Source organism: Pseudomonas sp. GW822-FHT06B12 (assembly GCF_058799675.1).
In genome coordinates, this window is record NZ_JBXALR010000004.1 from 454,964 (window position 1) to 501,123 (window position 46,160).

The 46,160-nt window shown below is 59.1% G+C and carries 43 protein-coding genes (1 of these 43 cut by a window edge); 15 read left to right on the plus strand and 28 right to left on the minus strand.

Features of this window, described 5'->3' with window-relative positions:
- Together znuC and AC1RKH_RS12150 are read right to left on the minus strand one after the other, a co-directional pair.
- Positions 1 to 626, minus strand: the 5' portion of a protein-coding gene (gene znuC, locus AC1RKH_RS12145) for a zinc ABC transporter ATP-binding protein ZnuC (RefSeq protein ID WP_493064498.1). The gene continues 160 nt to the left of window position 1, outside the view; 626 of the gene's 786 nt are visible here — the first part of the coding sequence; the start codon lies at positions 624 to 626; its stop codon lies off the left edge, out of view.
- On the minus strand, positions 626 to 1,108 hold the full coding sequence (locus AC1RKH_RS12150; protein WP_054594943.1) for a Fur family transcriptional regulator: 483 nt from the start codon (positions 1,106 to 1,108) through the stop codon (positions 626 to 628). The genes znuC and AC1RKH_RS12150 overlap by 1 nt, the downstream gene beginning before the upstream one ends.
- Positions 1,109 to 1,165: 57 nt before the next feature.
- Here AC1RKH_RS12150 and AC1RKH_RS12155 point away from each other — a divergent pair, with 57 nt between their 5' ends.
- The gene (locus AC1RKH_RS12155) at positions 1,166 to 2,095 is read left to right on the plus strand and encodes a zinc ABC transporter substrate-binding protein (protein ID WP_493064497.1); all 930 of its coding nucleotides are present in this window, start codon (positions 1,166 to 1,168) and stop codon (positions 2,093 to 2,095) included.
- A 90-nt stretch (positions 2,096 to 2,185) separates the two neighbouring features.
- Here the strand turns inward: AC1RKH_RS12155 and AC1RKH_RS12160 are convergent, their stop codons facing one another.
- Positions 2,186 to 3,136 (minus strand): homoserine kinase, encoded by a 951-nt coding sequence (locus tag AC1RKH_RS12160; RefSeq protein WP_493064496.1) that lies wholly within the window; start codon positions 3,134 to 3,136, stop codon positions 2,186 to 2,188.
- Between the two features lie 61 nt (positions 3,137 to 3,197).
- Entirely contained in the window at positions 3,198 to 3,488 is a 291-nt protein-coding gene (locus tag AC1RKH_RS12165) for a DUF2782 domain-containing protein (RefSeq protein ID WP_123426999.1), read from the minus strand.
- Positions 3,489 to 3,562: 74 nt separating this feature from the next.
- Here AC1RKH_RS12165 and polA point away from each other — a divergent pair, with 74 nt between their 5' ends.
- On the plus strand, positions 3,563 to 6,334 hold the full coding sequence (polA, locus tag AC1RKH_RS12170; protein ID WP_493064495.1) for a DNA polymerase I: 2,772 nt from the start codon (positions 3,563 to 3,565) through the stop codon (positions 6,332 to 6,334).
- 433 nt (positions 6,335 to 6,767) lie between these two features.
- Here polA and yihA read toward each other — a convergent pair whose 3' ends face one another.
- A complete protein-coding gene (yihA, locus tag AC1RKH_RS12175) occupies positions 6,768 to 7,412 on the minus strand; it encodes a ribosome biogenesis GTP-binding protein YihA/YsxC (RefSeq protein ID WP_262111532.1) in 645 nt (214 codons plus the stop codon).
- Positions 7,413 to 7,603: 191 nt separating this feature from the next.
- Between yihA and AC1RKH_RS12180 the strand changes: the two genes are divergently transcribed.
- From AC1RKH_RS12180 to AC1RKH_RS12210, 7 genes are all read left to right on the plus strand, one after another.
- Positions 7,604 to 7,894, plus strand: coding sequence for a c-type cytochrome (locus AC1RKH_RS12180; protein ID WP_054594949.1), 291 nt, complete (start codon positions 7,604 to 7,606; stop codon positions 7,892 to 7,894).
- A gap of 46 nt (positions 7,895 to 7,940) precedes the next feature.
- Positions 7,941 to 8,546 carry a c-type cytochrome gene (locus tag AC1RKH_RS12185; RefSeq protein WP_019694484.1) on the plus strand — a complete coding sequence of 202 codons (606 nt, stop codon included), beginning with the start codon at positions 7,941 to 7,943 and terminating at the stop codon, positions 8,544 to 8,546.
- A 200-nt stretch (positions 8,547 to 8,746) separates the two neighbouring features.
- Entirely contained in the window at positions 8,747 to 9,376 is a 630-nt protein-coding gene (locus tag AC1RKH_RS12190) for a thiol:disulfide interchange protein DsbA/DsbL (RefSeq protein ID WP_123426994.1), read from the plus strand.
- Positions 9,377 to 9,388: 12 nt separating this feature from the next.
- Positions 9,389 to 10,267 carry an endonuclease/exonuclease/phosphatase family protein gene (locus tag AC1RKH_RS12195; protein WP_123426993.1) on the plus strand — a complete coding sequence of 293 codons (879 nt, stop codon included), beginning with the start codon at positions 9,389 to 9,391 and terminating at the stop codon, positions 10,265 to 10,267.
- On the plus strand, positions 10,264 to 12,411 hold the full coding sequence (locus AC1RKH_RS12200) for a GGDEF domain-containing protein (protein ID WP_493064494.1): 2,148 nt from the start codon (positions 10,264 to 10,266) through the stop codon (positions 12,409 to 12,411). Before AC1RKH_RS12195 ends, AC1RKH_RS12200 begins: the two co-directional genes overlap by 4 nt.
- Before the next feature lie 100 nt (positions 12,412 to 12,511).
- Entirely contained in the window at positions 12,512 to 13,291 is a 780-nt protein-coding gene (locus tag AC1RKH_RS12205) for an N-acetylmuramoyl-L-alanine amidase (protein WP_493064493.1), read from the plus strand.
- Between the two features lie 73 nt (positions 13,292 to 13,364).
- Complete coding sequence (locus AC1RKH_RS12210) at positions 13,365 to 14,981, plus strand: EAL domain-containing protein (protein ID WP_493064492.1); 1,617 nt, start codon at positions 13,365 to 13,367, stop codon at positions 14,979 to 14,981.
- A gap of 7 nt (positions 14,982 to 14,988) precedes the next feature.
- Here the strand turns inward: AC1RKH_RS12210 and AC1RKH_RS12215 are convergent, their stop codons facing one another.
- Together AC1RKH_RS12215 and algB are read right to left on the minus strand one after the other, a co-directional pair.
- Complete coding sequence (locus AC1RKH_RS12215) at positions 14,989 to 16,779, minus strand: ATP-binding protein (protein WP_493064491.1); 1,791 nt, start codon at positions 16,777 to 16,779, stop codon at positions 14,989 to 14,991.
- A gap of 10 nt (positions 16,780 to 16,789) precedes the next feature.
- Positions 16,790 to 18,136: a sigma-54-dependent response regulator transcription factor AlgB gene (algB, locus tag AC1RKH_RS12220; protein WP_493064490.1), complete on the minus strand. Its 1,347-nt coding sequence runs from the start codon at positions 18,134 to 18,136 to the stop codon at positions 16,790 to 16,792.
- Positions 18,137 to 18,579: 443 nt separating this feature from the next.
- Here algB and AC1RKH_RS12225 point away from each other — a divergent pair, with 443 nt between their 5' ends.
- From AC1RKH_RS12225 to AC1RKH_RS12240, 4 genes are all read left to right on the plus strand, one after another.
- Positions 18,580 to 18,867, plus strand: coding sequence for a hypothetical protein (locus AC1RKH_RS12225; protein WP_493064489.1), 288 nt, complete (start codon positions 18,580 to 18,582; stop codon positions 18,865 to 18,867).
- A gap of 73 nt (positions 18,868 to 18,940) precedes the next feature.
- On the plus strand, positions 18,941 to 19,105 hold the full coding sequence (locus AC1RKH_RS12230; protein WP_007989444.1) for a DUF1328 domain-containing protein: 165 nt from the start codon (positions 18,941 to 18,943) through the stop codon (positions 19,103 to 19,105).
- A 595-nt stretch (positions 19,106 to 19,700) separates the two neighbouring features.
- Positions 19,701 to 21,032 (plus strand): glutamate/aspartate:proton symporter GltP, encoded by a 1,332-nt coding sequence (gene gltP / locus AC1RKH_RS12235; RefSeq protein WP_493064488.1) that lies wholly within the window; start codon positions 19,701 to 19,703, stop codon positions 21,030 to 21,032.
- A gap of 264 nt (positions 21,033 to 21,296) precedes the next feature.
- The gene (locus AC1RKH_RS12240) at positions 21,297 to 22,526 is read left to right on the plus strand and encodes a nucleoside recognition domain-containing protein (RefSeq protein WP_493064487.1); all 1,230 of its coding nucleotides are present in this window, start codon (positions 21,297 to 21,299) and stop codon (positions 22,524 to 22,526) included.
- A gap of 107 nt (positions 22,527 to 22,633) precedes the next feature.
- Here the strand turns inward: AC1RKH_RS12240 and AC1RKH_RS12245 are convergent, their stop codons facing one another.
- From AC1RKH_RS12245 to AC1RKH_RS12340, 20 genes are all read right to left on the minus strand, one after another.
- Positions 22,634 to 23,272: an ABC-type transport auxiliary lipoprotein family protein gene (locus AC1RKH_RS12245; RefSeq protein WP_493064486.1), complete on the minus strand. Its 639-nt coding sequence runs from the start codon at positions 23,270 to 23,272 to the stop codon at positions 22,634 to 22,636.
- Positions 23,269 to 24,207: an MlaD family protein gene (locus AC1RKH_RS12250; RefSeq protein ID WP_493064485.1), complete on the minus strand. Its 939-nt coding sequence runs from the start codon at positions 24,205 to 24,207 to the stop codon at positions 23,269 to 23,271. The genes AC1RKH_RS12245 and AC1RKH_RS12250 overlap by 4 nt, the downstream gene beginning before the upstream one ends.
- Before the next feature lies 1 nt (position 24,208).
- Entirely contained in the window at positions 24,209 to 25,012 is an 804-nt protein-coding gene (locus AC1RKH_RS12255; RefSeq protein ID WP_493064484.1) for an ABC transporter ATP-binding protein, read from the minus strand.
- Entirely contained in the window at positions 25,009 to 26,157 is a 1,149-nt protein-coding gene (locus AC1RKH_RS12260; RefSeq protein ID WP_493064483.1) for an ABC transporter permease, read from the minus strand. Before AC1RKH_RS12260 ends, AC1RKH_RS12255 begins: the two co-directional genes overlap by 4 nt.
- A 54-nt stretch (positions 26,158 to 26,211) precedes the next feature.
- Positions 26,212 to 27,255: a DUF5924 family protein gene (locus AC1RKH_RS12265; RefSeq protein WP_493064482.1), complete on the minus strand. Its 1,044-nt coding sequence runs from the start codon at positions 27,253 to 27,255 to the stop codon at positions 26,212 to 26,214.
- Positions 27,256 to 27,397: 142 nt separating this feature from the next.
- Positions 27,398 to 28,768, minus strand: coding sequence for a M16 family metallopeptidase (locus tag AC1RKH_RS12270; protein ID WP_493064481.1), 1,371 nt, complete (start codon positions 28,766 to 28,768; stop codon positions 27,398 to 27,400).
- A gap of 79 nt (positions 28,769 to 28,847) precedes the next feature.
- The gene (locus tag AC1RKH_RS12275; RefSeq protein WP_493064480.1) at positions 28,848 to 30,506 is read right to left on the minus strand and encodes a Na/Pi cotransporter family protein; all 1,659 of its coding nucleotides are present in this window, start codon (positions 30,504 to 30,506) and stop codon (positions 28,848 to 28,850) included.
- Positions 30,507 to 30,716: 210 nt separating this feature from the next.
- Positions 30,717 to 31,484 (minus strand): TerC family protein, encoded by a 768-nt coding sequence (locus tag AC1RKH_RS12280; RefSeq protein WP_123427854.1) that lies wholly within the window; start codon positions 31,482 to 31,484, stop codon positions 30,717 to 30,719.
- Between the two features lie 70 nt (positions 31,485 to 31,554).
- Complete coding sequence (locus AC1RKH_RS12285) at positions 31,555 to 32,862, minus strand: CitMHS family transporter (protein ID WP_493064479.1); 1,308 nt, start codon at positions 32,860 to 32,862, stop codon at positions 31,555 to 31,557.
- 369 nt (positions 32,863 to 33,231) lie between these two features.
- Entirely contained in the window at positions 33,232 to 35,193 is a 1,962-nt protein-coding gene (locus AC1RKH_RS12290; protein WP_493064478.1) for a DUF7844 domain-containing protein, read from the minus strand.
- The gene (locus tag AC1RKH_RS12295) at positions 35,190 to 35,510 is read right to left on the minus strand and encodes a DUF2388 domain-containing protein (RefSeq protein ID WP_019694505.1); all 321 of its coding nucleotides are present in this window, start codon (positions 35,508 to 35,510) and stop codon (positions 35,190 to 35,192) included. Before AC1RKH_RS12295 ends, AC1RKH_RS12290 begins: the two co-directional genes overlap by 4 nt.
- Positions 35,511 to 35,536: 26 nt before the next feature.
- A complete protein-coding gene (locus AC1RKH_RS12300; protein ID WP_493064477.1) occupies positions 35,537 to 35,845 on the minus strand; it encodes a DUF2388 domain-containing protein in 309 nt (102 codons plus the stop codon).
- Positions 35,846 to 35,951: 106 nt separating this feature from the next.
- Complete coding sequence (locus tag AC1RKH_RS12305; RefSeq protein ID WP_493064476.1) at positions 35,952 to 36,269, minus strand: DUF2388 domain-containing protein; 318 nt, start codon at positions 36,267 to 36,269, stop codon at positions 35,952 to 35,954.
- A 179-nt stretch (positions 36,270 to 36,448) separates the two neighbouring features.
- Complete coding sequence (locus AC1RKH_RS12310) at positions 36,449 to 36,658, minus strand: DUF1127 domain-containing protein (RefSeq protein ID WP_493064475.1); 210 nt, start codon at positions 36,656 to 36,658, stop codon at positions 36,449 to 36,451.
- A gap of 270 nt (positions 36,659 to 36,928) precedes the next feature.
- Positions 36,929 to 37,144, minus strand: coding sequence for a DUF1127 domain-containing protein (locus AC1RKH_RS12315; protein WP_054594973.1), 216 nt, complete (start codon positions 37,142 to 37,144; stop codon positions 36,929 to 36,931).
- A gap of 319 nt (positions 37,145 to 37,463) precedes the next feature.
- A complete protein-coding gene (scpC, locus tag AC1RKH_RS12320; RefSeq protein WP_493064474.1) occupies positions 37,464 to 38,957 on the minus strand; it encodes a succinyl-CoA:acetate CoA-transferase ScpC in 1,494 nt (497 codons plus the stop codon).
- A gap of 181 nt (positions 38,958 to 39,138) precedes the next feature.
- Positions 39,139 to 40,575 (minus strand): NAD(P)(+) transhydrogenase (Re/Si-specific) subunit beta, encoded by a 1,437-nt coding sequence (locus AC1RKH_RS12325; protein WP_493064473.1) that lies wholly within the window; start codon positions 40,573 to 40,575, stop codon positions 39,139 to 39,141.
- Complete coding sequence (locus AC1RKH_RS12330; RefSeq protein WP_003187010.1) at positions 40,575 to 40,898, minus strand: NAD(P) transhydrogenase subunit alpha part 2; 324 nt, start codon at positions 40,896 to 40,898, stop codon at positions 40,575 to 40,577. The genes AC1RKH_RS12325 and AC1RKH_RS12330 overlap by 1 nt, the downstream gene beginning before the upstream one ends.
- A 15-nt stretch (positions 40,899 to 40,913) precedes the next feature.
- Positions 40,914 to 42,035, minus strand: a complete 1,122-nt coding sequence (locus AC1RKH_RS12335) for a Re/Si-specific NAD(P)(+) transhydrogenase subunit alpha (RefSeq protein WP_123427838.1) — start codon at positions 42,033 to 42,035, stop codon at positions 40,914 to 40,916.
- Between the two features lie 430 nt (positions 42,036 to 42,465).
- On the minus strand, positions 42,466 to 43,386 hold the full coding sequence (locus AC1RKH_RS12340; RefSeq protein ID WP_123427836.1) for a LysR family transcriptional regulator: 921 nt from the start codon (positions 43,384 to 43,386) through the stop codon (positions 42,466 to 42,468).
- A 157-nt stretch (positions 43,387 to 43,543) separates the two neighbouring features.
- Here AC1RKH_RS12340 and AC1RKH_RS12345 point away from each other — a divergent pair, with 157 nt between their 5' ends.
- Together AC1RKH_RS12345 and AC1RKH_RS12350 are read left to right on the plus strand one after the other, a co-directional pair.
- Positions 43,544 to 44,725 carry an acyl-CoA dehydrogenase gene (locus AC1RKH_RS12345; RefSeq protein ID WP_493064472.1) on the plus strand — a complete coding sequence of 394 codons (1,182 nt, stop codon included), beginning with the start codon at positions 43,544 to 43,546 and terminating at the stop codon, positions 44,723 to 44,725.
- Between the two features lie 13 nt (positions 44,726 to 44,738).
- Positions 44,739 to 45,959: a CaiB/BaiF CoA transferase family protein gene (locus tag AC1RKH_RS12350; RefSeq protein ID WP_493064471.1), complete on the plus strand. Its 1,221-nt coding sequence runs from the start codon at positions 44,739 to 44,741 to the stop codon at positions 45,957 to 45,959.
- On the opposite strand, the gene AC1RKH_RS12355 is transcribed toward AC1RKH_RS12350, so the two are convergent.
- Positions 45,937 to 46,160, minus strand: a 224-nt coding sequence (locus tag AC1RKH_RS12355; protein ID WP_493184045.1) for a hypothetical protein, incomplete at its 5' end; no start/stop codon positions are given. The genes AC1RKH_RS12350 and AC1RKH_RS12355 overlap by 23 nt on opposite strands.

A 46,160-nucleotide genomic window follows, 5' to 3' on the forward strand; every position in this document is an offset into this window, starting at 1 on the left:
CTGACCTGCTCGGGATGCCCGGAGCAGCAGACGTGGCGATTGAGGCAGACCACCTGGTCGGTAGTGCTCATCACCAGGTGCAAGTCGTGGGAAACCATCAACACCCCGCAACCATGACGATCGCGCAGGCGGGTGATCAAGCTGTAGAGCTCGGCTTGTCCGGCCACGTCGACGCCTTGTACCGGCTCATCGAGCACCAGCAGCTCGGGCTCGCGCAACAGGGCGCGGGCCAGTAATACGCGTTGCATTTCGCCGCCGGAAACGCTCTGCACCGGGCTGTCGATCACCTGTTCGGCACCGACTTCCTTGAGCGCCGCCATGGCACGCGCACGGTCCACGCCCGGCACCAGGCGCAAGAAGCGCAGTACCGAGAGCGGCAAGGTCGGGTCAACGTGCAGTTTCTGCGGCATGTAGCCGACCCGCAGTTTCGGCTTGCGCCAGACGCTGCCGCTGTCGGGCTTGAGCAGGCCAAGTACGGCGCGGACCAGCGTGGTCTTGCCTGCGCCGTTGGGGCCGATCAGGGTGACGATCTGTCTTGGCTCGACGCTCAGTTCGATGTTGTCCAGTACGCTTTGCCCGGCAAAGGTCACCGCAACCTGATTGAGGCGGATCAACGCAGTGCTCATCAAGCCCCCTGGCAACCTGAGCAGAGACCAACCACTTCGACAGTCTGGCCTTCGACCACAAACCCGACTTCGCCGGCGCTGTGGATGATCGTGTCGCTGATGGATTTCTGTTCGAGCTCGATGGCCGCATGGCATTCGCGGCAAATCAGGAACTGGCCCTGGTGGGCGTGCCCCGGATGATTACAGCCAACGAAGGCGTTGAGCGAAGAGATGCGATGCACCAGGCCGTTATCCAGCAGGAAATCCAGCGCGCGGTAGACGGTCGGCGGCGCAGCGCGGCGGCCATCCTGCTCGCTGAGTACCGCCAGAATGTCGTAGGCGCCCAGCGGCTTGTGGCTTTGCCAGACCAGTTCCAGCACCCGCCGACGCAGCGCGGTCAGGCGCAAGCCCTGACGTGCGCAAATGACATCGGCCTCGGACAACGCGCTGTGCACGCAGTGAGAGTGGTCGTGGGGACGGCTGGCTAACGGTGTTTTAGGCATGAGCGGCGACGAGTTTTGTGAGAGACGTTATTATGTTACCCGTTCTCGCCTCTTTGAGTGGTCATCGTGTCCAGAGTTTTTGCCATTTTTGTCACATTTGCTGCCGGTTTGTTTGCGATCAACGTCGCTCATGCCGAGGTGAATGTGCTGACCAGTATCAAGCCCCTGCAGCTGATTGCTGCTGCGGTACAGGATGGCGTCGGGGTTCCCGAAGTGTTGCTGCCACCAGGTGCGTCACCGCATAACTATGCCTTGCGTCCTTCCGACGTACGGAAGGTGCAGTCGGTGGATTTGCTCTACTGGATTGGCCCGGACATGGAGGGTTTCCTTCCGCGCGTGCTTAAAGGTCGTAGTCTGCCAGCGGTTGCGGTGCAGGACCTGCCCGGTTTGAAGCTGCGCCGCTTCGCGCAAGACAGCCACTCCCACGCGGAGGAAGCTGACGAGCATGATCACGACCACCGCCCTGGCAGTCTCGATGCTCACCTTTGGTTGTCCCCGGTCAATGCGCGGGTGATCGCGGCAAAAATCGCCACCGACCTCAGTGCTGCCGATCCGGCCAATGCGCCGCGCTATCAGAGCAACCTCAAGGCGTTCGATGAGCGTCTGGATGCGCTGGATCTGCGCTTGAAAGCGCGCCTGGCGGGTGTCACAGGCAAACCTTACTTCGTGTTCCACGAAGCGTTCGATTACTTCGAAGATGCCTACGGCCTCAAGCACACCGGCGTGTTCAGCGTCGCTGCTGAAGTGCAACCGGGTGCCCAGCACGTTGCGGCGATGCGCTCGCGCTTGCAGGAAGTCGGCAAGACCTGCGTTTTCAGCGAACCGCCGTTGCGCCCACGATTGGCCGAGACACTGGTGGCCGGTTTGCCGGTGAAACTGGCGGAGCTGGATGCGTTGGGTGGTTACACCCCGGCGACGGCTCAGGGCTATGAGAAGGTGTTGGAGAAGTTGGGGAATGATCTCGCGGGTTGCCTGGAGTCGCTTTAACTCCGGGATATGCGTCGCCTCCATCGCGAGCAAGCTCGCTCCCACAGGATTTTCGCTGTCCATGTGGGAGCGAGCTTGCTCGCGATGCTTTTAAAGGGCGAACGGCAACGGCGTGCTGACGTGCTGACGCTGCGCCAGGCGCTGCTGAAACTCCATCGGATCGTGAATCAGCACGTCCTGCCCGGCAAAGGATTCGGCGGCGATCAAGCGCGATAGCCAGAACCGCACGCACGCCACCCGCAGCATGGTCGGCCACAGTTCGGCCTCGGCGGCGGTGAACGGACGTAGCGCCGCATAAGCACCGAGCAGTGCCCTCGCCCGTGGGCCGTCAATCAAGCCATCTTCGTCCGAGCACCAGTCATTCAGGGCAATCGCCACGTCGTAGAGCATCGGGCCTGAGCAGGCGTTGTAGAAATCGATCAGCCCGGTCAGGTGCGTGCCTTCGAACATCGCATTATCGCGGAACAGGTCGGCGTGGATGTTGGCCCGAGGCAGCGCCAGGATTTTGGTCTTCTGCTCAGTGATTTCGTTCAAGGCGCGTTGCAGCAGATTGCTTTGTGCGGCATTCAGGTGCGACAGCAGTTGCGTGCCTTCTTCGAGCATCCAGTCGAGGCCGCGATCGGTTTTGCGCTTGATCATGTGGTCTTTGGTCGCCAGGTGCAGGTGCCCCAGCAATTCACCGACTTGCGCGCAATGCTGTGCGTTGGCTTCCTTGATGTGCTTGCCGGCCAGCCGCGGCTGCAACAGTGCGGGTTTGCCGGCCAATTCACGCAGGGCGATGCCGTCGGTGGTACGCAGCGCGTAGGGCACCGGCAAGTCGGCATCATGCAGCACGTCGAGCAGCTCGATAAAGAACGGCATCTCCTGCACGGGGCCGCGCTCAACCAGAGTCAGGACAAACTCGCCCTGCTCCAGACTGATAAAGAAGTTGGTGTTTTCGCTACCCGCGGCAATCCCCTGGAAATCAAGCAGGCGGCCGAGCCCATAAGGGGCGAGAAAGGTTTCCAGCTCGGGCCGAGCCAGGGGAGTGAACACAGACATGGTTAAAAACTGCTCAGTTCGGGCGCCGGGGGTTGAGCCAGCGCCGATTAAAGTTAAGAAACTACTTCCACGTAAAAATTTCCCACGACGGAATCAGCATATCCGGCTGGTCCGAGCGGATAAAGTTTGCTTCCGTTCCGTCCGCGCGCACCAAAAAGTACGGTTTGCCTCCCTTCGGGGTGACCTTGATCGCATACAGGAAGCCGTTCTGGCGGTACTCCTGAATGGTCTTGTCACCTTCAGTGTGGATGGTGACTTCCGGTTCCGGCGTCGGTGCATCATTGGCTGCCATGACGGCCAGTGGAGTGATTGCAAAGAAGCCAGTCAGCAACAGGCGATTTAGTGAGCGCATGATAACCTTGTCCCTTTGTCGTCAACGGTCCCGCTATTCTAGCGCCGGACCCGCCGAAAAGGTTGATCCTGCTCATGAGCCAAGCCCCCCTCGTCCTGGTGGACGGTTCTTCTTACCTGTACCGCGCCTTTCACGCGCTGCCACCGCTGACCACCTCCAAAGGCCTGCCGACCGGTGCGGTCAAGGGCGTGCTGAACATGCTCAAGAGTCTGCGCAAGCAGTACCCGGACAGCCCGTTCGCCGTCGTATTCGACGCCAAGGGTGGGACGTTTCGCGATGACATGTACGCCGAGTACAAAGCCAACCGCCCAAGCATGCCCGACGACATGCGCGTGCAGATCGAGCCATTGCACGCGAGCGTGATTGCCCTGGGCTTTCCGTTGCTGTGCGTCGAAGGCGTTGAGGCCGACGACGTGATCGGTACGCTGGCCCGCAGCAGCGCGGCCGCTGACCGCGCGGTGGTGATCTCTACCGGCGACAAGGACATGGCGCAACTGGTCGACGGGCACATTACCTTGGTCAATACCATGACCGGTAGCGCGATGGACGTGGCTGGCGTGAAGGAGAAATTCGGCGTCGCTCCCGAACAGATCATCGATTACCTGGCACTGATGGGCGATTCCTCCGACAACATTCCGGGCGTGCCGGGCATTGGCCCGAAGACGGCGTCTGGCTTGCTGGTGGGCGTGAACGGCGGCCTGACCGAGCTCTATGCGCAGCTCGATATCGTCCCGACCTTGCCGATTCGTGGCGCTAAAACGCTGCCGGCCAAGCTTGAAGAGCACAAGGAGATGGCGTTCCTCTCCTATCAGCTGGCGACCATCAAGGTCGACGTACCGTTGGACATTGGTCTCGACGACTTGCACCTGGGTGAGCCGGACCGTGAAAAACTTGCCGAGCTCTATACCTTGCTCGAGTTCAAGAGCTGGTTCGAGGAGCTTCAGCGTGACGCCAAGCGAGCGGGCCAGGAAGTGGTGGCGGCGGTTGAAGAAGCCGTGGTCGGCGACGATGGGCCCAAGTACACCACGGTTCTCACCCAGGCTGATTTCGACGTTTGGCTGAAGAAACTGCAAAACGCCAAGCTGTTCGCCTTCGACACCGAAACCACCGGTGTCGACGCGCAGCAAGCGCAACTTGTCGGGCTGTCGTTCGCTGTACACGCCAACGAAGCGGCCTACATCCCGTTGACCCATTCCTACATGGGCGTGCCGGATCAACTGGATCGCGACACTGTGTTGCGCGCGCTGAAACCGATTCTGGAAGACCCGAGCAAGCTCAAGGTCGGCCAGCATGCCAAGTTCGACATGAACATCCTGGCCAACTGCGCCATGGGTGGCGATCAGGGCTGCGGCATCATGGTGCAGGGCATCGCCTTCGACACCATGCTCGAGTCCTATGTGCTGGACTCCACCGCAACCCGTCACGATATGGACAGCCTGGCGCTCAAGTATTTGGGCTACACCACCACCAGCTTCCAGGACATCGCGGGCAAGGGCGTCAAGCAACTGACCTTCGACCAGATCTCGCTGGAGCTGGCTGGGCCATATGCCGCTGAAGACGCCGACGTGACGCTACGTCTGCATCAGACCTTGCAGGAAAAACTCAATGCCATTCCAAGCCTGAGCAAAGTTCTGAGCGAAATCGAGATGCCGCTGGTTCCGGTGTTGGCGCGCATCGAACGTCAGGGCGCGTTGGTCGACGCCAACCTGCTGGGCATCCAGAGCGTTGAGCTGGGCGACAAATTGGTAGCTCTCGAACGTGAGGCGTTCGCCATCGCCGGTGAAGAGTTCAACCTCGGTTCGCCGAAACAATTGGGCGTGATCCTGTACGAAAAACTCGGGCTGCCGATTCTCAGCAAAACCGCCAAGGGCCAGGCTTCAACCGCCGAAGCGGTGCTGGCGGAACTGGCCGAGCAGGATTACCCGTTGCCCAAAGTGCTGATGCAGTACCGCTCCTTGAGCAAGCTGAAAAGCACCTACACCGACCGTCTGCCGGAGCAGATCAACCCACGCACCGGGCGGATTCACACGTCCTACCATCAAGCGGTGGCAGCGACCGGTCGTTTGTCTTCCAGTGATCCAAACCTGCAGAACATTCCGATTCGTACCGCCGAAGGTCGACGGATTCGTCAGGCATTCGTTGCGCCCAAAGGCTACAAGCTGCTGGCGGCGGACTACTCGCAGATCGAACTGCGAATCATGGCCCATCTGGCCAAGGACGAAGGGCTGTTGCACGCGTTCCGCAATGACCTGGACGTGCACAAAGCCACCGCTGCCGAGGTGTTCGGGGTTGAATTGGCGGACGTCACCACCGACCAGCGGCGCAGCGCCAAGGCGATCAACTTCGGTCTGATCTACGGCATGAGCGCGTTTGGCCTGGCCAAGCAGATCGGCGTCGACCGTAAACAGTCCCAAGCCTACATCGACCGTTATTTTGCCCGCTATCCAGGTGTGCTCGAGTACATGGAGCGCACCCGGGCCCAGGCGGCTGAGCAGGGTTTCGTCGAAACCATTTTCGGCCGTCGCCTGTACCTGCCGGACATCAATGCGAAGAACCCGGCCCTGCGCAAAGGCGCCGAACGCACGGCGATCAACGCGCCGATGCAAGGCACCGCGGCGGACATCATCAAGAAAGCCATGGTGGCGGTGGATAACTGGCTGACGACGTCAGGTCTGGACGCCAAAGTGATTCTGCAGGTGCACGATGAATTGGTGCTTGAGGTTCGCGAAGACCTGGTCGATCAGGTTCGTGAGGAGGTTCGCGTTCACATGAGCGGCGCAGCGACCCTGGATGTACCGCTTTTGGTGGAAGTCGGTGTCGGCAACAACTGGGATGAAGCGCATTAAGTCGTTTTGAGGTGCTTTTTCTCGGGGATAGCGCCGCGGCATAGAGTCGCGGCCAGTCACTGGCGAAGGGCTATTAGTTCTGAAAATGCTTGGGATTATTCCCAATAGGTTTTGAAATTAATCGGAACTAAATCCGTGAACCGCCACTCAGAGTTACTGAATGGGTGGTGAAGCCCTTCGATGCTCCTATGTTGTGTTAAGTGTTGGCAGATATCTGGACCCCGCCCTAGCGGTCCGGAAACTTAGACCCCGAATTACTCTCTCCCCATACGTAATTCGGGGTTTTTTTTGCCCAAAAACTGCCTATGGAACGATCATGCTGCGTTAAAAGCGCGGCTCGAAATGCTCATTTAGGCCCCTAAACTCCGCTTTCGAGCCGCGCTTTTGCCTTGCCTGATCGTCCCACAGACAGTTTTCCGTATATCCCAAAAGCTTATTGAGCTTCTGTCTCGGCGCCCTTGTCTGCCAGTTCCATCCAGTTCGCCAATACAGTGTAGGCGTCTTCCAGGCCCAGGCGTTTTGGTGCCGAGAACAGCTGGATAGTCACGGTTTCGCCCCAGCCTTTACGGATTTCCGCCTGAACTTTGAGCAAGGTGTTCTTCGCAGCGCCATAGGTCAGTTTGTCGGCCTTGGTCAGCAGAATGTGCATCGGCATGCCGCTGGCCACGGCCCAGTCGAGCATCAGCAGGTCGAAGTCGGTCATTGGATGACGGATGTCCATCATCAGAATCAAACCCTTCAGGCTCTCGCGGCTGCCCAGATAGGCTTCCAGGTGACGCTGCCAGTGCATCTTCAACGGGATCGGCACTTTGGCGTAGCCGTAACCCGGCAGGTCGACCAAACGGCGTTCATCGTCTAGCTTGAAGAAGTTCAACAGCTGCGTGCGCCCCGGTGTCTTCGAGGTACGCGCCAGACTGGCGTGAGTCAGAGTGTTCAGGGCGCTGGACTTGCCGGCGTTGGAACGCCCGGCGAAGGCCACTTCAAAGCCTTCGTCGTCAGGGCATTGGTCGACTTTGGCGGCGCTGAGCATGAAGGTGGACTGTTGGCACAGGCCGAGGATGGGGTTCTTGAGTTGCATGGGATTTCCGATGTGGGCGGTGCCGAGATTGGTCGCAAGGAGCAGCGTCGTTTCCGTTTCAGTGACGCCAGTATATAATGCCGCAGATTTTGTGTGCGCTTTGTCCCAGCGTAGGATGAAGTTCACGAGAGCGATTGACCTTGATTGCGCACTAGAACGCAGAACGCTCTCAACCCTGAAAAGGTCGTTTTATGACGAAATGGCTGCTAGCTGCCGGTGTCTTGATGCCGCTTTACAGCGCTCAGGCTACACAGGATCCGGAAGCTGTGTACAACCGTGTTTGTGGAGCCTGTCATTCCGGCCAACTCCCAACAGCGCCTCAAAAGGGCGATCAGGAAGCTTGGGCGCCAAGACTGGCGCAAGGTATGGAGACGCTGGTGCAACACGTGACCCAGGGTTTCAAAGCGATGCCGCCGCGTGGTTTGTGCATGGACTGCAGTGCCGAGGATTACCGAGCAATCATCCAGTGGATGAACGAGTGATCCCGGTCCATAACTCTTTAACCCTTAGCCGTAGTTGGATTAGCTGATGAACAAATTGATCGTGAGTCTGCTGTTGACCCTGGGGATCTCCGGCATTGCCCATGCTGCAGGTGATGCGACTGCTGGTCAGGCGAAAGCCGCAGTATGTGGCGCCTGTCATGGCCCGGACGGCAACAGCATGGCGCCAAACTTTCCAAAGTTGGCGGGTCAGGGTGAGCGTTACCTGAACAAGCAGCTGCACGACATCAAGTCGGGCAAGCGCACCGTTCTGGAGATGACCGGCCTGTTGACCAACCTGAGCGATCAGGACCTGGCCGACCTCGCTGCCTACTTCGCCAGCCAGAAAGGCAGCGTCGGCGCAGCAGACCCGAAAGTCGTGGCTCACGGTGAAGAGTTGTTCCGTGGCGGCAAACTGGACCAGGGCATGCCTTCGTGCACCGGTTGCCACTCGCCTAACGGTGCGGGCAACGCCGCTGCTGCCTTCCCGCACCTGGGTGGCCAGCACGCTCAATACATCGCCAAGCAGCTGACTGATTTCCGTGAAGGTAACCGTACCAACGACGGCGACACGAAAATCATGCAAAGCATTGCTGCAAAATTGAGCAACAAGGACATCGAAGCGGTGTCCAGCTACATTCAAGGCCTGCACTAAGGCTGGTTGAGCGGGCGCTGCGCAAGGTGTTGATCTCGCGCAATGTTAACGCTCGATTAATCCTTTGATGCAAGCATAAAAAGGGTGGCTTTGGCCGCCCTTTTTTGTGGCCGCTGCCGTTACACTAGATAACTGATGCCCGCCATGACCTGCCGGAAAGCAGGTCGCGCGATGCGAGCCAATTTGCCCAGGAGTAAAGCATGCGTAATCTGATTCTCAGCGCCGCACTCGTCACTGCCAGCCTGTTCGGCATGACCGCCCAAGCTGCCGAACCGCTTGAAGCCGGTAAGCAATATGTCGAATTGAGCAGCGCCGTTCCGGTGGCTGTGCCTGGCAAGATCGAAGTCGTGGAACTGTTCTGGTATGGCTGCCCGCATTGCTATGCGTTCGAGCCAACCATCAACCCTTGGGTTGAAAAACTCCCTGCCGACGTGAACTTCGTGCGTATTCCGGCCATGTTCGGTGGTATCTGGAACGTTCACGGCCAGTTGTACATCACCCTGGAAGCGATGGGCGTGGAACACAAGGTTCACAAAGCCGTCTTCGAAGCGATCCACGGTGGCAAGAAGCTCGCTACCCCGGAAGAAATGGCTGAGTTCCTGACCGGCGAAGGCGTCGACAAGGACAAGTTCCTGAGCACCTACAACTCGTTCGCCGTCAAAGGCAAAGTTGAAGATGCCAAGAAAAAGGCTCAGGCCTATCAGATCTCTGGCGTACCGACCATGGTCGTCAACGGCAAATACCGTTTCGACCTGGGCACTGCCGGTGGTCCTGAAGGTACTTTGAGCGTGGCCGATCAGCTGATCGCCAAGGAGCGCGCCGCTAAGTAAGCGGCGCACGCCATGCGCCGTTGGGGTGCTGAACGTCTTGTTGGCCTGCACAACCCGCAAGTCAACGAGCATCATCTGGAATCCTCGGGCTTGCCCGCAGACAGTCGTTTGCGTTTGCTCAGTTTTAACATCCAGGTCGGCATCAGTACCGAGCGTTATCGGCATTACCTGACCCGTAGCTGGCAGCATCTGCTGCCGCACACCGGGCGCGCGGATAACCTGCAAAAGATCGGCAGTCTGCTGGGCGACTACGATCTGGTCGCTTTGCAGGAAGCCGATGGCGGCAGCCTGCGGTCAGGCTACGTCAATCAAGTCGAGCACCTGGCTCAGCTCGGTGCCTTCCCCTACTGGTATCAACAACTCAATCGCAACCTGGGTCGTCTCGCTCAGCACAGCAATGGCGTGCTCAGCCGTTTGCGCCCATGGGCGATTGAAGATCATCCGCTGCCCGGGCCCAAGGGCCGTGGTGCGATTCTTGTGCGGTTTGGCGAGGGACCGGAGGCGCTGGTGGTCGTGATGATGCACCTGGCATTGGGGGCGCGCGTGCGGACAATGCAGTTGGCCTACATTCGCGAGCTGATCGGCGACTACAAGCATCAAGTGCTGATGGGTGATATGAACACCCACGCCAGTGATCTGCTGCAAACCTCTCCTCTGCGGGACCTTGGTTTGCTCGCGCCACAAGTCGAAGCGACTTTCCCCAGTTGGCGCCCGCAACGCTGCCTGGACCATATTCTGCTCAGCCCTACGCTGACCCTTGAACGGGTCGAAGTGCTGGCACAACCGATTTCCGATCACCTGCCGGTCGCGGTAGAGATTCGTCTGCCGGGTTCGCTCACGGCCGATGCATTGCCCGCGTTGAGTCCTGCCCTTCGCGGAACCCCTGAATGAGCGACGAAGCACAGCGCTGGAAAGAGAAATACCTCAAAAGTATCGAACAGCAGGAAAAGCTCGAGCGCCGCTGGGATGCCCGCCTCGACTTGCTGCGTCGTGGGCTGGTGCGCAGCACGCTGGCGGCCGAGGGCACCGACCGCGCGGTTGACCAGTGCATGAAGGAAATGCGCGAAGTCATCCGCACCAACGATATGGATGCAGGATTGGCCGCATTGCTGCCACGCCTGGAGAAAGCTGTACTCGACTCCGAACAGCGGCGCGAGACCCGGGTCGATCAGGTCAGCGCTGCGTTGACCGCCCTGGTCAGTCAGCTCCAGAGTTTGCCGTTGCCGCGGGAGATCAGCCGCCCGCTCAAGACCTTCGCCAAGCAACTCGACGGACGGGTCAGCCAGGCACGTGAAATTCCTTTGTTGCTGGGTGAGCTCAGTGGTCTGCAAGGTCAAGCGCTGAGCCTGCTGGAAAACCCTGCCGAGCCAAGCCGCCCAGGTTTGCTGCAACGTTTGTTTGGCGGTCGAGACGCTGATGCGCAGACCTTGGAAGCCGGTGCGTCTCAACACGAAACGCCAGCCCCAAGCCCCGTTGAGCAATCGTCGGCACCTGTTGTAGAAGCAACTCTTGGGCCGGTGCGTGAATCGTCGACGCCGGCACTGGTCCAGGTTATTACACCTGCGGTGCAGGAAGCCCCGACACCGACCGCGCCAGTGCCGCACGCTGTGATTGCAGAGCCTGCGCCTGCGGCACCTCAGCCACTGGAAGAAACCAGGCCATCACCGGAAGTGGTGGCTTTTGTTCCTCCTGTGCTAGTCGCCGAAGCTGCGTGTGCCAAAGCGCTGGTAGCGGATCAGGATCTACCTGATACGGATCCGCTGGAAGAGCCGCAGGCTGCCCTGGCTGTTGATCCGACGACGGCTCCCGACGCAATGGCAATCAATCCCGACGAACTGACGTCCGCGGTCCCACGAGCGGGCGATGACGCTTCGCCGTTACACGGCAGCCTTCCGCCCCCACCGGCGATGGCAGAAGTCCCGACGGCTCTGGACCCGGAGCAATCCGAGCAGGATGTTCTTTATGCACTGCCGGACTCACCGGAACCGTCCTACAGCTCAGTGGCCAAGCACATCGAGAGCACATTGCTGGGTCTGCTGGACGACTTGTCGTTGCCGGAGCGCCACCGACCACAAGCCGAGGCGATGCGCGATCGGCTGCAAAATGGTTTGAACTGGTACGAACTGCTGCCGATCCTCGATGATCTCGCGGTTTTGATGCTGGCGATTACCGACAGTGGTCAGCATGAGTTCGAGGTTTACCTCAAGCAACTCAATGAGCGACTGGAATCCTTCCAAAGCAACCTGCAAGCCGCCAGCGAAGGCCATGCCGACAATCGCTCTGCTGCGAGGGAGATGGACACGCAGATCCGTGAACAGGTCGATGGTCTGCAGAGCAGCATGCAGGACGCCGCGGATCTGGAAGGCCTCAAGCATGTGCTGGAGAACCATCTTGAAGGTCTGCTCGGCACCATGGATCAGCACCAGAAGCAGCGCGACGAGCGTGAGCAGGAAGTTGCGGCACGCCTGCAAGGCCTGGCCGAACGGGTCGCGAGCATGGAGCAGGAAGCTCAGGGCTACCGCGAGCACCTTGAAGAGCAACGCCAGAAAGCCCTGGTCGATCCGCTGACCGGCTTACCGAACCGGGCGGCCTGGAGCGAGCGTCTGGAGCATGAGATTGCCCAGTGGCAGCAACACGGCAACTCGCTGTTGCTGGCGATGCTCGATCTCGATCACTTCAAGCGCATCAACGATAACTACGGCCACCTGGCCGGCGACAAAGTGTTGAAGATCATCGCCAGCGTACTGCGCAAGCGCCTGCGCGGAACGGACTTCATCGCCCGTTTCGGTGGTGAGGAGTTTGTTTTGCTGGTGCCCAACACCCCTTTGACAGTCGGCGCCAAGTTGGCAGAAACCCTGCGCGCGGCTATCGAAGCCTGCCCTTTTCACTTCAAGGGCGAGCGCGTGACGATTACTGTTTCCATGGGAATGACGGCGTTCAAAGCGGGAGAACACAGCGATCTTGTGCTTAAAAGAGCCGATCAGGCGCTTTACCGGGCGAAAAACGCCGGCCGCAACCGAGTGGAGCTGGGCTGACGAAAATTGTTCAATTCTGTTTAATGCCAGGCTTTTGCCGGCCCGGAAGAAGGCAGTACGTTACACTGTTGCATTACTGTCTTCAGCGTAGTGCCTTTTCATGAAATCGATTCCTCTGCTTTTGGTGCTTCTGGTCCTGGCGGGTTGCGCCAGCGGCCCTCGAATCGACACCAACCATCCTTCGGTGAGTTTCGACAATCGCGTGCAGTTTGTCGTGGTGCATTACACCACCGCCTCGCAGGAGCGTTCGTTGGCGTTATTGACCCATGGCCAGGTCAGCAGTCATTACCTGGTGGGCGACGACAAGAACGCCACCATTTTCAAACTGGTGGATGAAAGCCGCCGGGCCTGGCATGCCGGGGAAAGCGAGTGGGATGGCAGGACCTGGCTGAACTCAAGCTCGATTGGTATCGAAATCGTCAATCCGGGGTTTCACGATACGCCTGCCGGGCGCGTCTGGTATCCCTACAGCGAGGCGCAGGTTCAGTCTTTGATCTTCCTGATCAGGGACATCAGCAAGCGCAACAACATCAGCCCACGAAACATCATCGGCCACAGCGACATCGCACCGCAGCGCAAGCTTGATCCGGGGCCGCTGTTCCCGTGGAAGCGTCTAGCCGACGAAGGGTTAGTGTTCTGGCCCAATGCTCAGGCAGTGGCACGTCAGCAAGCTGTGTTCGACGCACAACTTCCGAGTATTTCCTGGTTCCAGCAAGAGCTCGCGCGTTTGGGCTACACGACGCCGCAGACTGGCGAGCTGGATCTGGCCACCCGGAATGTGCTGGCGGCCTTTCAGATGCATTACCGGCCGTCACGGTATGACGGCATGCCAGACGCGCAAAGTGCCGCGATCCTGCAGGTGCTCAACCAGACAAAATAATGACGCCCGCCCGACGGTCAGGGCTATTTCCTGATCAGTAGCTATAACTCATTGGTAATCCTTCGGATATTCAATGATGACGGCCGCTAGCGAGACCCTGCGCAGTTGGTTCTATCGCCCTTGGTCTTTGGCGATACTGGCGGCTGCGCTGAGTGCGGCTTTGCTGCTGGCCGGTAGCCTGGGCGTGGCGCTGCGGCAGGTCCAGCAACGCGAAAGCGAACAGATGAACGCTCAGGGCGAACGATTTCTGGAGCGCCTGGAGCAGCTGTTCGGCCAACTGCGTGAAGGCCTGGATGACCTGGAAGCACAGCCGTTGCGTAGCTGCGATACGGAGATGATCGCGACCTTGCAGCAGGTCAGCTTCAATTACCGCTTCGTGTATGAAGCGGCCTATATCGACGCCACGCAATTGTGCTCGAACCGACCGCGCCAGGATGCGCTCTCGGCGCTCCGGCCACCTGATATCAAAGGACCGACCTACAGTTATTGGCTCAACACCTCGACTGAACCCGACGAAAACCGTGCAGTGCTGATGCTCGGACGCGGTAACTTTCGTGTAGCGACTTCACGCGGGCATTTGACCGACATGGTTGATCTGACACCCGACAGTAGCCTGTTGGTGGTGGTCGATCAGGGTACCCGGGCGATCCCGGTCCTCGGAGCGCCGCAAGCCTGGCCACCGACTGACCCTTGGTCGCCCTTCAGCAGCGAACCGTTGCAGGTCACGAAAACCCGGCTGATCTATCGCATGCCGACCAACAATCCTGAGTATCAGTTGGTACTGATCAGTCCTCGAACCGCGCTGCGCCTGCCCACGCTGTGGTGGTGGCTGGTGCCGGCAAGCCTTGTGCTGGGCGTGAGCATTGGCGGTCTGGTGTTTCTGCTGGCCCGTCAGCGGCAGTCGCTTGGCGGTGAATTGCAGGGAGCCCTCAAGCGTGGCGAGTTACAGGTTCTGTACCAGCCGATCTTCGACCTCAAAACGCGTCACTGTGTCGGCGCCGAAGCCTTGTTGCGCTGGCGCCGGCCGGACGGCACGCTGACCAGTCCGGATCTGTTTATCCCCATGGCGGAAAACACCGGCCAGATCCGTCAGATCACCGACTTCGTGTTGCAGCGATTGCTGGAACAGCTCGGTAAGTTACTTCGCGCCAACCCGCAGTTGTATATCTCGGTCAACCTCGCCGCCTGCGATGTCATGGTGCCGCGAGTCGGCGAGGTCATGGCGCGTTTGCTGGCAATGCACCGGGTCGCTGCGCGGCAGATCGCGTTTGAGGTGACTGAGCGTGGGCTGATCGATGTAGTGGTTGCGCGGGAGAACCTGCAAGCCCTGCGTGATGCCGGGCATCAAGTGCTGATCGACGACTTTGGCACCGGCTATTGCAGCTTGGCCTACCTGCAAACCCTGCCGGTGGATTACCTGAAAATCGACAAGGCTTTCATTGACGCGCTGGGCCACGACGCCGCCAGCAGCGGTGTGGCGCCGCACATCATTCGCATGGCGCATGCCTTGCAGCTCAAGGTGATCGCCGAAGGTATCGAACATGAAGCCCAGGCCATATTGCTGAGCAGTGAGGGCGTGAATTACGGGCAAGGATGGTTGTTTGCCCATGCCTTGACCGCGATGCAGTTCATTGAATTGATCACCCGTGGTCGCCGACAGGCACCCCGCCGGCTGGATGATGAAGCGTGAACGCTCCTTACAGTGGCAGTGCCATGTAAAACTGAGTGCCCTGCCCCGGTCGGGAATACACCCCCATGCGGCCACCGTGCAGCTGCACAATCTCTTTGCACAGTGCCAGACCCAGCCCGGCTCCGCCCTTCTTGCGCCCGACCTGAACGAAGGGCTCGAAAATCCTCCCCTGCTGGCCGTAAGCGATGCCTTCGCCATTGTCCTCGACGCTGACGATCACCCGTTCACCATGTCGGCGAGCCTGCAAGCGTATCTGCCCGTTGTGGTTGGTGTGGCGCAGAGCGTTGTCGATCAGGTTGTCCAGTACTCGGTCGAGTTGAGCCTGATCGACATGCAATCGCGGCAGCGGTGCTTGCACTTCCACCAGCAATTCGATGCTTTGCTCATTGGCTCGTTCGGCGAAACGCCCTTGTGCCTGTTCTAAAAGGTCATCGATATTGCATGGCGCCAGGGTGAGCTTTTGCAGGCCATTCTGATAACGGGAGAAGTTCAGCAGGTCGTTGATCAACTGCATCAAGCGCTGCATTTCTTCATTCACCGTGTTCAACAGATCGGCTTCGCGAGAGTCCTCGGCAAAGTGCGCGCGCTCCCGGAACAGGCCGAACGCCATGTGCATGCCGGTGACCGGCGTACGCAGCTCATGGGAGGCGCGCAACACGAACTCACTGCGTACCCGTTCAAAGGCCCGCTGTTCGGTGACATCGTGCAGCACCATGACGGCGCCAAGGATATGTCCCTGGGTGTGAATGACCGGCGTCAGGCTGTAGGTCAACAGCCGCGACTCGCCATCGACTTCGATGCTCAGGTCTTCAGGCGCACGCTCCAGCGTTCCACCGCGCAGTACCAGTTGCAGTTGTTCATCGAGCTCCGGCCGTTGGAGCGCGGTGCCCAGGCCTTGGCCGAGGCGGCCTTCGCCCCAGCCCAACTGACGTTGCGCCACCGGATTAAGGTGCTCCAGTTGACCCTGACGATCAATCATCAGCAAACCGTCGTCGATGCTGTCGAGCACGGCTTGCAAGCGCTGCTGACCGGCGAGTAGTTCATCGACATTGGTTGCCTGATGCTCACGCAAGGCTTCGGCCATGATCCCGAAGCGCCGGGTGAGCTGGGTCAGCTCCACCGCCGGGGAGATCGGCAGGGTGACATCGAAGTTACCCTGGCCGATGTTATCCGCGGCCTTGGCCAGTGCCTCGATCGGCTCACCGAAGCGCCGGGCGATGCCGTGAGCGGTGATGAAGCCGATGGTCAGTACTGCCAACCCGACCAATCCGAGCAAACCGGCAATCAGCAGCGCATGTTCGCGGGCATTGCGCTGGGTATCGTTGATGTTGTCCAGTGCCTGTTTATGTTCGGCGATCAGGCCGTTGCGCAGCACGTTGAACTTTTCGGTGAGGTCCCGATTGCCGACGAGCTTGCCGGACGGTTCCTGCGTGAGGCTGAAGGCTTTGAGAAAGGACAGGTAGTCCGTGCGAGCCTGCTCGAAGCCGTGATGCTCGCCATTGAAACTGCTTTCGTGCTCGATGCCTTGATCCAGCAGCTCGAAGTAGCGCCGTTCAGAGGTTTCCAGTGCCTCAAGGTCGGGCTTTATGCTGAGCATGTTGATCAACTGATCGTCCAGGGTCTGGCGCAGCTTGAGTTCCAGGTCCAGGGTGATGAAGTTGTCGCGGATCAGCGCTTCCTGGTTACTGGCTATCTGCATCACGCTGACCAGTCCGAGTACCAGGCCGAGCAGTGCCACGGTGATCAGTGCCGAGATACTCAGGAACAGCCGTGTGCGCAACTTCATCGCCAGCTTCATAAGGTGCTGCTCACAGGTTGTACTGTTTGCGTTTGCGGTACAGCGTCGAGGCGTCGATACCCAGGGTCTTGGCCGCTTGATCGAGGGTGGCGGCGCTGGCCAGTACCGCGCCGATATGGGCTTTCTCCAATTCATCCAGGCTTAGCGCCGCACCGATTCTCGGGGCGTTGCTGGTGGTTTGCTCGGCCATGCCCAAATGGCTGATCTCGACCCGCTCCTGTGGGCAAATGATGCTCGCGCGTTCGACCACGTTACGCAGTTCGCGGATATTGCCTGGCCAGCGATAGCCGAGCAGCGCCTCGCGTGCTTCGTTGCTGAAGACACGAGCCGGCCTCGAGTACTCCTTGACGAAACGTGCCAGGAAGCGGTCGGCCAGGGCCAGGATGTCCTCGGCGCGTTCGCGTAGTGGCGGCAGGTGCAAGGTGATGACGTTCAGCCGGTAGAGCAGGTCTTCGCGGAAACGACCGTCGCGAGCCATGTCTTCAAGATTGAGGTTGGTGGCGGCGAGGATTCGCACATCGGCGCGACGGGTCACCGGGTCGCCGACCCGCTCGTATTCCTTATCCTGAATGAAGCGCAGCAGTTTGGGTTGCAAGGTCAGCGGGAAATCGCCGATCTCATCGAGAAACAGCGTTCCGCCATCGGCCTGATTGACCCGGCCGAGGGTGCTTTCGCTGGCGCCGGTGAAGGCCCCGCGGCTGTGGCCAAAGAGTTCGCTTTCCATCAACTCGGCAGTCAATGACGGGCAGTTAATGGTGACGCAAGATTTTTTGGCGCGTTTACTCCAGCCATGAATGGCCCGGGCCAGTTCGCCTTTACCGGTACCGGACTCGCCGAGAATCAGAATGTTGGCGTCGGTGCTGGCGACCTGGCGGGCGGTTTCCAGAACGACTTTCATCGCCGGGCTGTGGGAGTCCAGGCCATCGTTGGGTTTGCGGACTTCACCTTCGAGGGCTTCCAGGCGTGCCGAGAGTTGGCGGACTTCCAGTTGTTTGGCAGTGGCCAGGCGCAACTGGTCGGGGCTGCAAGGTTTGACCAGATAATCGGCGGCGCCGGCCTGGATCGCATCGACGGCGGTGTCCACGGCCGAGTGCGCGGTGATGATCACCACGCGCATCCAGGGTGCTTGCACGCGCATTTGCGCCAGGACGTCGAGACCGTTGTCTTCGCCCAGACGCAGGTCGAGGAAGCACAAGTCGAAGACCTGTCGTTGCAACAAGACGTCGGCCTGGGCTGCGCTGTTGGCGGTGGCGACGGTATAGCCTTCGTCTTCCAGGCAGTAGCGAAAGGTGCGCAGGATGGCGGATTCATCATCTACCAGCAGAATGCGGCCTTGATGCTCGTTGGCTGATTCCATTTTTCCTACGCTCCTTAAATGAATGCTCTTAATTTAGTCTCGGAAAAATCGGGCAAGTTGCATGGTTGATTCTGGGCGCTTCGCGGCAGAACAGGGTAGTTATCTGCTCAATATGTGTATAACTGTTTGATTTATATCAATTTTTATAATTTAACGACGTGCCCGGCAATCTCCTGCCTCTTTTTCTGACATCCGTGTCCCTTCATACATTCCAAAAATTTTCGACTTTCTGAAAATCGGTCGTGCATTACGCACGACCCTTCCCGGGGCATCGTGCAGGATGCGTCCGAATAAATTTCTTTAATTAGAGTAACTATTTGATTTTATTTAACTTTATTTCATTGAAGGAGCTGGCATGCAGGCTGCAATGGTCTGGTTAAGCCGGGGCATTCAAGAAGGAACGCCCCCTAACCAATAGCCACCAGTGTGGGAGGAGTTTCAGGATGAATCGCCAACGTGCCGCCCAATTGCGTATCTCAGCACTGTCTATCCAGCAAGGGTTGTTTGCCGTTTTTGCCTTGTTGATCACCTTGATCGGCGGCCAGCAGTTCTTGCGCTGGGAACAAAGCCAGCAGCCAGAGGCAGCGATTGCGCCGACTCATCACTTGACCCAAACCCATTTCAGCGCCGTCAGCAGCCGGTCTGCTGATGCCGCCCCAATCAGAATGATGAGTGTGGACCAGGCAGAACCCGGGTCCGGGACGCTGCATCAGGAACGTTGGGTGTTCTAGGTAACAGGCTTGGCGCGATGTTCATGTGCCGGGAATAGCTGCACCTCAATATAGACGCGTAAGGAGAATCATCATGCTGAGCTGGGCAATCACATTCCTGATTATTGCCATTGTCGCTGCCGTACTGGGCTTCGGTGGTATCGCGGGCACCGCCACGGGTATCGCCAAGATTCTCTTTGTCGTGTTCCTGGTGATGTTTGTTGCTTCGTTCTTCTTTGGTCGCCGCGGTCGAGGCTGATCATGGGCGGCTCGTTGAAGACACTGGCCGCCGCAGATTTGCCAGTCGCGTGCGACGTGACAAGTCTGCGGCGCGCTTACGCTTATATGCGCAAAGCATCGTCCTAGAGCAGCCAAACGATTTTTATCGCTGCGGCCTGCCGGCAAAAAACCTTCGACGTTCTTCACAAAGCATGTCGTGGTGTTTCCGGGTGACCGTATATCGAGAAATTTAGCGCTAATCCCTGCTCACTTTTCACCGTAGCTAGTAGGATTTTTCTCTAGTTTTTGTCCCTATTCTGCTGCTCAAAAAACCACCAATCTCCTCTGCGATGGCCGGTTCACGGCACTTATGCCTGCCGAAATGTCGTATTCGAACCGGCTGGGACTGCCGTTTTATTTGAAAAAGTTCATGCCGATTCGGCATAGGGTAGGCGTTTACGGCATTAGACGTCGCTCCCGTGCATCGGAATAGTTGCGCCTTTTTTATCTGCCAGAGAGCCGTAATTACGCGCTCCGGGCGACCTTATCCGGGGGCAGATGCACAGACTTTTCCGCCATTGAGCGTTCCAGTTTGTGCATCTTCCCGAGTCCATTTATAAGAAAAGGGTAATGATATGAAGAAGGCAAAGCTGAGCCTCGCCTGGCAGATCCTCATCGGTCTGGTGCTGGGGATTGCAATTGGGGCGCTGCTCAACCACTTCAGTGCGGAAAAAGCCTGGTGGATCAGCAACGTTCTGCAACCGGCAGGCGATATCTTTATCCGTCTGATCAAAATGATCGTGATCCCGATCGTGATCTCCTCGCTGGTTGTCGGCATTGCCGGTGTGGGGGATGCGAAGAAGCTCGGGCGCATTGGTCTCAAGACCATCGTTTACTTCGAAATCGTTACCACCATCGCCATCCTGGTGGGTCTGGTGCTGGCCAACGTGTTCCACCCGGGCTCCGGCATCGACATGAGCACCCTGGGCACTGTGGATATCTCCAAGTACCAGGCGACCGCTGCCGAGGTTCAGCATGAACACGCGTTCATCGAAACCATCCTCAACCTGATTCCATCGAACATCTTTGCCGCCATGGCGCGTGGCGAGATGCTGCCGATCATCTTCTTCTCGGTGTTGTTCGGTCTCGGTCTGTCGAGCCTGCAATCGGACCTGCGCGAGCCGCTGGTGAAGATGTTCCAGGGCGTCTCGGAAAGCATGTTCAAGGTCACTCACATGATCATGAACTACGCCCCGATCGGCGTGTTCGCACTGATCGCAGTGACCGTTGCCAACTTCGGTTTCGCGTCCCTGCTGCCGCTGGCCAAACTGGTGATCCTGGTTTACGTCGCCATTCTGTTCTTTGCCTTCGTGGTGCTGGGCCTGATCGCTCGCCTGTTCGGCTTCTCGGTGATCAAGCTGATGCGCATCTTCAAGGATGAGCTGGTGCTGGCCTACTCCACCGCGAGCTCCGAAACCGTGTTGCCGCGCGTGATCGAGAAGATGGAAGCCTACGGCGCGCCGAAAGCCATTTGCAGCTTCGTGGTGCCAACCGGTTACTCGTTCAACCTCGATGGTTCGACCCTGTACCAGAGCATCGCGGCAATCTTCATTGCCCAGCTGTACGGTATCGATCTGTCAATCAGCCAGCAGTTGCTGCTGGTACTGACCCTGATGGTCACCTCCAAAGGTATCGCCGGCGTGCCGGGCGTGTCCTTCGTGGTTCTGCTGGCGACTCTGGGCAGCGTGGGCATTCCATTGGAAGGCCTGGCGTTCATCGCCGGTGTCGACCGCATCATGGACATGGCCCGCACCGCACTGAACGTGATCGGCAACGCCCTGGCCGTACTGGTTGTCTCCCGTTGGGAAGGCATGTACGACGACGCCAAGGGCCAGCGCTACTGGAACTCTCTGCCGCACTGGCGCAGCAAAGAGAAGCTGCCGGCGGGTGAAACCTCCAGCAACTAATGGCGAACCTGTGGGAGCGGGCTTTTGTGGGAGCGAGCTTGCTCCGGGCGGCGATCCGACGATGACTGAGTAACAGCCAACATTTATGTCGACTGATACGCCGCTATCGCGAGCAAGCTCGCTCCCACAGTGAATTCAGGTCAGTCCATAGAGCTGGGTTCAACAAGCCCCCAGCCGTACCAAACAAACCCCGGAGAAATCCGGGGTTTGTCGTTTCTCCCCACCCCGCTATCATTCGCGACATCTTCTGGGGGGATTTGACTGATGCTCAATGGCCTGTGGCTTGGCTTTTTCATCGTGGCGGCCGTTTCGGCACTCGCGCAGTGGCTGATCGGCGGCAATGCCGGGATCTTCGCGACGATGGTGGAAAGCATCTTCGCCATGGCCAAGCTGTCGGTCGACGTGATGATGTTGCTGTTCGGCACCCTGACCCTGTGGCTGGGCTTTCTGCGAATCGCTGAAAAGGCCGGGATCGTCGACTGGCTGGCCAAGGCGCTCGGCCCGTTGTTTTTGCGCTTGATGCCGGAAGTGCCGCCGGGCCATCCTGCCATCGGTCTGATCACCCTCAACTTTGCTGCCAACACGCTGGGTCTCGACAATGCCGCTACGCCGATTGGCCTCAAGGCTATGCGTGCGTTGCAGGAGCTCAACCCCAGCACAACGGTCGCGAGCAATGCACAAATCCTGTTCCTGGTGCTTAACGCGTCGTCCCTGACTCTGCTGCCCGTGACTATCTTCATGTACCGCGCCCAGCAAGGTGCTGCCGACCCGACGCTGGTGTTCCTGCCGATTTTGCTGGCGACCAGTTGTTCAACCGTAGTCGGCCTGCTGTCGGTGTCGTTCATGCAGCGTCTGCGGCTGTGGGACCCGGTGGTGCTGGCCTATCTGATTCCGGGTGCGCTGGTACTGGGTGGATTCATGGCCCTGTTGACGGCGCTCTCAGCCACTGCGCTGGCGAGCCTGTCATCGATCCTCGGCAACCTGACGATGTTCGGGATGATCATGCTGTTTCTAGTGATTGGCGCGCTGCGTAAGGTCAAGGTTTACGAAGCGTTCGTCGAAGGCGCCAAAGAAGGCTTTGACGTCGCCAAGAACCTGCTGCCGTATCTGGTAGCGATGCTCTGTGCGGTCGGTGTATTGCGGGCGTCCGGGGCGCTGGACTTCGGTCTGGACGGGATTCGTCATCTGGTGCAGTGGGCCGGATGGGACACGCGTTTCGTTGACGCCCTGCCGACCGCGATGGTCAAACCTTTCTCCGGCAGCGCTGCGCGAGCGATGTTGATTGAAACCATGAAGACTCAGGGTGTCGACAGCTTTCCGGCGTTGGTGGCGGCGACCATCCAGGGCAGTACCGAAACCACTTTCTATGTGCTGGCGGTGTACTTCGGGGCGGTGAGTATTCAACGTGCGCGTCACGCCGTAGGTTGCGCACTGCTGGCGGAACTCGCCGGGGTGCTGGGGGCGATTGGGGTTTGCTACTGGTTCTTTGGCTGAGCCAGAAAAACCTGTGGGAGCGAGCCTGCTCGCGATAGCGGTGGGTCAGTCAGCATTGTTTTTACTGTCATGCCCTCATCGCGAGCAGGCTCGCTCCCACATGGACCTCAGGGCTTCACGGTTGCGCTTTTCTGCCCCTGCTCTACCGTCCACGCAATCACCTGCGCCGTGAGCGTATCACTCGCCTGACCGAAACCGGCCACCACCGCGGGCACCTTCACATCGCTTAATGGCTGGCGCACTTCGAAGCGTCGGCTGGCGAGGATCCGCTGGTCATTGCCACGCACCAGCAGCGCATCCAGGCTAATGACCACTTGCGCGGCGTTGCCTTGGTATTCCGTCTGGAACGCCTGCAGATTCCCGCCCAGCTCCAGGTCCGTCTGCAAGTTGCTGTCGTCGGTGCTCAGCAGATGCACGCGACCGTCCTGTGCAAAACCGGCGAGCAGCCGATTGCGCAGCAGGATCGGCGTCGGGTCGCTCCAGCGCGAAGCCTTGTAGCTGCTGATCAGATCGCCTTGAGGGATCACCGCAATTTTGGCGCTATTGAGCACGTCACTCGCCTGGGGTTTGGCCAGACGCAGCGACCAAGGCACAGGATTGGCACGCGTCGACGACGCAGCACTCGGCACGGACGGCAGGCGATAAACATCCAGCGGGTCAGCCTTGGGTAATATCGAGCAGGCACCGGTCAGCGCGAAACTCGCCAACAGCGAGCAATGGGCGAAGGTGCGGTAGACAGGCTTCATGGTGTGAACTCCTTATCCTTGTCGCCACCCAGCAAGTAACCGCTGGGGTTGGAATCCAGGCGACGAGAGATGGCGCGTAACGAACTCAGGGTGTCGCGCAACTCACGTATGGCCGGGGCCAGGCCGTTGAGCCCCTGCATGCCGTTATTCAGCGCATCCTGATTGTCTGTCAGCAAGCTGTTGATGGTCGCGCTGCTCTGCTCCAGCGACTTCATGGCTTGCTCGGCACTGCCGAACATCTGTTTGCCTTGATCGTTGAGCATGCCGTTGGCGTTACGCATCAACGCAGAAGTCTGCTCCAGGGTGGCGCTCGCCTGTTTGCCAACCGACGCCAGCTGTTGCATCGCCTGGCGCAGATCCCCGCGCTGTTCGGCAACGCTTGCGGTGGTTTGCTGCAGATTCTCAAGGGTGCCGCTCAACCGATCGACGTTTTCCGGCGACAACATCTGGTTGGCGTTATGCAGCAACAGGTTGACGCTGCTCATCAGGTCATCGCTGTTGTTCAGCAACCGCGAGATGGGTGATGGCGAAGCGACGATCTCCGGCAGATTGCCATTCTTGCCTTCCAGCTCCGGGCTTTGCGGGGTGCCGCCGCTGAGCTGAATGATCGAGGTGCCGGTGATACCGGTCAGCGCCAGTTTCGCCTGGGTGTCTTCCTTGATCGGCGTATCGCCGCCCAATCGAATGCGTGCCAGTACCCGGCGCGGGTCTTTGGGGTCGAGGCGCAAACTCACCACGTCGCCGACCTTGATCCCGCTGTACTGCACCGCGCTGCCTTTGGACAGGCCGCTGACCGCCTCATTGAAAACCACCTCGTAGTCCTTGAAGGCGGTGTCGACGCTGGACTTGGCCAGCCACAGACCGAACAGTAAAGCACCGGCCACCACCAATACGGTGAACAGGCCGATCAATACATGGTGGGCTCGGGTTTCCATGTCATACCTCGTTGAGCTGTGAAGCGGCTGAAAGCGCCGCGCGGCCGCGTGGGCCATGGAAGTATTCGTGAATCCATGCGTCGTCGGTTTCCGACACGGTGTCGATGGCGTCGGCCACCAGCACTTTTTTCTGCGCCAGCACCGCCACCCGATCAGTGATGGTGTACAGCGTGTCGAGGTCGTGGGTAACCAGGAAAACGCTCAATCCCAATGCATCGCGCAGCGTCAGGATCAGTTGATCGAACGCCGCGGCGCCGATTGGATCAAGGCCGGCGGTCGGCTCATCGAGGAACAGAATGTCCGGGTCCAGCGCCAGGGCGCGGGCCAGCGCCGCGCGTTTGATCATGCCGCCGGACAGCGACGCCGGGTACTTGTCGGCAGCCGACAGCGGCAGACCGGCCAGGGCCAGTTTCACCGCCGCCAGATGTTCGGCGTCCGCACGGCTCAGACCGGCGTGTTCAATCAATGGCAGGGCGACGTTTTCGGTCACGGTCAGCGAAGAGAACAGCGCGCCTTTCTGAAACAGGACGCCGAAGCGTCGCTCCACCATCGAGCGCTCATGCTCCGACAGGCTCGGCAGGTTCTTGCCAAATACCTTCACCACGCCTTCACTGGGCCGGCGCAGGCCGACAATGCTGCGCAGCAACACCGACTTGCCGCTGCCGGAACCGCCGACCACGGCGAGAATCTCGCCCTTGTACAAATCCAGGTCGAGGTTTTCATGCACGCTCTGGCGGCCGAAGCGATTGCACAGCCCACGAACTTCGATCACCGCCTCGGAGGGCGCACGGGGTAAACGACTCACCAGCCCATCTCCATAAAGAACAACGCGGCGACCGCATCGAGCACGATCACCACGAAAATCGACTGCACCACGCTGGACGTGGTGTGGGCGCCAACGGATTCAGCGCTGCCACTGACCTTGAAGCCTTCTAGACAGCCAATGGAGGCGATCAAAAAAGCGAAGATTGGTGCTTTGACCATGCCGACCAGAAAATGTTGAACGCCGATGTCCGATTGCAGCAAAGAGAGGAACATCGCCGGCGAGATGCCTAGCGATATTGCGCAGACCACCCCGCCTCCGACAATCCCCGAGAGCATCGCCAGAAACGTCAACATCGGCAGCGCCACCAGCAATGCCAACACCCGTGGCACCACCAGCAGCTCCATCGGGTCGAGGCCCAAGGTACGGATCGCGTCGATTTCTTCGTTGGCCTTCATCGAGCCGATTTGCGCGGTGAAGGCACTGGCGGTGCGCCCAGCCATCAGGATTGCGGTCAGCAGCACACCAAATTCGCGCAGGAAGGAAAACGCCACCAGGTCCACGGTAAAAATGCTCGCGCCAAAACTGGCAAGCACCGTGGCACCGAGGAAGGCCACCACCGCGCCCACCATGAAAGTCAGCAAGGCGACGATGGGGGCGGCGTCGAGGCCGGTTTGTTCGATGTGCGCGACCATTGGCGTGATCCGCCAGCGCTTGGGGCGAAACAGGCTGCGAGCGATGGTTTCAAGAATCAGCCCGACAAACCCCAACAGTTGCAGGGTGTCCTGCCAGATCGCATCAACCGCGCGCCCGATGCGCGTCAGCAGTTGAATGCCGACACTGATTTCGGGTTCTTTGACGGGGACGCAGAAGTCGGTCAGCGAGCAATAGACCGTTTGCAGCAGCGCGCGGTCGGCTGCGGACAGGCTGCAATCGGGGTGTTCGGCGGACTTGCCGAGGCGCTCGGCACCGAGCAGCTCGACCAACAGCGAGGCACCGGCGGTGTCGAGTGCGCCGAGACCATTGAGGTTGATGGGTGTGCGGTCGTCGTACTGGCCTTTGAGAGAGTCGCTCAGGCGCTTGAGGTCGGCGTAGTGGGCGAGCGTCCAGTCCCCCGTGACCCGCAATTGTGCTGGGGTGTTCGAAGTATCGAGTTGGGCACTGCCGGCCATCATGCTGCTGGTCATAATCTCCGAGCTTGTTTGGCTGATCCGCAGTGCTACGTAATAGCACGATCCCGGTTATTTTGCCTCGCTCGGCGTATTACCGTTTTGACCTGAGTCGGTCACATCAAAACGCAGGACACCAATCACCTGGCCGTCTTCAGTCAGCACCCGCACCTGCCAGTCGCCGACCGGGTTGGCGGGGAAGTTCTGTTTATGGGTCCAGGCCCGGTAGCCTTCCTTGCGTCCGCCATGGATATCCAGAGCGATGCGGTCGACTTCTGTGCCGTTGAATTGCCAGACGTGATAAATCCGCTCGTCCAGCCCGCGCGGTGCGTTAATCGCGGTGTAGGCGTACAGACCGTCGCGGCGCAGCTCGGCGGCGCTGACTTTTCTTAGGCTGTCGCCGGGCGTACGGTCCTGCAGTTGCGTGCTGATCGCCACTTCGGTCATCCACAGGGTGGCCGGTGGTACCCAGGAGCGCAGCAACCAGCCGGCGCAGCCGATGGCGAGGGTGATGCCGAGTACGCTCAGACCGCCGCGGATCGTGCGAATCGGAAAGATCGACGCCAGGCTCGGAAAGGACAGCAGCATGGCGGTGCCCAGTGCCAATTTGAAGCTCTGCGCGGTGGTCAGGTTCAGGATGATCGGCAATGCGGTCAGCAGTGCAGCGAACAGGGTCAGGGTGTGCATTGCCAGAAACAGCCAACGGCGCGGTGCCAGCCATTTGTAATACAGCGGGTCGGTGATCGAAATCAGCGCCACCGCCCCAAGCAGTCCGGTGAACACCAGTTGCCCACTGTTCCAGGTGGTGGTGATGAAAAAGAATGGCAGGACGAAAAACAGACTTTCCTGATGGATCATCTGCGTCGCGTAGCGCAGCAGCGGCTGTGGGATTTCGCGCTTGAAAACTTTGGCGAACAGCTCTGTCAGGCTGTTTTCCAGCATCAGCCAGACCCAGCTGATCAGCATGATGATCGCAATCCAGGTCGCCAGACTTTGTTGGCGGTCGACCAGAATGAAACTGCCGACCCCCGAGATGAAACCACCGAGCGCAATGACCCCAGGATAGCGCTTCATCAGTTCGAGGATGCGCTGTACGTAAAGGGTCAGGATAGGCATTCGGCGGTTCGCAATGGTCGTGGGGAAAAACCCCGACAGGATACCGCTGGCACTCTGATGTTGCGAGAAAGCATCAGGCGATATGCAATCCCGTAGCAGCCGAACGCAGGCTGCGCCAGCTGCTACGGAGATTGTGGTGTTTTCACTTCTTGTGGTGAATACGCCAGCCCATCAGCGCCATCAACCCCAGCACCCCGCCCAGCAACCACAGCACTTCGTCATAACTGAGCAGTGGCTTCTCGATTCGAATGTAACCCTGCTCTTCGAGCAGTTTGTGCAGGGCTTGGTTGGCCTGGTCCAGAGTGACTGCTTGCAGGCGTTTGGCCGGGTCGTCGAAATGTCCGTCCTCATAGTCACCGATGGCACTCCAGTAATAGTCGGCCAGCCCGCTGTTGCCTTGCACGGCCCAGGCCTGTCGGGCGATGGCGGCCTGTTTCAGGCGCTCGAAGCCAGCGGGGTCGAGGCCGTTCTTGAGCAGATCGGCTTTCAGATCCTCGAGTACCTGCTGCGCTTGCGGCAGATCATCGCGTTCCAGGTCGGCGTTCAGGCTGAGGAAACCGACGCCCCCGAACACTTCGCGTTCCGCCCAAGGCCCGTAGGACAACCCGTGTGCCAGGCGCAGCTGACGGTAAAGCGCCCAGTCGAGGTAGTCCTTGAGCAGGTCGAACGTCTCGTCGTACTGATCGTCGAGCGCCGGCTCCGGGAACAACCAGTGCAGTTTGGCGCCACCACCGACCCAGCCGTGGATCAGATTGCGTTCGTCGAGCGCCGGGTGCTGGATTTCCGGCAGCGGCATGTGTTCGGTGGGTTCGATGGCTTTGAGCTCGCCATAGGTGCGCTCCAGATACGCCGGCAGCAGGCGATCGAGCTCGCCGACAATAATCAGCGTCATGTTGTTCGGTGCGTACCACTCCTTGCGCAGCTTCTCCAGTTGTTCGCGGGTCAGGTGCTCTACCTGGGCGCGTTCCGGGCACTTCAGGCCCAGTTCTACCGCCAGCTGATTGCTTGCTGTATGGCCCAGGTCCTGGCGGTCGAGCCAGCGCTGCAAGTGGGAGTAATGGCCGCCGTCTTCGCGTTCGACCACCTGTTTGGCCGCGCTGATTGCGTTGTCGTCGATTCGGGTTTGGGTCAGCAGCGCCAACAACAGGTCGAGGACTTTGCGTTGATTGTTTGCCGGGGCTTCGATGACGAATGTGGTGTCGGCGTTACTGGTGTAGGCGTTCCATTCGCCGCCCAGCGCCTGCATGCGCTCCTCGAGCCCGCCTTCGCCGCTGGCGTCGATGCCGCTGAACAGCAAATGTTCAAGCAGGTGTGGCAGCTCTTTGTCGGCGCAGGCGAAGTCGTCGAGGCCAACACCCACCACCAGACGAATTGCCACATGACCGCGTTCGCTGCCGGGCTTGAGCAGTAATTGCAGGCCGTTGGGCAGCCTGTAACCTTCGACCTGAAAGCGATCCAGGGCAAACGAGCAGGTGGAACCCAACAGCAGACACGCGAACAACAGACAACGCATAACAACTTTCCTGGCGGGTAAATGCAGGCACAAAGGTTTGCCTTCAGCCTTTTAAGTGACTCCCTTCGACGCTAGACGTTCAGGGTGAATGGGTGATGTCAGACATTTCGTCGGCGGTCAATGCACCGGTTTCGGCGGTTTCCAGGACCACATAGGCGCTGCCGCAGAACAGCGAGTTCAAGCGTCGCATGTCGGCAATCAGCTCCAGATGCAGCGAGCTGGTTTCGATACTTTGCACGATCTTACGTTGCAAGCGGCTGACATGGGCGTGGGCCAGGCGTCTTTCCTGTGCACGGAAGCGACGTTTCTCACGCAGCAGTTGTCGGGCGCTTTCCTTGTCGGCACTCAGGAACACCGACAGCCCCAGACGCAGGTTGGCGATCAACTGATGGTGCAGCCCGGCCAGTTCTTCCAGGCCAACCTCGGAAAACGAGCGTCGTTGCGAGGTCTTCTGCTGCTGGACCTTGCGCAACATGCGTTCGATCAGATCAGAGGCGAGCTTCAGATTGATCGCCAGTTCGATGATCTCCGCCCAGCGCCGGCTGTCCTGTTCGCTGAGGTCTTCGCGGGGCATTTGCGCCAGATAGAGTTTGATCGCGCTGCACAGCGCTTCGACGTCATCGCTCAGGCGGCGCACTTCCTGAGTGACGGCGGTTTGCTTGCCACGCAGCACATCGAGCATGGCTTCGAGCATGTTGTCGATCAGGTCGCCCATGCGCAGGGTTTCCCTGGCGGCGTTGGCCAAGGCCAGGCTTGGCGTGGCAAGGGCCGTCGGGTCCAGATGACGTGGTTTGGCCTGACCATTGATTTCCGGAGGCTCCGGCAACAGCCAGGCACAGAGCCTGGCCATTGGGCCGACGCTGGGCAACAGCACCAGGCAACGTACCGTGTTGTAGAGCAGATGAAAGCCGATCACCAGGCCTTGTGGGCGGAAATTGAGTTTGTCCATCCAGTGCACCAGCGGGCCGAGCACTGGAATGATCAGCAACAGACCGATCAATTTGTACAGCAGGCTGCCCAACGCCACCTGACGCCCGGCGGCGTTCTGCATGCTGGTGCTGAGGAACGCCAGGACACCGCTGCCGATGTTGGCGCCGATCACCAGACCGATGGCCACTGGCAGGCTGATCACTCCGGCACCGGCGAGGGTAGCAGTGAGCAGGACGGCAGCCAGGCTGGAGTAGGAAATCATCGCGAACAGCGCGCCGACGAGGGCATCGAGCAGGATGTCGCCCGTCAGCGAGGCGAACAGCACTTTGACGCCGTGAGCGTGGGTGATCGGATCAGCCGCTTCGACGATCAGTTGCAGCGCGAGAATAATCAGCCCCAGGCCGATGCCGACCCGGCCGAGCTGGCCCGCACGCGTCTGTTTGCGTGAGAGAAAGAAAATCACCCCGAGGAAAATCAGCAGCGGCGACAGCCATGACAAATCGAGGGTCAGGACCCGCGCCATCAGAGCGGTACCGACGTCGGCGCCGAGCATGGTCGCCAGGGCGGGCGTCAGTGCCATCAAACCCTGGCCGACAAACGAGGTCACCAGCATCGCCGTGGCGTTGCTGCTCTGGACCATGGCGGTGACGAGAATCCCGGCGATGAAGGCCAGCCAGCGTTTGGACATGTTCTGGCCAATGACATGGCGCAGGTTCGAACCGTAGACCCGCAGGATGCCGGTTCGGACAATGTGCGTGCCCCAAATCAGCAAGGCTACCGCAGACAGTAAATTGAGCAGGGTCAGCATACTGGGCCCCCTGAATGAATAGCGCCCCAATGGAGCAAGTTGACGGTGCCGCTACGTTCTACGTTCTGTACTTAAGCTGTAGTTGGCTAACGGTCTGGGCGCCAGCATCGCATAGCTAAAGAGTCGATTGAAACAAAGCTGTCATGGAGACAGCTTCATGCAGACGTGAAAAAGGGGCTCGAAAGCCCCTTCTTCTTCAGCGCATTCGGGTTATTGACCCGGGATGTCCTTGCGCAGTTTCACTGGCTCCTGTTGTTTCTTCTTTTTCGCGATCGCGGTGCGCATCTTGATGTTGATCGCTTCCACGGCCAGCGAGAACGCCATGGCGAAGTAGACGTAGCCTTTTGGTACATGCACACCGAAGGCTTCGGCGATCAGTACGGTACCCACCACCAGCAGGAACGACAGTGCGAGCATTTTCAGCGACGGGTGCTTGTCGATGAACTCGCTGATCTTGCCCGAGGCCATCATCATCACCAGTACCGCAACGATGATCGCAGCCACCATGACCGGAACATGGGACACCATGCCGACCGCAGTGATAACCGAGTCCAGAGAGAACACGATGTCGATGATCGCGATCTGGATGATGGTGTAAAGGAAGTTGCCGCCCTTGCCGCTTGGCCCATCGTCAGTTTCGTCTTCACCTTCCAGTGCGTGAAACATCTCCTGGGAGCTTTTCCACAGCAGGAACAGACCACCGAAGAACAGGATCAGGTCTCGCCCGGAAATACCCTGACCGAAGAGCACGAACAAGTCGGCGGTCAGACGCATGACCCAGGTGATCGACAGCAGCAAGAGGATCCGCGTGATCATGGCCAGCGCCAGACCGAAGATCCGGGTACGTGCCTGCATGTGCTTGGGCATGCGGCTGACGAGGATCGAGATCATGATGATGTTGTCGATGCCCAGAACGATTTCCAGGGCGGTCAGCGTGAAGAAGGCAACCCAGATTTCAGGGTTGGTCAGCCATTCCATGTGTATTCCTTTGAGCGAGTGTTAAACCACGCCGCCAGCATTTAGCTGGCGGCGCGGTGAGTTGATGCCGTTACAAGGTGCTGAACAGCGGGAAAATCCCCATCAGCAATGCAGCGACGAGTATGCACATGCAGACCAGTACTGCCCACTTCAGGGTAAAGCGTTGGTGGTCACCGAACTCGATCCCGGCCAGCGCCACCAGCAAGTATGTAGACGGGACCAGCGGGCTCAGCAAGTGGACGGGTTGGCCAACGATCGAGGCACGTGCCATCTCCACCGCGGTGATGCCGTAGTGGCTGGCGGCTTCGGCCAGAACCGGCAATACACCGTAATAAAACGCATCGTTGGACATGAAAAAGGTGAACGGCATGCTCGCCAGTGCGGTGATCACGGCCAGGTACGGGCCCAGGAAGTCCGGGATCACGGCCAGCAGACTTTTCGACATCGCATCGACCATGCCGGTGCCGGTCAGGATACCGGTGAAGATACCGGCGGCGAAAATCAGCCCGACCACCGACAACACGCTACCAGCGTGGGCTGCCACGCGGTCTTTTTGCTGTTGCAGGCATGGGTAGTTAACGATCATCGCGATACTGAACGCGACCATGAACAGTACCGGCAGTGGCAGCAGGCCGGCGATCAACGCACACATCAGGGCAAGGGTCAGGGCGCCGTTGAACCAGATCAGCTTCGGACGGCGAGCATCCGGGAACTGCGAAACGCTGATTTCGCTGTGGTCGATTTCATCGCCCACCAGGTGCAATTCACCCAGACGCGCACGCTCACGTTTACCGTACAGGTAGGCAATCGCCAGGATTGCCACCACACCGGCGAGCATCGCCGGGATCATCGGCACGAAGATGTCCGACGGGTCGACATGCAGCGCACTGGCGGCACGCGCGGTCGGGCCGCCCCATGGGGTCATGTTCATCACGCCACCGGCGAGGATGATCAGGCCGGCCATGATCCGCGGACTCATGCCGATGCGGCTGTACAGCGGCAGCATGGCGGCCACGCAGATCATGTAGGTGGTGGCGCCGTCACCGTCCATGGACACCACCAGGGCCAGCACGGCGGTGCCGACGGAAACCTTCAGCGGGTCACCCTTGACGAGCTTGAGGATCTTGCGCACGGCCGGGTCAAACAGGCCGGAATCGATCATCAAGGCGAAATAGAGGATGGCGAACATCAGCATCACCCCGGTCGGGGCCAGCTTGGTGATGCCTTCGAGCATCATCGGGCCGATCTTCGGCGCAAAGCCACCGAACAGGGCGAACAGGATCGGAACGATGATCAGAGCGATCAGCGCGGACAGGCGCTTGGTCATGATCAGGTACATGAACGTGATGACCATGGCAAAGCCAAGGAAAGTCAGCATGGGAATACTCCAGGCGTAGCGCGGCTAGGGAATGGCGAACCGGATGGGGTCAGCGCAGAACGGAAAGCACGAGGCGTACGGGGGGAGTCGGGGCAAACAGGCGGGTACGAGCGGACATCAGAATCACCATTGTTGTTGTTAATTGGGCCGGGCGAACGTTGCGACATTCGTTTGGCCAACCGGTCTGTTGCCGGCAGTGCGGGCGATCCTAATCGGCAAACCTTTCAGCCAGCTTTCGCTGGGCAAACACCGGACGAGATGTTCAAGGTGGGTGGACGCGGCTAAATTTGTAAGGTCAAAAGATCGCAGCCTGCGGCAGCTCCTACGGGTGATCGACGTAGGAGCTGCCGCAGGCTGCGATCTTTTGACTTAAGGCAACTCCAGCCCACCGGCCGCCTTATGCAAGGCTCGCAGGTGTTCGCCCAGCTGTTTGATGTTGGCCTCATTCGCCGCGATCTCGGCGGCTCGGCCTGGCTCAAGCAGCGCCCTGACCTCTTTATCCAGATCGCCGGTCAACACCTGCAATTTCTTTTGCCGAGAGCTACTTTCCGACTCCAGGCGTTTCCATTCATTAGGCTGTGGCAGGCCGTACCCGCCCCTGTCGAGCAGTTCTGCCGGACGACTGAGGAAACCGCTGTTGGCAAGAATCTGCTTCAAGGTCTGATTGGCCTGGTCCATGCCGCCGTTTTTCAGCTCGCGGGCATCCAGGTAACGTTGCTTCACTTCATTTTGGGCCAGCAGCAATTGCTGGCGGAAACTGGCTTGCTCCAGCAGCAGCAGAGCCGCGCTGGTGCGCAGATCGGCCTGCTGAAACCATGGGCGACGCTCTGCGGCAGTCAACGCCATCCAGTCTTCGACCTTGTCCTGTTTGATCGGCAGGCGCTTTTTCAGCACCTCGAACATCGCTTGATAGCGATCGCGGAACGAGTCGAAGCGATAGCCCAGGCGCAGAGCCTCACGCGGATCGTCGAGCACGCTGGTGTTCGCCAGTCCACGGGACTTGAGTAGCTCCAGCAAGCCGTTGGGCATGATGCTGTCCAGGCCGACCAGCTGTGGATTATTACTGCCACTGCGCAGCAGCTTCAGGCTCTCGACCGCACAGTTGTTGGACAGGAAGAAATAGTTGCCGTCGTAGCTCCAGTGCATCTCGGCGGCGTGTTCGACGACTTCTGAAATTTCGTTGCGTGACAGATTGAGCGGCACGGAGGCGAGGCTGCGCAGTTCGGTTTTGGTGTATTCGTCGATGACTTGTGACAGCGGCAACACGAAGAGGCGCGACGGGTACTTCCCGACCAGACCATCCCAGCTCGACAGTTGTACGTCACCGACAAAGGCGCGGTAGGACAGCACCAGGGAATACTCCAGATCCAGTCGACAGTCCGGCCCGCGTGGGCGACCGGGTGCACAGATCACCAGCCGCAACATGCTGTGACCCCAGCGGCTGACCAGATTCTGGTTGGCTTCGGCCAGCAGGTAATCGACGGAGTAGACCCGCTCCGGATCGACCTGGCCCAGCGGTTGTTTGGCGAAGTCGTTGCCGGCGTTCAGGAAGGCGAAGGACGTGGCGCACGTGTCTTTGGCCGGCGGAGCCCAGCCAAAGTGTTCCTGGTAATAACGGTACAGTGCCGGGCGGCGGCAGGCGTAACTCGGGTCGAGGAGGAAGTACTCCATGTTGACCGCGACGAATTCCTTGGGGCTGCTCGTCTCGTAGAGGTCCGGGCTGCGGGAGATTTGTCGATTGTGCTGTTCGCGTTCACCGCGTCGGCCGACGTATTGCGGCCAGCCGGCAAGGTCCAGCAAGCGCGGGTCATCGCTCAGGGTGAAACGACGGTCAATCTGGCCACGGCATTGATCGGGAATGCCGATCAGGCCCGAGCTGTTGTTCTGTCGCGTACAGCGCTGGATCAGCAAGCGCTCGGCACTTGTCCACAAGCGCGCGCGGTCATAAATATGCGTGAGTTCATGCAGCACTGTCGCGAGCATTTCGCGGCGGACGGTGCCGTGGGGGCGATTGGTTTTTTTCGTCGCGGCGCTGCCATCGGTGAGGCTGGCCAGCAGGTTGCGATTGAGGTCCACTTCAGACACCAGAGACGCCTCTCCGTAGGCGTTGCCGGGCATTTCGTCGGTCCAGCCAACATCAATCCGGCGGTCCAGTTGCTCGATGAAACGCGGCGGCAAAGCCTGCATCGCTTCATCCAGCAGTGCCTGGCTGGCCTGCTGTTCTGCCGGGCTCAGACCGTCGGTCTTGAGGTTTAGTTGTAGGCTGGCCTGAGCCGCGCTGCAAAGCAGCAATACGGCCCCGGCCATCAGCCAGGCGGCTAGTGTCTTCACAGTGCGAGGATGGCTTCGGCGAGTACCTGATCACTGGCGTCGCGGGCTTCCGGCACGCGGGTGCGCAAGGTGTCGAAGGCAGCTTCCAGATGTGCACCACGGATATCGCCATTGCTGGCGACAAAACTGGCCGCGTCATCATGGGCTTCGCGCACGACTTTCAGGTCACGAATCGAGGTGGTGGTGTCGGAGGTGAAATCGAGTGTGCGCCGGGAGGCACGGATGATCATATTACTGGTGGCTTCCAGGGTGTGTGCCTGGGCCACGTCGGCCAACAGCAACAGGCCGAGGGTGGCAGCAATCAGCGGGCTACGCATGGAACGACTCCGGAAGAACGGGATAACTATTGGACGAGAATTGCCTGTGCCAGTTCAAGGTCGCTGGCATGAAGTTTTGGCTGGGTCTGACGCAGGTAAACCAGCGCGGACTCCAGTTGTGCTCCTCGCAGTTGACCATCACTGGCAATGAATGCCGCAGCATCATCGTGGGCGGCGAGCAGCAGTTTATGGTCGAAGGGCGCGGAGGTCACCTTGCTTGTCACATAAGTGGTGACGACGAGGTTCTGCGTAGACAGGTCCAGAGCATGGGCCGGGCTGATCCAGCAGGCAGTGATAAACAGGGATGTGATAAATGGTTTTGAAAGAAAAGGCATGAGACTCGACGGCTGGAAACGAGCCAAAAGGCTAGCGTAATGCCCGGGCCAGAGCCAGTGCTGAAGAAACGGGGCCCATTGTGAGAGCCCCGTTTTCCGACGTCGATCAGATGGCCAGGATGGCTTGGGCCAGCTGTGTGTCAGTGGCTTTCAGCTGTGGAGCCTGTGTGTGGATGTAGTCGAGAGCACTTTCCAGTCGGACGCCACGGATGGCGCCTTCGCTGGCCACGAAACTGGCAGCATCATCACGGGCGGCGCGAACGATCTTCTTGTCCCGCAGCGAAGACGAGAGGTTGGTTGTGGCGTCGGAGCTGTCCTTGAGTGCACCGACGACAGTGTCAGTGGTGATAATGAAGCTGGAGGCATGCGAATTGGCAGCCACGGCCAGCAGTGCTGCAGCGCTGAGCAGACGAAGACGGGACATGGGGTAACTCCTGTGAATAAACCATAAATAGTGACGCCAAGAATAACGTCGGGCAGCCACTGCGTGATGCGTAACGTCTGAGAGATCAGACGTACCCTGCGCAGGGCTCGCCACGTTGTCTTCGGATATTAGGCCGTTGGCCAACCGTTCGAATAGCCCTGTCACCCCATCTAGACACGTTAGCGCCAAAAAGGTTTGTCCAGTTCGACCAGTCGATCAGAATGGCTGATACCTATGTCAGACAGCTGCTGTTCATTAAGTTGCGCCAGCTGGCGGCGGGTGCGTGCTCTTTCCATGCTTTGACCGGTCGCGGCGATCAGCCGGGCCATCAGCTTGAGTAAAGATGGCCGACGAGTACGCGGGAGCGAAATATCAAGTAACCGACTCATGGTGTATTCCTCGCGAACAGGCTGATTGAGCAGCCTTGGGACACCATGTTGGTCGCTTCGCCGTCGCTAGAGCAGTTACACCAGCATTAAATTGTACTGGCTCAGTTAAGTATTTATTGAAACTGTACCTGTCATGCGACTGCCCTTCTGTACCAGCTGTTTTTCCGCCCTGAAACGACAAAACCCGTCGTGGTTTCCCACGACGGGTTTTGTGTGTGCAATTCGGGGTGCTGGCGGTGGACCCGGTGGGTCAGGGCCAGCGACGCTAACTTAGCGCCAGAACGGCTTGCTCAGCTCTTCGTAGCGTTGTGCTTCGCTAATCCCTGCGTCAGCCAGCAGACGCGAATCCAGACGAGCCAGTTGGTGGCGGCTGGAGATGCGGCGCTGCCACAGCATCAGGTTGGCGATAACGCGAAGAGGCATGGAAGCCTGGGTTTTTACAGCGTTGTCTTCGAAGAACATTTCGGAACTGAGTGTACGTTCCATGGTTGACATCCTTCCGCTTATGGCGGGATTAGGTAGTGGTTTAACTGATGCCAATGATCCTCTCGTTTGGCCAGTCTCTCTAGATACAGTTCACCTGTATTGTGAGGGACCAGTTAACTGTTAATAGGTGCTGTACTGCTCGAAAACGAGGCAACTGTACCTGTCGGCACTTTAATGGTGCATTTTTGGTTGTTTGACTCGGATATGTAGGCAATTACGGTAGGAAATGACCGGTACAGCAGTACAGTTTTTGAAGGATATTGGATTGGCAGTGGCGAGCTGACGGAATTGTGTTTGCGTCAGCTGCCATCTGTATCAATCACACGGCGAGCATTCTGCCGGTTTCTTCCAGGTTCATGTGCCAACTGAGGGCATCGCGCAGGATGTGCGGGGTGTGTCCGCCGACGGCGCAGGCCGCCTCGAAGTAGGAATTCAGTGCTTCGCGGTAGTCCGGGTGCACGCAGTTGTCGATCACCACTCGTGCCCGCTCCCGTGGCGCCAGGCCACGCAAGTCGGCAAGGCCGATCTCGGTAACGAGGATGTCGACGTCATGCTCGGTGTGGTCAACGTGGCTGACCATCGGCACCACACTGGAAATCGCCCCGCCCTTGGCAATCGACTTGGTGACAAAGACCGCCAGGTGCGCGTTGCGGGCAAAGTCGCCGGAACCACCGATGCCATTCATCATCCGGGTACCGCAGACGTGGGTGGAATTGACGTTGCCGTACAGGTCGAACTCCAGCGCTGTGTTGATACCGATGATGCCCAGGCGACGAACCACTTCAGGGTGGTTGGAGATCTCCTGCGGGCGCAGCACCAGTTTGTCCTTGTAGCGATCCAGGTTGCCGAACACATCGGCATTACGACGGCTCGACAGGGTGATCGAGCTACCTGAGGCGAAGCTCAGTTTTCCAGCGTCGATCAGGTCGAAGGTCGAGTCCTGCAGGACTTCGGAGTACATGGTCAGGTCTTCGAACGGCGAGTCGATCAGGCCGCACATCACCGAGTTGGCGATACTGCCGATACCGGCCTGTAGCGGGCCGAGCTTGTTGGTCATGCGCCCTGCTTCCACTTCCTGCTTGAAGAAGTCGATCAGGTGATCGGCGATGGCCTGAGTGTCGCTGTCCGGCGGCAACACCGTGGACGGCGAGTCGGACTGATTAGTGATGACGATGGCGACGATCTTTTCCGGCGGTATCGGGATCGCGGTGCTGCCGATGCGGTCGTCAACCTTGACCAGCGGAATCGGCGTGCGGGTCGGACGGTAGGTCGGGATATAGATGTCGTGCAGACCTTCCAGGTTCGGGTTGTGCGCCAGGTTGATCTCGACGATCACCTGTTTGGCGAAAATCGCGAAGCTGGCCGAGTTGCCGACCGAGGTGGTTGGCACGATATGGCCAAGCTCTGTGATAGCGACTGCTTCAATCACCGCGATGTCCGGCAGCTTGAGCTGCTGGTTGCGCAGTTGTTCCACGGTTTCCGACAGGTGCTGGTCAATGAACATCACCTCGCCGGCGTTGATCGCCTTGCGCAGTGTGCTGTCGACCTGAAACGGCATACGGCGGGCCAGCACGCCGGCTTCGGTCAGCTGTTTGTCGAGGTCGTTGCCCAGGCTGGCGCCGGTCATCAGGCTGATCTTCAGCGGCGTGACTTTGGCGCGTTCGGCCAGTGCGTGGGGCACGGCTTTGGCTTCGCCGGCGCGGGTGAACCCGCTCATGCCGACGGTCATGCCGTCCTGAATCAGAGCGGCAGCGTCAGCGGCGCTCATTACCTTATCCAACAACGAAGGCAAGCGGATACGATCACGGTACATGGATTGTTATCTCGGGCAACGGAAGCAAGATACGCAGTCTAGTGATTTCAAAAAAAATAGCCCCGCGACCATGGTCGAATGCTGGCCCCTGATTTAGAGCCTTTGGTCGGTTTTCTGCAGGCAATAAAAAACCCCAGCCTATTAAAGGCCGGGGTTTTGGGTCTTGCTGCTTGCGCAGTCTTTACTCGACGGCTTTAACCATGTCTTCGATGACCTTCTTGGCGTCGCCGAAGACCATCATGGTTTTGTCCAGGTAGAACAGTTCGTTGTCCAGACCGGCATAGCCGCTGGCCATCGAGCGCTTGTTGACGATGATGGTCTTGGCCTTGAAGGCTTCGAGAATCGGCATGCCGGCGATTGGCGATTTCGGATCGTTCTTCGCTGCCGGGTTGACCACGTCGTTGGCGCCGAGCACCAGCACCACGTCGGCTTGACCGAACTCGGAGTTGATGTCTTCCATCTCGAACACCTGGTCGTAAGGCACTTCAGCCTCGGCCAACAGCACGTTCATGTGGCCGGGCATACGACCGGCAACCGGGTGGATCGCATACTTCACGGTCACGCCACGGTGGGTCAGCTTCTCGGTCAACTCTTTAAGCGCGTGCTGCGCCCGTGCTACTGCCAGGCCGTAGCCCGGAACGATGATCACGGTGTCGGCGTTGGTCAGCAGGAAGGTTGCGTCATCGGCCGAGCCGGATTTCACCGGGCGGGCTTCTTTCAAGCCCGCCGGGCCAGCTGCGTCGGCATTGTTGCCGAAGCCACCGAGCAGTACGTTGAAGAACGAACGGTTCATCGCCTTGCACATGATGTACGAGAGGATCGCACCGGACGAACCGACCAGAGAACCTGCAATGATCAGCATCGAGTTGTTCAGCGAGAAGCCGATCCCCGCCGCTGCCCAGCCGGAGTAGCTGTTGAGCATCGACACCACGACCGGCATGTCGGCGCCACCGATCGGGATGATGATCAGCACGCCCAGCACGAAGGCCAGGGCCAGCATCAGGGCGAAGGCGCCGAGGTTACCGGTCGACATGAAGGTGATGCCCAGGCCCAGTGTCGCCAGACCCAGCAGCAGGTTCAGTTTGTGCTGACCGCCGAACTGTACCGGTGCGCCCTGGAACAGGCGGAACTTGTACTTGCCCGACAGCTTGCCAAACGCGATCACCGAGCCGGAGAAGGTAATGGCACCGATGGCCGCACCGAGGAACAACTCCAGACGGTTACCCGCCGGAATTGAATCACCGAGGTGTTTGACGATGCCCAGCGACTGCGGCTCGACCACGGCGGCGATGGCGATGAACACGGCGGCCATACCGATCATGCTGTGCATAAAGGCGACCAGTTCCGGCATCTTGGTCATTTCAACGCGTTTGGCCATGATCGAACCGGCGGTGCCGCCGATCAGCAGGCCGACGATCACGTAGCCGATACCGGCAGTAGCCAGCTCGGAGCCGAGTTTGAACACCAGGCCGACGGTGGTGACGATGGCCAGCGCCATGCCGAGCATGCCGTACACATTGCCGCGCCGCGACGAGGTCGGGTGCGACAGACCCTTCAGGGCCTGGATGAAGCAGATCGACGCGATCAAGTAGAGCGTCGTTACGAGGTTCATGCTCATTACTTGGGCGCCTCTTCTTTTACGGCTTTCGGGGCTTTTTTCTTGAACATCTCAAGCATTCTGCGGGTTACCAGGAAACCACCGAACACGTTGACTGCAGCCAAAGCCACAGCGAGGGTGCCCATGGTCTTGCCCAGTGGGGTCACGGTCAGCGCCGCCGCCAGCATGGCGCCGACGATCACGATTGCCGAAATGGCGTTGGTGACCGCCATCAGTGGTGTGTGCAGCGCGGGTGTAACGTTCCAGACCACGTGATAACCGACATAGATCGCCAGCACGAAGATGATCAGGTTGTAGATACCGGGGGAGATAAGCTCTTCCATCGTCTGAATCCCTGCTTAGGCGTTTTTGCGGATGACTTGGCCGTCGCGGCACATCAGGCACGCGGCGACGATGTCGTCTTCTAGGTTGATCTGGAATTGGCCTTCGGGTGTGAAGACCAGCTTCAGGAAGTCCAGCAGGTTGCGGGCGTACAGCGCCGAGGCGTCTGCACCAACCTGTGCTGCCAGGTTGGTCGGGCCGGCGATAGTCACGCCATGAGCGACGATCACCTGGTCGGCCACGGTCAGCGGGCAGTTGCCGCCCTGCGCAGCGGCCAGGTCGATGACCACCGAACCTGGTTTCATTTGCGCAACGGTTTCAGCGCTGAGCAAAACCGGTGCCTTGCGGCCGGGAATCAGTGCGGTGGTGATGACGATGTCGGCTTGCTTGGCGCGCTCGTGCACGGCCAGGGCCTGACGTTGCATCCAGCTGGCCGGCATGGGGCGTGCGTAACCGCCGACACCGACGGCACATTCACGCTCTTCATCGGTCTCGTACGGGACGTCGACGAACTTGGCGCCGAGGGATTCGATCTGTTCCTTCACGGCCGGACGCACGTCGGACGCTTCAATCACCGCGCCCAGACGCTTGGCGGTGGCGATCGCCTGCAAGCCAGCCACACCGGCGCCGAGGATCAGCACGCGAGCGGCCTTCACGGTGCCTGCAGCCGTCATCAGCATCGGCATGAAGCGCGGATAGTGATGGGCGGCCAACAACACGGCTTTATAGCCGGCAATGTTGGCTTGCGAGGACAGCACATCAAGGCTCTGCGCGCGGGAGGTGCGCGGCGCCGCTTCCAGGGAGAACGCGGTAATGCCGCACTCGGCCAGTTTGGCAATGGTTTCATTGCTGAACGGGTTGAGCATGCCAACCAGCACGGTGCCGCTTTTGATCAGGGTCAGTTCGCTGTCACTGGGTGCGACGACCTTGAGAATCAGCTCTGCGCCAAATGCATCGTTGGCGCTGCCAATCATTGCGCCTGCCGCTTCATAAGCACTGTCGACAACACTGGCATTAATGCCGGCGCCGCTTTGCACAGTGACTTTATGACCCTGGCCGATCAGCTTCTTGATGGTTTCCGGGGTTGCAGCAACCCGCGTTTCACCGGTCTGGGTTTCGAGAGGAACACCAATGTGCACGTCAAATCTCCTGCTTGATCTTATTGCTTTCGATCTTTCTTAGAAGGCCAGCGCACTGCGGAGGGTGCGGCTGGGGCGGCCGATCAGCACGATCCCGCCGTATTTCGGGCGGGGCGCGGCATTTTGCAGGCGAACTTTGTGGCCTTCAAGGGATTATGACGGGTGACGGAAAATTAACTACAAGTCACCCTGTGACCGAATGTCGCAAGTGACCGCCTCAATCCCTTGTAGGCCGTGTCTTGTAAGGATTTCTGCCGAAATTCGAGAGTTTACACATCGGCGCTGTGAATGACGCAGTATTGCTTTGAATCAGAACCTCAAAGCCACGCCGTTAGGCGCTTGTGGGACGATTGTGCCTCCCGTGGATACAGTCTGCTTAAATGCGACAATAAGTTATATCTGTAGTGCTTTAATTTTGCTGACTACGAGGTCAGCTAATAGCGTATAAGCCCTGCCCTTCTAGGTTGTAGCTATGTGCCTGGTTAACCAGCCAATCGCGAAATGCGCGTAAAGAGGCTGATTCGACCTTTCGGTCAGGAATCATCAGGTAATAGGCCTTGATGCTCGACAGGGCCTGAGGGTTGGCAATCACCAGTCGTTTCTCCGCCAGCTCACGCTGAATCAGGAACGGTGGGATCAATGCGATACCCATGTCATGCATCGCTGCCTGAGCCAGCATGGAGAATAGCTCGTAACGCGGACCTGTCATGTCGCGGGGGACATTAAGGTGCTGTGAGTCGAACCACTGGCGCCAGGCGTAAGGGCGCGTGGTCTGTTGCAGTAGCGGCAGGTCGGCAATCACTTCGGCGGGCAGCTGTGTGCGATCCCCGAGTAATGCCGGGCTGCACACCGGCATCGGATTCTCGCCCATCAGCCTGTGGGATTCGGTGCCGGACCAGTCGGCGTCACCAAAGTAGATCGCGGCGTCAAAGTCGGTGTCGGCAAACAGAAAGGGTCGCGTGCGGTTGGTCAGATTGACCGTGACTTCCGGGTGTTGCTGCTGGAAGTCCTTGAGCCGTGGCAACAGCCATTGAGTACCGAAGGTTGGCACAACCGCCAGTTCGATGACATTAGCGCCCTGCTGGCCCATCACCGACAGCGTGTCTCGTTCAACGGCATCCAGTTGTGTTGCGACGCGTCGGCTGTAGGAAAGCCCTGCCTCGGTCAGCTTCACTCCGCGTCGCGAGCGTCGGAACAGTTCAACGCTGAGGAACTCTTCCAGGCTGGCGATCTGTCGGCATATCGCTCCTTGGGTCAGCGATAGTTCTTGAGCAGCCTTGGTAAAGCTCTCGTGGCGGGCTGCCGCTTCGAAACTGATCAGCGCGGCAGTGCTGGGTATCTTCCTGCGCATGTACAGCAACCTCACTAATAGTTTGCATAGATGCCGTTTAAGGCTGTTACGGAGTGAGAAATTAGCACAACAGTATGCAAAATCCTCGTTTGCCCAATACGGAAGCGGCGCCTAGGATCAGTCCACGATATTTGACCTACTTCGCGAGGACTCTCTCATGGCCGGTAAAGCTAGCTTCAACTGGATCGATCCCCTGCTGCTGGATCAACAGCTCACCGAAGAAGAGCGCATGGTGCGCGACACCGCTGCTCAGTTTGCTCAGGACAAACTGGCGCCACGTGTTCTGGAAGCTTTCCGTCATGAGAAAACCGACCCGGCGATCTTCCGTGAAATGGGCGAAATCGGTCTCCTGGGTGCGACCATTCCTGAGCAGTACGGCGGCAGCGGTCTGAACTATGTCAGTTACGGCCTGATTGCCCGTGAGGTCGAGCGCGTCGACTCCGGTTATCGCTCGATGATGAGCGTGCAGTCTTCGCTGGTCATGGTGCCGATCAACGAGTTTGGCACCGAAGCCCAGAAACAGAAGTACCTGCCGAAGCTGGCTACCGGTGAGTGGATCGGTTGCTTCGGTCTGACCGAGCCGAACCATGGTTCCGATCCGGGTTCGATGATCACTCGTGCACGCAAAGTGGAAGGCGGCTACAGCCTGACCGGCAGCAAGATGTGGATCACTAACAGCCCGATCGCTGACGTATTCGTGGTTTGGGGCAAGGATGATGCCGGCGATATCCGTGGCTTCGTTCTGGAGAAAGGCTGGAAAGGCCTGAGCGCTCCGGCGATCCACGGCAAGGTCGGTCTGCGCGCCTCCATCACTGGCGAGATCGTGATGGACAATGTATTCGTTCCCGAAGAGAACATCTTCCCGGATGTCCGCGGTTTGAAAGGCCCTTTTACCTGCCTTAACTCTGCACGTTATGGCATCTCCTGGGGCGCTCTGGGTGCGGCCGAGTTCTGCTGGCATACCGCTCGCCAATACACACTGGACCGTCAGCAGTTTGGTCGGCCTTTGGCTGCCACCCAGTTGATCCAGAAGAAGCTGGCGGACATGCAGACTGAAATCACTCTGGCCTTGCAAGGCTGCCTGCGTCTGGGGCGTATGAAAGATGAGGGCACGGCCGCCGTCGAAATTACCTCGATGATGAAGCGCAACTCTTGCGGCAAGTCGTTGGACATCGCCCGTATGGCTCGCGATATGTTGGGTGGCAATGGCATCTCCGACGAGTTCGGTGTTGCGCGTCACCTGGTCAACCTTGAGGTGGTAAACACCTACGAGGGTACTCACGACGTTCACGCGCTGATCCTGGGTCGCGCGCAGACCGGTCTCCAGGCGTTCTATTAATAGGAGAGCGGCCATGGGTGCGTTATCGCATTTGCGGGTACTGGATTTATCGCGAGTACTGGCCGGGCCTTGGGCCGGGCAGATCCTCGCGGATCTCGGCGCCGAGGTTATAAAGGTCGAGCGCCCGGGCAATGGCGATGACACTCGCGCCTGGGGGCCGCCCTTCCTTAAGGATGCTTATGGTGAGAACACCGGCGAGGCCGCCTATTACTTGTCGGCCAATCGCAACAAACAGTCGGTGACCATCGACTTTACTCAGGCAGAAGGTCAGCGTTTGGTTCGTGAGCTGGCGGCGAAGTCCGACATCCTGATCGAGAACTTCAAGGTCGGCGGTCTGGCGGCCTATGGGCTGGACTACGAGTCGCTCAAGGCGATCAACCCGGATCTGATCTATTGCTCGATCACCGGCTTCGGCCAGACCGGTCCTTATGCCAAGCGTGCTGGCTATGACTTCATGATCCAGGGGCTGGGTGGTTTGATGAGTCTGACCGGCCGCCCTGAAGGTGATGACGGTGCCGGGCCGGTGAAAGTCGGCGTGGCGCTGACGGATATTCTGACAGGGCTCTACTCGACGGTTGCGATCCTGGCGGCGTTGGCGCATCGGGAGCATGAAGGTGGTGGTCAACACATCGACATGGCGTTGTTGGACGTTCAGGTGGCGTGCCTTGCTAACCAGGCGATGAATTACCTGACTACCGGCATTGCTCCCAAGCGCTTGGGCAATGCTCACCCGAACATTGTTCCCTATCAGGACTTCCCGACCGCGGATGGTGATTTCATCCTGACGGTGGGGAATGACGGGCAGTTCCGCAAGTTCGCCGAAGTGGCTGCTCAGCCGCAGTGGGCGGATGATCCTCGGTTCGCGACGAACAAGCTTCGTGTTGCGAATCGTGCGGTGCTGATTCCGCTGATTCGTCAGGCTACGGTCTTCAAGACCACTGCCGAGTGGGTGGTGCAGTTGGAGCAGGCGGGTGTGCCGTGCGGACCGATCAACGATCTGTCGCAGGTGTTTGCCGATCCACAGGTTAAGGCGCGCGGTTTGGCAATCGAGCTTCCTCATGCGCTGGCCGGGTTGGTGCCGCAGGTTGCCAGTCCCATTCGCTTATCCGAGACGCCGGTGGAGTACCGTAGCGCCCCTCCTCTATTGGGTGAGCACACGCTCGAGGTTCTGCAGCGAGTGCTGGGTCTTGAGGCTGCCGCCGTTGCTGCTTTCAAAGAAGCTGGAGTGCTCTGAAGGTTCCTTCTATATAGAAGCGGTGTTTTCCCTTCTCTATATAGAGGGGAAAACGCTGTTTTTTCGGCTTTCTGCAACTCATTGATAGAAATGGCAAATTAAGTGTTGACGGCAGATTCTGGAAGTCTATAATTCGCCCCACTTCCGGCGCAGTCGAAACGGAAAACTCCTTGGTAAACAAAGAGTTACGCAGTTTTCGAC

Excerpts from the sequence above, each read along its gene's own strand:
- AC1RKH_RS12150 (WP_054594943.1), bottom strand. The coding sequence starts at position 1,108 with ATGCCTAAAACACCGTTAGCCAGCCGTCCCCACGACCACTCTCACTGC.
- AC1RKH_RS12160 (WP_493064496.1), bottom strand. The coding sequence starts at position 3,136 with ATGTCTGTGTTCACTCCCCTGGCTCGGCCCGAGCTGGAAACCTTTCTC.
- AC1RKH_RS12165 (WP_123426999.1), bottom strand. The coding sequence starts at position 3,488 with ATGCGCTCACTAAATCGCCTGTTGCTGACTGGCTTCTTTGCAATCACT.
- polA (WP_493064495.1), top strand. The coding sequence starts at position 3,563 with ATGAGCCAAGCCCCCCTCGTCCTGGTGGACGGTTCTTCTTACCTGTAC.
- yihA (WP_262111532.1), bottom strand. The coding sequence starts at position 7,412 with ATGCAACTCAAGAACCCCATCCTCGGCCTGTGCCAACAGTCCACCTTC.
- AC1RKH_RS12180 (WP_054594949.1), top strand. The coding sequence starts at position 7,604 with ATGACGAAATGGCTGCTAGCTGCCGGTGTCTTGATGCCGCTTTACAGC.
- AC1RKH_RS12185 (WP_019694484.1), top strand. The coding sequence starts at position 7,941 with ATGAACAAATTGATCGTGAGTCTGCTGTTGACCCTGGGGATCTCCGGC.
- AC1RKH_RS12190 (WP_123426994.1), top strand. The coding sequence starts at position 8,747 with ATGCGTAATCTGATTCTCAGCGCCGCACTCGTCACTGCCAGCCTGTTC.
- AC1RKH_RS12195 (WP_123426993.1), top strand. The coding sequence starts at position 9,389 with ATGCGCCGTTGGGGTGCTGAACGTCTTGTTGGCCTGCACAACCCGCAA.
- AC1RKH_RS12200 (WP_493064494.1), top strand. The coding sequence starts at position 10,264 with ATGAGCGACGAAGCACAGCGCTGGAAAGAGAAATACCTCAAAAGTATC.
- AC1RKH_RS12205 (WP_493064493.1), top strand. The coding sequence starts at position 12,512 with ATGAAATCGATTCCTCTGCTTTTGGTGCTTCTGGTCCTGGCGGGTTGC.
- AC1RKH_RS12210 (WP_493064492.1), top strand. The coding sequence starts at position 13,365 with ATGATGACGGCCGCTAGCGAGACCCTGCGCAGTTGGTTCTATCGCCCT.
- AC1RKH_RS12215 (WP_493064491.1), bottom strand. The coding sequence starts at position 16,779 with ATGAAGCTGGCGATGAAGTTGCGCACACGGCTGTTCCTGAGTATCTCG.
- algB (WP_493064490.1), bottom strand. The coding sequence starts at position 18,136 with ATGGAATCAGCCAACGAGCATCAAGGCCGCATTCTGCTGGTAGATGAT.
- AC1RKH_RS12225 (WP_493064489.1), top strand. The coding sequence starts at position 18,580 with ATGAATCGCCAACGTGCCGCCCAATTGCGTATCTCAGCACTGTCTATC.
- AC1RKH_RS12230 (WP_007989444.1), top strand. The coding sequence starts at position 18,941 with ATGCTGAGCTGGGCAATCACATTCCTGATTATTGCCATTGTCGCTGCC.
- gltP (WP_493064488.1), top strand. The coding sequence starts at position 19,701 with ATGAAGAAGGCAAAGCTGAGCCTCGCCTGGCAGATCCTCATCGGTCTG.
- AC1RKH_RS12240 (WP_493064487.1), top strand. The coding sequence starts at position 21,297 with ATGCTCAATGGCCTGTGGCTTGGCTTTTTCATCGTGGCGGCCGTTTCG.
- AC1RKH_RS12245 (WP_493064486.1), bottom strand. The coding sequence starts at position 23,272 with ATGAAGCCTGTCTACCGCACCTTCGCCCATTGCTCGCTGTTGGCGAGT.
- AC1RKH_RS12250 (WP_493064485.1), bottom strand. The coding sequence starts at position 24,207 with ATGGAAACCCGAGCCCACCATGTATTGATCGGCCTGTTCACCGTATTG.
- AC1RKH_RS12260 (WP_493064483.1), bottom strand. The coding sequence starts at position 26,157 with ATGACCAGCAGCATGATGGCCGGCAGTGCCCAACTCGATACTTCGAAC.
- AC1RKH_RS12265 (WP_493064482.1), bottom strand. The coding sequence starts at position 27,255 with ATGCCTATCCTGACCCTTTACGTACAGCGCATCCTCGAACTGATGAAG.
- AC1RKH_RS12270 (WP_493064481.1), bottom strand. The coding sequence starts at position 28,768 with ATGCGTTGTCTGTTGTTCGCGTGTCTGCTGTTGGGTTCCACCTGCTCG.
- AC1RKH_RS12275 (WP_493064480.1), bottom strand. The coding sequence starts at position 30,506 with ATGCTGACCCTGCTCAATTTACTGTCTGCGGTAGCCTTGCTGATTTGG.
- AC1RKH_RS12280 (WP_123427854.1), bottom strand. The coding sequence starts at position 31,484 with ATGGAATGGCTGACCAACCCTGAAATCTGGGTTGCCTTCTTCACGCTG.
- AC1RKH_RS12285 (WP_493064479.1), bottom strand. The coding sequence starts at position 32,862 with ATGCTGACTTTCCTTGGCTTTGCCATGGTCATCACGTTCATGTACCTG.
- AC1RKH_RS12295 (WP_019694505.1), bottom strand. The coding sequence starts at position 35,510 with ATGCGTAGCCCGCTGATTGCTGCCACCCTCGGCCTGTTGCTGTTGGCC.
- AC1RKH_RS12300 (WP_493064477.1), bottom strand. The coding sequence starts at position 35,845 with ATGCCTTTTCTTTCAAAACCATTTATCACATCCCTGTTTATCACTGCC.
- AC1RKH_RS12305 (WP_493064476.1), bottom strand. The coding sequence starts at position 36,269 with ATGTCCCGTCTTCGTCTGCTCAGCGCTGCAGCACTGCTGGCCGTGGCT.
- AC1RKH_RS12310 (WP_493064475.1), bottom strand. The coding sequence starts at position 36,658 with ATGAGTCGGTTACTTGATATTTCGCTCCCGCGTACTCGTCGGCCATCT.
- AC1RKH_RS12315 (WP_054594973.1), bottom strand. The coding sequence starts at position 37,144 with ATGGAACGTACACTCAGTTCCGAAATGTTCTTCGAAGACAACGCTGTA.
- scpC (WP_493064474.1), bottom strand. The coding sequence starts at position 38,957 with ATGTACCGTGATCGTATCCGCTTGCCTTCGTTGTTGGATAAGGTAATG.
- AC1RKH_RS12325 (WP_493064473.1), bottom strand. The coding sequence starts at position 40,575 with ATGAGCATGAACCTCGTAACGACGCTCTACTTGATCGCGTCGATCTGC.
- AC1RKH_RS12330 (WP_003187010.1), bottom strand. The coding sequence starts at position 40,898 with ATGGAAGAGCTTATCTCCCCCGGTATCTACAACCTGATCATCTTCGTG.
- AC1RKH_RS12340 (WP_123427836.1), bottom strand. The coding sequence starts at position 43,386 with ATGCGCAGGAAGATACCCAGCACTGCCGCGCTGATCAGTTTCGAAGCG.
- AC1RKH_RS12345 (WP_493064472.1), top strand. The coding sequence starts at position 43,544 with ATGGCCGGTAAAGCTAGCTTCAACTGGATCGATCCCCTGCTGCTGGAT.
- AC1RKH_RS12350 (WP_493064471.1), top strand. The coding sequence starts at position 44,739 with ATGGGTGCGTTATCGCATTTGCGGGTACTGGATTTATCGCGAGTACTG.